At 70.4% G+C, this 56224-nt stretch carries 57 protein-coding genes and 1 pseudogene (2 of these 58 only partly in view); 33 read left to right on the top strand and 25 right to left on the bottom strand.

Annotation, left to right across the window (positions count from 1 at the left end; all coding sequences use genetic code 11):
- Together FHU35_RS25290 and deoC are read right to left on the bottom strand one after the other, a co-directional pair.
- On the bottom strand, positions 1 to 1415 hold the 5' portion of the coding sequence (locus FHU35_RS25290; protein ID WP_145744141.1) for an aldehyde dehydrogenase family protein. It extends 22 nt beyond the left edge of the window; only the first 1415 of its 1437 coding nucleotides appear in the window; it begins with the start codon at positions 1413 to 1415; its stop codon lies beyond the left edge, outside the window.
- Entirely contained in the window at positions 1412 to 2362 is a 951-nt protein-coding gene (deoC, locus tag FHU35_RS25285) for a deoxyribose-phosphate aldolase (RefSeq protein ID WP_145744139.1), read from the bottom strand. Before deoC ends, FHU35_RS25290 begins: the two co-directional genes overlap by 4 nt.
- Positions 2363 to 2493: 131 nt before the next feature.
- Between deoC and FHU35_RS25280 the strand changes: the two genes are divergently transcribed.
- Both FHU35_RS25280 and FHU35_RS25275 read left to right on the top strand, forming a co-directional pair.
- Positions 2494 to 3873, top strand: coding sequence for a hypothetical protein (locus tag FHU35_RS25280; protein ID WP_145744137.1), 1380 nt, complete (start codon positions 2494 to 2496; stop codon positions 3871 to 3873).
- Between the two features lie 367 nt (positions 3874 to 4240).
- The gene (locus tag FHU35_RS25275; RefSeq protein WP_145744134.1) at positions 4241 to 4672 is read left to right on the top strand and encodes a helix-turn-helix transcriptional regulator; all 432 of its coding nucleotides are present in this window, start codon (positions 4241 to 4243) and stop codon (positions 4670 to 4672) included.
- A gap of 196 nt (positions 4673 to 4868) precedes the next feature.
- On the opposite strand, the gene FHU35_RS25270 is transcribed toward FHU35_RS25275, so the two are convergent.
- A complete protein-coding gene (locus tag FHU35_RS25270) occupies positions 4869 to 5054 on the bottom strand; it encodes a DUF397 domain-containing protein (RefSeq protein ID WP_145744132.1) in 186 nt (61 codons plus the stop codon).
- A 20-nt stretch (positions 5055 to 5074) separates the two neighbouring features.
- Positions 5075 to 5935: a helix-turn-helix domain-containing protein gene (locus tag FHU35_RS25265; RefSeq protein WP_145744130.1), complete on the bottom strand. Its 861-nt coding sequence runs from the start codon at positions 5933 to 5935 to the stop codon at positions 5075 to 5077.
- 189 nt (positions 5936 to 6124) lie between these two features.
- On the opposite strand from FHU35_RS25265, the gene FHU35_RS25260 reads away from it, so the two are divergent.
- Positions 6125 to 6373 carry an HC3 family zinc finger protein gene (locus FHU35_RS25260; protein ID WP_186459606.1) on the top strand — a complete coding sequence of 83 codons (249 nt, stop codon included), beginning with the start codon at positions 6125 to 6127 and terminating at the stop codon, positions 6371 to 6373.
- A 3-nt stretch (positions 6374 to 6376) separates the two neighbouring features.
- Here FHU35_RS25260 and FHU35_RS25255 read toward each other — a convergent pair whose 3' ends face one another.
- The 3 genes and pseudogenes from FHU35_RS25255 to FHU35_RS25245 all read right to left on the bottom strand — a co-directional run bounded on the left by FHU35_RS25255 (position 6377) and on the right by FHU35_RS25245 (position 10514).
- A complete protein-coding gene (locus FHU35_RS25255; protein ID WP_342788585.1) occupies positions 6377 to 9160 on the bottom strand; it encodes a WD40 repeat domain-containing protein in 2784 nt (927 codons plus the stop codon).
- A gap of 305 nt (positions 9161 to 9465) precedes the next feature.
- Positions 9466 to 10197, bottom strand: a pseudogene (locus FHU35_RS30335) (serine protease); the annotation flags it as partial.
- Positions 10194 to 10514 carry a CU044_2847 family protein gene (locus FHU35_RS25245; protein WP_145744121.1) on the bottom strand — a complete coding sequence of 107 codons (321 nt, stop codon included), beginning with the start codon at positions 10512 to 10514 and terminating at the stop codon, positions 10194 to 10196. The pseudogene FHU35_RS30335 and the gene FHU35_RS25245, both read right to left, overlap by 4 nt.
- Before the next feature lie 47 nt (positions 10515 to 10561).
- Here FHU35_RS25245 and FHU35_RS29445 point away from each other — a divergent pair, with 47 nt between their 5' ends.
- The 4 genes from FHU35_RS29445 (at position 10562) to FHU35_RS25230 (ending at position 13921) form a co-directional block, all read left to right on the top strand.
- Positions 10562 to 10702, top strand: a complete 141-nt coding sequence (locus FHU35_RS29445; protein ID WP_186459605.1) for a hypothetical protein — start codon at positions 10562 to 10564, stop codon at positions 10700 to 10702.
- 62 nt (positions 10703 to 10764) lie between these two features.
- Positions 10765 to 11898 carry a glutathione-independent formaldehyde dehydrogenase gene (locus tag FHU35_RS25240; RefSeq protein WP_145744119.1) on the top strand — a complete coding sequence of 378 codons (1134 nt, stop codon included), beginning with the start codon at positions 10765 to 10767 and terminating at the stop codon, positions 11896 to 11898.
- A 72-nt stretch (positions 11899 to 11970) separates the two neighbouring features.
- A complete protein-coding gene (gene upp / locus FHU35_RS25235; protein WP_145744116.1) occupies positions 11971 to 12594 on the top strand; it encodes a uracil phosphoribosyltransferase in 624 nt (207 codons plus the stop codon).
- A gap of 157 nt (positions 12595 to 12751) precedes the next feature.
- Positions 12752 to 13921, top strand: a complete 1170-nt coding sequence (locus FHU35_RS25230) for a glycosyltransferase family 2 protein (RefSeq protein ID WP_246110567.1) — start codon at positions 12752 to 12754, stop codon at positions 13919 to 13921.
- A 60-nt stretch (positions 13922 to 13981) separates the two neighbouring features.
- On the opposite strand, the gene FHU35_RS25225 is transcribed toward FHU35_RS25230, so the two are convergent.
- The 5 genes from FHU35_RS25225 to FHU35_RS25205 all read right to left on the bottom strand — a co-directional run bounded on the left by FHU35_RS25225 (position 13982) and on the right by FHU35_RS25205 (position 19535).
- The gene (locus tag FHU35_RS25225) at positions 13982 to 14317 is read right to left on the bottom strand and encodes a hypothetical protein (RefSeq protein ID WP_145744114.1); all 336 of its coding nucleotides are present in this window, start codon (positions 14315 to 14317) and stop codon (positions 13982 to 13984) included.
- A 251-nt stretch (positions 14318 to 14568) separates the two neighbouring features.
- The gene (locus FHU35_RS25220) at positions 14569 to 15021 is read right to left on the bottom strand and encodes a flavodoxin family protein (RefSeq protein WP_145744112.1); all 453 of its coding nucleotides are present in this window, start codon (positions 15019 to 15021) and stop codon (positions 14569 to 14571) included.
- Positions 15022 to 16644 carry a phospho-sugar mutase gene (locus FHU35_RS25215; RefSeq protein ID WP_145744110.1) on the bottom strand — a complete coding sequence of 541 codons (1623 nt, stop codon included), beginning with the start codon at positions 16642 to 16644 and terminating at the stop codon, positions 15022 to 15024.
- Positions 16641 to 17450, bottom strand: coding sequence for a purine-nucleoside phosphorylase (locus tag FHU35_RS25210; RefSeq protein WP_145744108.1), 810 nt, complete (start codon positions 17448 to 17450; stop codon positions 16641 to 16643). Before FHU35_RS25210 ends, FHU35_RS25215 begins: the two co-directional genes overlap by 4 nt.
- A gap of 390 nt (positions 17451 to 17840) precedes the next feature.
- Positions 17841 to 19535 (bottom strand): serine/threonine-protein kinase, encoded by a 1695-nt coding sequence (locus tag FHU35_RS25205; RefSeq protein WP_145744106.1) that lies wholly within the window; start codon positions 19533 to 19535, stop codon positions 17841 to 17843.
- Positions 19536 to 19917: 382 nt separating this feature from the next.
- On the opposite strand from FHU35_RS25205, the gene mbhE reads away from it, so the two are divergent.
- The 13 genes from mbhE (at position 19918) to FHU35_RS25140 (ending at position 32270) form a co-directional block, all read left to right on the top strand.
- Positions 19918 to 22245: a hydrogen gas-evolving membrane-bound hydrogenase subunit E gene (gene mbhE / locus FHU35_RS25200; RefSeq protein WP_246110566.1), complete on the top strand. Its 2328-nt coding sequence runs from the start codon at positions 19918 to 19920 to the stop codon at positions 22243 to 22245.
- Positions 22246 to 22340: 95 nt separating this feature from the next.
- Positions 22341 to 22784, top strand: a complete 444-nt coding sequence (locus tag FHU35_RS25195; protein ID WP_246110565.1) for an MnhB domain-containing protein — start codon at positions 22341 to 22343, stop codon at positions 22782 to 22784.
- On the top strand, positions 22781 to 23212 hold the full coding sequence (locus FHU35_RS25190) for a Na(+)/H(+) antiporter subunit C (RefSeq protein WP_145744104.1): 432 nt from the start codon (positions 22781 to 22783) through the stop codon (positions 23210 to 23212). The genes FHU35_RS25195 and FHU35_RS25190 overlap by 4 nt, the downstream gene beginning before the upstream one ends.
- Positions 23209 to 24744 (top strand): Na+/H+ antiporter subunit D, encoded by a 1536-nt coding sequence (locus tag FHU35_RS25185; protein ID WP_145744102.1) that lies wholly within the window; start codon positions 23209 to 23211, stop codon positions 24742 to 24744. Before FHU35_RS25190 ends, FHU35_RS25185 begins: the two co-directional genes overlap by 4 nt.
- Entirely contained in the window at positions 24737 to 25285 is a 549-nt protein-coding gene (locus tag FHU35_RS25180; protein WP_246110564.1) for a Na+/H+ antiporter subunit E, read from the top strand. The genes FHU35_RS25185 and FHU35_RS25180 overlap by 8 nt, the downstream gene beginning before the upstream one ends.
- Positions 25282 to 25548, top strand: a complete 267-nt coding sequence (locus tag FHU35_RS25175) for a monovalent cation/H+ antiporter complex subunit F (RefSeq protein ID WP_145744100.1) — start codon at positions 25282 to 25284, stop codon at positions 25546 to 25548. The genes FHU35_RS25180 and FHU35_RS25175 overlap by 4 nt, the downstream gene beginning before the upstream one ends.
- Positions 25545 to 25892 carry a monovalent cation/H(+) antiporter subunit G gene (gene mnhG / locus FHU35_RS25170; protein WP_145744098.1) on the top strand — a complete coding sequence of 116 codons (348 nt, stop codon included), beginning with the start codon at positions 25545 to 25547 and terminating at the stop codon, positions 25890 to 25892. The genes FHU35_RS25175 and mnhG overlap by 4 nt, the downstream gene beginning before the upstream one ends.
- 187 nt (positions 25893 to 26079) lie before the next feature.
- Entirely contained in the window at positions 26080 to 26364 is a 285-nt protein-coding gene (locus FHU35_RS25165; protein WP_145744096.1) for a hypothetical protein, read from the top strand.
- Between the two features lie 394 nt (positions 26365 to 26758).
- Positions 26759 to 28018: an amidohydrolase gene (locus FHU35_RS25160; RefSeq protein ID WP_145744093.1), complete on the top strand. Its 1260-nt coding sequence runs from the start codon at positions 26759 to 26761 to the stop codon at positions 28016 to 28018.
- Between the two features lie 134 nt (positions 28019 to 28152).
- The gene (locus tag FHU35_RS25155) at positions 28153 to 29391 is read left to right on the top strand and encodes a M20 family metallopeptidase (protein ID WP_145744649.1); all 1239 of its coding nucleotides are present in this window, start codon (positions 28153 to 28155) and stop codon (positions 29389 to 29391) included.
- Between the two features lie 92 nt (positions 29392 to 29483).
- Positions 29484 to 30128 carry a hypothetical protein gene (locus FHU35_RS25150; RefSeq protein ID WP_246110563.1) on the top strand — a complete coding sequence of 215 codons (645 nt, stop codon included), beginning with the start codon at positions 29484 to 29486 and terminating at the stop codon, positions 30126 to 30128.
- Between the two features lie 112 nt (positions 30129 to 30240).
- Positions 30241 to 30942, top strand: a complete 702-nt coding sequence (locus FHU35_RS25145) for an HAD family hydrolase (protein WP_145744091.1) — start codon at positions 30241 to 30243, stop codon at positions 30940 to 30942.
- Complete coding sequence (locus FHU35_RS25140; RefSeq protein WP_145744089.1) at positions 30939 to 32270, top strand: FGGY-family carbohydrate kinase; 1332 nt, start codon at positions 30939 to 30941, stop codon at positions 32268 to 32270. Before FHU35_RS25145 ends, FHU35_RS25140 begins: the two co-directional genes overlap by 4 nt.
- On the opposite strand, the gene FHU35_RS25135 is transcribed toward FHU35_RS25140, so the two are convergent.
- Complete coding sequence (locus tag FHU35_RS25135) at positions 32267 to 32737, bottom strand: gamma-glutamylcyclotransferase family protein (protein WP_145744087.1); 471 nt, start codon at positions 32735 to 32737, stop codon at positions 32267 to 32269. The genes FHU35_RS25140 and FHU35_RS25135 overlap by 4 nt on opposite strands.
- Positions 32738 to 33032: 295 nt before the next feature.
- Between FHU35_RS25135 and FHU35_RS25130 the strand changes: the two genes are divergently transcribed.
- From FHU35_RS25130 to FHU35_RS25120, 3 genes are all read left to right on the top strand, one after another.
- Complete coding sequence (locus FHU35_RS25130; protein ID WP_145744085.1) at positions 33033 to 34436, top strand: NAD(P)H-quinone dehydrogenase; 1404 nt, start codon at positions 33033 to 33035, stop codon at positions 34434 to 34436.
- Positions 34437 to 34467: 31 nt separating this feature from the next.
- The gene (locus FHU35_RS25125; protein WP_145744083.1) at positions 34468 to 34851 is read left to right on the top strand and encodes a thiol-disulfide oxidoreductase DCC family protein; all 384 of its coding nucleotides are present in this window, start codon (positions 34468 to 34470) and stop codon (positions 34849 to 34851) included.
- Positions 34852 to 35052: 201 nt separating this feature from the next.
- Positions 35053 to 36243 (top strand): macrolide family glycosyltransferase, encoded by a 1191-nt coding sequence (locus tag FHU35_RS25120; protein WP_145744081.1) that lies wholly within the window; start codon positions 35053 to 35055, stop codon positions 36241 to 36243.
- A 109-nt stretch (positions 36244 to 36352) separates the two neighbouring features.
- Here the strand turns inward: FHU35_RS25120 and glpK are convergent, their stop codons facing one another.
- Both glpK and FHU35_RS25110 read right to left on the bottom strand, forming a co-directional pair.
- A complete protein-coding gene (gene glpK, locus FHU35_RS25115; protein ID WP_145744079.1) occupies positions 36353 to 37855 on the bottom strand; it encodes a glycerol kinase GlpK in 1503 nt (500 codons plus the stop codon).
- Between the two features lie 17 nt (positions 37856 to 37872).
- Entirely contained in the window at positions 37873 to 38625 is a 753-nt protein-coding gene (locus FHU35_RS25110) for an MIP/aquaporin family protein (protein ID WP_145744076.1), read from the bottom strand.
- 406 nt (positions 38626 to 39031) lie between these two features.
- Between FHU35_RS25110 and FHU35_RS25105 the strand changes: the two genes are divergently transcribed.
- Positions 39032 to 39859: a DeoR/GlpR family DNA-binding transcription regulator gene (locus tag FHU35_RS25105; protein ID WP_145744074.1), complete on the top strand. Its 828-nt coding sequence runs from the start codon at positions 39032 to 39034 to the stop codon at positions 39857 to 39859.
- A gap of 262 nt (positions 39860 to 40121) precedes the next feature.
- A complete protein-coding gene (gene glpD / locus FHU35_RS25100) occupies positions 40122 to 41864 on the top strand; it encodes a glycerol-3-phosphate dehydrogenase (RefSeq protein WP_145744072.1) in 1743 nt (580 codons plus the stop codon).
- A gap of 78 nt (positions 41865 to 41942) precedes the next feature.
- On the opposite strand, the gene FHU35_RS25095 is transcribed toward glpD, so the two are convergent.
- From FHU35_RS25095 to FHU35_RS25065, 8 genes are all read right to left on the bottom strand, one after another.
- Complete coding sequence (locus tag FHU35_RS25095) at positions 41943 to 42749, bottom strand: ESX secretion-associated protein EspG (RefSeq protein WP_145744070.1); 807 nt, start codon at positions 42747 to 42749, stop codon at positions 41943 to 41945.
- Positions 42746 to 43606 carry a PPE domain-containing protein gene (locus tag FHU35_RS25090; protein WP_145744068.1) on the bottom strand — a complete coding sequence of 287 codons (861 nt, stop codon included), beginning with the start codon at positions 43604 to 43606 and terminating at the stop codon, positions 42746 to 42748. Before FHU35_RS25090 ends, FHU35_RS25095 begins: the two co-directional genes overlap by 4 nt.
- Positions 43607 to 43612: 6 nt before the next feature.
- Positions 43613 to 43963 (bottom strand): hypothetical protein, encoded by a 351-nt coding sequence (locus FHU35_RS25085; protein ID WP_246110562.1) that lies wholly within the window; start codon positions 43961 to 43963, stop codon positions 43613 to 43615.
- Positions 43964 to 44056: 93 nt separating this feature from the next.
- On the bottom strand, positions 44057 to 44737 hold the full coding sequence (locus FHU35_RS25080; RefSeq protein ID WP_145744063.1) for a DUF3558 domain-containing protein: 681 nt from the start codon (positions 44735 to 44737) through the stop codon (positions 44057 to 44059).
- Positions 44738 to 44781: 44 nt separating this feature from the next.
- Positions 44782 to 45153 (bottom strand): DUF1707 SHOCT-like domain-containing protein, encoded by a 372-nt coding sequence (locus tag FHU35_RS25075; RefSeq protein ID WP_145744061.1) that lies wholly within the window; start codon positions 45151 to 45153, stop codon positions 44782 to 44784.
- 103 nt (positions 45154 to 45256) lie between these two features.
- Positions 45257 to 46588 (bottom strand): dicarboxylate/amino acid:cation symporter, encoded by a 1332-nt coding sequence (locus FHU35_RS25070; RefSeq protein ID WP_186459604.1) that lies wholly within the window; start codon positions 46586 to 46588, stop codon positions 45257 to 45259.
- Positions 46589 to 46734: 146 nt separating this feature from the next.
- The gene (locus tag FHU35_RS30475; protein WP_425474185.1) at positions 46735 to 46815 is read right to left on the bottom strand and encodes a putative leader peptide; all 81 of its coding nucleotides are present in this window, start codon (positions 46813 to 46815) and stop codon (positions 46735 to 46737) included.
- Positions 46816 to 47020: 205 nt separating this feature from the next.
- Positions 47021 to 47653, bottom strand: coding sequence for a Maf family protein (locus FHU35_RS25065; protein WP_145744059.1), 633 nt, complete (start codon positions 47651 to 47653; stop codon positions 47021 to 47023).
- Between the two features lie 104 nt (positions 47654 to 47757).
- On the opposite strand from FHU35_RS25065, the gene FHU35_RS25060 reads away from it, so the two are divergent.
- From FHU35_RS25060 to FHU35_RS25045, 4 genes are all read left to right on the top strand, one after another.
- Positions 47758 to 48588 (top strand): biotin--[acetyl-CoA-carboxylase] ligase, encoded by an 831-nt coding sequence (locus tag FHU35_RS25060; RefSeq protein WP_145744057.1) that lies wholly within the window; start codon positions 47758 to 47760, stop codon positions 48586 to 48588.
- A 72-nt stretch (positions 48589 to 48660) separates the two neighbouring features.
- The gene (locus FHU35_RS25055; RefSeq protein WP_145744055.1) at positions 48661 to 49164 is read left to right on the top strand and encodes a PH domain-containing protein; all 504 of its coding nucleotides are present in this window, start codon (positions 48661 to 48663) and stop codon (positions 49162 to 49164) included.
- Positions 49164 to 50114 (top strand): hydroxymethylglutaryl-CoA lyase, encoded by a 951-nt coding sequence (locus FHU35_RS25050; protein ID WP_145744053.1) that lies wholly within the window; start codon positions 49164 to 49166, stop codon positions 50112 to 50114. Before FHU35_RS25055 ends, FHU35_RS25050 begins: the two co-directional genes overlap by 1 nt.
- Complete coding sequence (locus FHU35_RS25045; RefSeq protein ID WP_145744051.1) at positions 50111 to 50752, top strand: adenosylcobinamide amidohydrolase; 642 nt, start codon at positions 50111 to 50113, stop codon at positions 50750 to 50752. The genes FHU35_RS25050 and FHU35_RS25045 overlap by 4 nt, the downstream gene beginning before the upstream one ends.
- A 5-nt stretch (positions 50753 to 50757) precedes the next feature.
- Here the strand turns inward: FHU35_RS25045 and FHU35_RS25040 are convergent, their stop codons facing one another.
- Entirely contained in the window at positions 50758 to 51207 is a 450-nt protein-coding gene (locus FHU35_RS25040) for a MaoC family dehydratase (protein WP_145744049.1), read from the bottom strand.
- A gap of 363 nt (positions 51208 to 51570) precedes the next feature.
- Between FHU35_RS25040 and FHU35_RS25035 the strand changes: the two genes are divergently transcribed.
- From FHU35_RS25035 to FHU35_RS25025, 3 genes are all read left to right on the top strand, one after another.
- Complete coding sequence (locus tag FHU35_RS25035; RefSeq protein ID WP_145744047.1) at positions 51571 to 52932, top strand: glycohydrolase toxin TNT-related protein; 1362 nt, start codon at positions 51571 to 51573, stop codon at positions 52930 to 52932.
- A complete protein-coding gene (locus tag FHU35_RS25030; RefSeq protein WP_145744045.1) occupies positions 52929 to 53231 on the top strand; it encodes a hypothetical protein in 303 nt (100 codons plus the stop codon). Before FHU35_RS25035 ends, FHU35_RS25030 begins: the two co-directional genes overlap by 4 nt.
- A gap of 70 nt (positions 53232 to 53301) precedes the next feature.
- On the top strand, positions 53302 to 55083 hold the full coding sequence (locus FHU35_RS25025; RefSeq protein WP_145744043.1) for a DUF2339 domain-containing protein: 1782 nt from the start codon (positions 53302 to 53304) through the stop codon (positions 55081 to 55083).
- Positions 55084 to 55092: 9 nt separating this feature from the next.
- On the opposite strand, the gene hisN is transcribed toward FHU35_RS25025, so the two are convergent.
- A complete protein-coding gene (gene hisN / locus FHU35_RS25020; protein WP_145744041.1) occupies positions 55093 to 55866 on the bottom strand; it encodes a histidinol-phosphatase in 774 nt (257 codons plus the stop codon).
- A gap of 201 nt (positions 55867 to 56067) precedes the next feature.
- Between hisN and FHU35_RS25015 the strand changes: the two genes are divergently transcribed.
- Positions 56068 to 56224 carry the 5' portion of a response regulator transcription factor gene (locus tag FHU35_RS25015; RefSeq protein ID WP_145744039.1) on the top strand. The gene runs 518 nt beyond the window's last position, so the window shows 157 of its 675 coding nt (coding positions 1-157); its start codon is at positions 56068 to 56070; its stop codon lies beyond the right edge, outside the window.

Genomic DNA, 56224 nt, shown 5'->3' with positions numbered 1-56224 from the left:
AAACCAGCCCGGCCGCCCTCTCGGCCGAACCCGGATTCCCGGTAACCGCCGAAGGGCGCGGTCGGGTCGAACCGGTTGAACGTGTTCGCCCACACCACCCCGGCGCGGAGCTTCTGAGCCGCCCACAGGATCCGCGAGCCCTTCTCGCTCCAGACCCCCGCCGACAGCCCGTACGGGGTGTTGTTGGCCTTGGCGATCGCCTCGTCCGGAGTCCGGAACGTCAGCACCGACAGGACCGGGCCGAAGATCTCCTCGCGGGCTATCCGCATCGACTGGTGCACCTCGGAGAACACCGTCGGCGCGAAGAAGAAGCCGCGTTCGGGCAGCTCGCACGGGCTGCTCCAGCGCTCGGCTCCTTCGGCGGCAGCGCCGTCCGCCAGCTCGGTGATCTTCGTCAGCTGCTCGGCGGAGTTGATGGCGCCCACGTCGGTGTTCTTGTCGAGCGGGTCGCCCACGCGCAGCGTGCTGACCCTCGCGCGCAACTTCTCCAGCAGCTCCTCGGCCACGCTCTCCTGCACCAGCAGGCGAGAACCCGCGCAGCACACCTGGCCCTGGTTGAAGAAGATGCCGTTGACGATGCCCTCGACGGTCTGGTCCAGCGGAGCGTCGTCGAAGACGATGTTGGCGGCCTTGCCGCCCAGCTCCAGCGTCAGCTTCTTGCCCGACCCGGCGACCGTGCGCTGGATCTGCTTGCCGACCTCGGTCGAACCGGTGAAGGCCACCTTGTCCGCACCGGGATGACCCACCAGCGCGGCCCCGACATCGCCCGCGCCCGAAACGATGTTCACCACACCGGCGGGCAGTCCGGCCTGCGCGCAGATGTCGGCGAACACCAGGGCGCTCAGCGGCGTGGTCTCGGCGGGCTTGAGCACGACGGTGTTCCCGCAGGCCAGTGCGGGTGCGATCTTCCACGCCAGCATCAGCAGCGGGAAGTTCCACGGGATCACCTGAGCGGCAACGCCCAGCGACTTCGGGTTCGGCCCGAAGCCGGCGTAGTCGAGCTTGTCGGCCCAGCCCGCGTGGTGGAAGAAGTGCGCGGCGGCGGTGGGGACGTCGACGTCGCGGGCTTCCTTGATCGGCTTGCCGTTGTCGAGCGTCTCCAGCACCGCGAGCTCGCGGCTGCGCTCCTGGATCAGCCGCGCGATCCGGAACAGGTACTTCGCCCGCTCCTTGCCGGGCAGCTTCGACCACACCTCGTCGTACGCGCGGCGAGCGGCCGCGACCGCGCGGTCCACGTCGCCGGTGTCGGCGGAGGCCACCTCGGCGAGGATCTCCTCCGTCGCCGGGTTGATGGTCTTGATGGGCTGGCCGCCGCCGTCGACGAACTCACCGCCGACGAACATCCGGTAGTTCGGCTTGAGGTCGGCGAGCTCGCGCGATTCCAACGCGGGCGCGTACTCCCAAGGGCTGGTCATCCGTCCACCGCCACGTAGTCGGGGCCGCTGTAGTGGCCTTCGAGCTGGGTCCGCCGCTGCATCAGCAGATCGTTGAGCAGGCTCGACGCGCCGAACCGGAACAGGTCCGGGTCGAGCCATTCCGGCCCGGCGACCTCGTGCACCGCCACCAGGTAGCGCACCGCGTCCTTGGTGTTGCGGATGCCGCCTGCCGGTTTGACGCCGCGCAGCTCACCGGTGGTGTCCCGCCAGTCGCGCACGGCCTGCAGCATCAGGTGCGTGACGGGCAGCGTCGCGGCGGGGGAGACCTTGCCGGTGGAGGTCTTGATGAAGTCGCCCCCGGCCAGCAGCGCCAACCACGAGGCCCTGCGCACGTTGTCGTAGGTCGCGAGCTCACCGGTCTCCAGGATGACCTTCAGGTGCGCGTCGCCGCACGCGGCCTTGACGGCCTTGATCTCGTCGAAGACCTGCCCGTAGCGCCCGGCCAGGAACGCGCCCCGGTCGATGACCATGTCGATCTCGTCGGCGCCCGCCGACACCGCGTGCTCCACGTCGGCGAGCTTCACGGCCTGCGCGGCTCGCCCGGACGGGAACGAGGTGGCCACCGACGCCACGTGGACGCCGGATCCGGCGAGCTCGTCGACGGCGGTCGAGGCCAGGTCGGAGTACACGCACACCGCCGCGACCTGCGGAACACCGGCCTGACCGGGATCCGGTCGCATGGCCTTGGCGCACAGCGCCCGGACCTTGCCCTCGGTGTCGGCCCCTTCCAGCGTCGTCAGGTCGACCATGGAGATGGCGGTGTCGATGGCCCACGTCTTCGAGGCCTTCTTGATGCTGCGGGTCGCCAACCCCGCTGCCCGCTGCTCCAGTCCCACCTGGTCAACGCCGGGGAGACCGTGCAGGAAGCGGCGCAACGACCGGTCGTCCCGCACGGCGTCGTCAAGATCGAACGGCGTCCATGCCATACCCGCAGTCTAGGTCGGGAACGGCGCCACGCGTCCCCGGTGGAGCGATCACGCCAACAACGCGCAAGCCGCGCGAAAGAAACGCGGAGGAGTCTGCATTTCTCCTGATCAACGCGTCGAACGGAGAAATCATGAACGGACGTCGGCGAACCTCGCTGGCCGCGATCCTGGCGATACCCATCCTGCTGCCCGCGGTCGCTGTGGCGCAGCAGCAGCCGTCCGCGGACGATTTCGTCCTGGAGAAGCAGGAGGCGGCCGGGACCCCGGCTCCGGTCGAGGAACTGGAACGGGCACTTCCTCGGCAAGGCGTTCAGGACCTCCTCGCCGAGGGAAACCGGCGAGCCGAACCCGGTTGCGAGCCCACCAACCCGGAGATGTCTGAGACGCCCTCGCGCAGCTACTGCTTCGCAGAAGGGGACAACGACACCTACGACTGGTATCCGCAGGGGATCACCACCGTCAGTGACGCCCAGCGGGATGAACTCTGGGGAAGCAAGCAGGCCATCCTCGTCAGCTGGTACGACAAAGCGAAGGGCGATGGCAATCCCGGTGACGAGGGCATCGAGAAGGGCGCGCGGGTCAGCTTTCTCGACCCGGAGACGAACCAATACCAGCACGTTCTGCTCGTCTACCCGTTCGAGGGGAAGAACGGCGCCTCGTACGAGGCCGTGACGAACCCGCAGAAGAACTCGCCGGATCATCCGCCCAAGAGCACCCACGCCGGAGGCATCGTCTGGTACGGGAACTACCTCTACATGGCCGACACGCATCGCGGCATCAGGGTCTTCGACATGCGGCACATCCTCGATCTCAAGGCCGCCGGCGATGAGGGGGACATCTCCGACGAGCGCAAGGTCGGTTTCGACGGGGACAAGTACTACGGGTACGGCTACCGGTACGTGCTTCCGCAGGTCGCGACGTGGCAGCAACCGGGGTTCGACGCCGAGGACCCAGAGGGTGGCTGCGCGGCGGACGCCCCGCCGGTGTATTCCTACCTCTCGCTGGACCGCAGCACGGTTCCGGACCGCCTGATCAGCGGCGAGTTCTGCGGCAAGGGCAAATACTCCGGGCGTGTCGCGACCTGGTCGATGAACGGCGAGAACGGCACGCCTGCAGCTGACGGCCGGACGTGGCGAGCGGACGAAGTACACGAGTTGCCGAAGGATCTCGTACCGGGCGATCCGGAGGAGGGGACCAAGGAAAAGGATGCCGGTCTGGTCCAGGGTGTGACCGCGTACGGAGACAAGTGGTTCATCAGTCGGCTCAGCGGCGGCGGCAGGCATTCCAACGGGCACCTGATCACCATGTCCGTCCGGGACGGCGAGATGGTCAACGAGGGGTGCCGCAAGGTCGCGGCGGGCGTCCAGAACCTCTCCTACTGGAGAGGGCGGGATGAGCTCTGGTCCCTGGCCGAACACCCGGATGACGGCGATACCGAGCAGAAGGAGCGTCGAGTCCTCTACGCACTGCCACCGGTTCCCGAAGGCGACCAGACGAGCTGCCACAACTGATCATGAACGGACGTGCGGGCAACGTCCCCGACCTGGTGGACGAATACGAGAACTGCGGCAATCGTCGTTGCGATTGCCGCAGTTCTCTCAGGGCGCTCACCGGAGGTGGCTGTTCTCCGGTGAGCCGTCGGTGAGCGCGTGTGGAGAAGTCCAGCGCAAGCTGTCGATCGGGTGGAAGTCGTTCGTTCTCACGTCGCCCGGTACGACTAGTTCAGGCCCTTGTCACACAAATCGACGATGCGCGGGCCGCCCGCGTTGGCTTTGCTGAACAGGTCGCGGTCTTGAGCCGCGCGACCCGCGTGGGGGCAGGCGGGTTTTTCCAGGGCGGCGCGTTCTGCTGCCGCTCGTTGGGTACTTGGGAGGCCGAATGCCCGAGGACGCCGCTGTCACGCCCATCCCACGTGCTCGGGAGGGCGCACCGGAGCCATCGCTGGGGGCGGATCCGAGCTCGGACGAACTCGTCCAGCACCTGGTTCGAGCCCTGGTCCGCCGCGTTGCCGAGATCACCGGGCAGAGCCGGGTTCCGCGCCGCCCCCTGATGGACACCGCCGAACTGGGCGTGCGCTGCGTCCTGCTGCCGATCACACCGCCGGTCGCCGAGCTGCTGAGCCCCCGCGAAGCCGAAATCGCCCGCATGGTCGGCCTCGGCTACACCAACCGAGCGATCGCCACGGTCCTCGACATCAGCCTCTACACGGTGTCCGCGCACATGCGCAGGATCTTCACCAAGCTCGACGTCGGCTCCAGAGCGGCCATGGTCGCAGCCCTCTCCAACAACCCGGACCTCTACACCCAATGACCAGGCACAACCCCGGTTCCCCCCAACGGCGCGGCTTCACCCGAACGGGGCATTTCCCAGTTTTAGTCCAAACCGAGGACGCTTCGTGCCCGAAATGTCCGCTCAGTTATGACTAAAACTGGGAAATGCGGCGCAACTCCTACCCCGCGGCCCGAGGATCACGCCGCGATGGTGCCGAGCTCGGGGAGGTCGGTTCTCACCGCTGCTGGCGGAGGGTGGTGAGGAAGTCGTTCCAGCGGTCGCGGTCGAAGGCGAGGGTGCCGCCGGCGCGGTCCTTCGTGTCCCGGACACCGACGGCGTCAGCGGTCACGGCGACCTCGACGCAGGAGGCGTTGCTGGCGCTGCGAGTCGACTTCCGCCATTCGCCTGGGCTGAACTCCATACGGCGATACTAAAGGCGCGTCACAACGAATTGAAGCTCTCGCGGACCAGGGCCAGAGAATCCTCGCGGCTCAGCGCTGCTTTAGCGGCCTCGGAATGAGCCAGCGCATATTCGCGCACCGTCAGCTGGTCCGTGATCAGGCTCGTCGACGTGACCGTCTCCTGCCAGATCAGCGTGGGGAGCGTTCCGTTCGGGAAGGTCATGATGTGAAAGGCTGACCCGCCCATCGCGTGGTGCCCGGTCGCTTCGAACGGGACGACGAGCACTTCGAGGGTTTGGTGCAGCTCGTCGATGAGACGTGCCAGGTGTTCTAGCTGCCGTTTGAGGACCCCCGGACCGCCGATCTGCTGGCGTATCACGGCTTCGCTCATGACTGCGGTCATTCGCAGCGGGTCCCTTCCTCGGAGCCGTTGTTGTCGAACGAGCCGCGCTTCGGACCTCGGATCGACTTCTGCCAATCGCACGTTGGGGCTTCCGGATTCGATGACCGCGCGGGCGTACTCCTCGGTCTGAAGCAGTCCGTTGAACAACCCACTGTCGTAGGTGTGCGCGCTTTCTGCTCCGTGCTCGTATCCGAAGAAGCGCAGCAGCTCGTCGGGGAAGATCGCCGAGTAGCGAGTCCACCAGCCGCGATGACTGGCTTGTTCGCGGAGCTGGCGGAGCTCGTCAGCTTCGTCGCTGTCGAACTCGTAGACCTCGATCAGCTCGCCCAGCCTGTCGGGGGAGAGGTTCTTCTTGCCCTTCTCCACTTCCGAGAGGTATGCGCCGGTGATGCCGACGCGCTTGGCGGCACCAGTTCCGTTGAGTCCTACTGCTTCTCGCTGCTGTCTGATCCGCAGGCCTAGAGCCCAGTTCGCGACGGTCGGTGAGCTTGGAGCCACGGGAACTCCGCCTTTCCATGATCACACATCTGGGTGCACTGGCTAGCTAATTAGCCAGACCAACCTATAGGTTGATCTCAAGCGGTGACGATAGCAACACGCAGGGTCATCGCCTGTGGTGGTGCCGGTCGGTCTTCCTCCCCCGATTCCCGGCCGGCGCCCCGCTTCCGGAAACCACTGGGAGGCACCGTGCCCGAGTTCTTCAACGGTCAGCGGCTGGTCGCCTACTGGCGACCGCACGGGGGGCTCCGCCACGGCCTGCACCCCACGGAACCGCCGCATCCCGGCGAGGAGCGCGAAACCCTCTGCGGCGAGACGATCCCCATCGGCAAACCGACCGCGATCGACTGGCTCTCCCCGACCTGCGAAACCTGCTGGCTGGCGGCCACGACGACCCGAGACCGCCTCCAGACCCCGCCCAACCGCGACAACGCCTGAAGGTCACCCCTCGCAAGGACGCTCTTCGGCGAGCTCTTCGCGCACCAAGGCCCGTTCGGCGTCGGTGTAATCGCGGTCGCTGACCCCGCAGAGCTCCGCGAACCAGGACTGGGGCTCGCCGGGAATCGAGTCCGAGGGGCCGCCGAAGTGGCTCAGGAAGAGCCTGCCGTTCTCCACAGTCACATCACCTCCGCTGGAGGTGGTGGTGAACTCCGTGATGACCTTCCGCCCCCGCCAGTCGAGGACTTCCAGCTGAGCTGTGCCGTCGAGGAGCAGGTAGTCGCCGAAGAACCCGTACGCTCCCGCGGCGTCGATGGGAATGCTCTCCACCGGGCGGTTCTCGTCCAGGTCGACGACGACCGCGACCTTCGACGCGGTGACGGCCGCGTACCTCCCGGCCGGGTCGGTGGCAGGCGTCGCCTGTCCGACGGTGGGTCCGACTGCGATCGCCGGGCCGGAGGACCGCGTGCGGAGGTTCCACGTGGTGAGCGATTCGTCGCTTCGGACCAGCACCTCGTCCGGATGCCCGGGACGACCGACCACCGAGACCGAGCTCCAGTCCGTGTTCGGTCCCTTGCCGGGCAGGACGTTCAGCGGCGGACGGGTGATCCGCCAGGTTTCCGGGTCGAAGCCCGTGACCTGCCCCCGGTATTCGATCAGCACTTCGTCCCGTTTCGTGGAGACGAGGGAAGGCAGGTGCAGGTACCTGTTGAACTCATCGCCGAACCCCGGCGGGCCGGGTATGGGGATTTCCCGCAGGACTGACAGATCCGCCGCGTTCTGCACGCGCAACTTCCCGGGCAACATCGAGATGAGTTGCTCGCCGGTCGTGTCGAAGGCGAAAGACCCCTCGTCCTCGTAGCTGGGGACGTCCAAGCGCCCGACGAACCTCCGCTCCCCATCGAGAACGTGGGCTTGCTGGCTCTGGTTCGAGGCCACCAACCGGTTGCCGTCCGGGCTGGTCACCATCACGCTCTCGGGCTGCAGCCGCTCTTCAGAGGTCGTGCGCAGGTCGCTGATGTGGACGGAGCCTTCGCGCGATGTCAGCGCCGTGAGCGTGCCGCGCGGGCCGGTGACGACGCTCGTCCCCTCGCTCGAAGTGGTTCCGCTGAACCAGGTTCGCGCCGGGTCGGTCAGCCCACTGCGCTTTCCCGATGAGTCGACGACCTCGTGGACGGAGTCGGAGCTGCCGGAGCCTCGAATCAGCAGGTGGCGACCCGCGTTGTCGGTCTTGTGGCACTCTCCGGCAGTGCCCTGAGTCAACTCCCGGCCGGTCAGGGTGTCAGCGACCGTGTAGCTGCTGTCCGCGCAGCGGAACGAGGAGACCCCCGAATCAAGCAGGGACCAGCCGTTGCGGGCGCTGAGCTCGGCCCCCGTCCGGGTATCGCGGACGACTGTCCAGGGTTCATCCCCGGGTTGGCCCGGGGCGGAGCGATCTTCCTGGCTGACGATGTGATGACCGCCAGGGAGCGGGAATGCCGACCTGGTGATGCCGGACGGCTTCACGTAGCCGGTGGGGTGCCGCTGCCGCGCAGGGACGTTCCACAGCGTCGCGACCTCGGTCGTCTCCTCCGGCATCGTGAGCAGCCACTGGCCGTCGTGGCTGAAACTCGCGTAGTCGACACCGGAATCCGCCAGCACCATCGGCGGGTGGTGGCCGGTCAGGTCCCACAGCGTGAGTGCGCCGGACGTGTCCAGCTCGGCGAGCGATGCCCCGTCGGAGCTGAGCACGAGCCTGTTCTCGCGGTTCACCTGGAGCGGTTCCGAGCGCGGTCGCGGTCCCGCCGGATCCCGGATCACCCGCACCGGGTCGGTCGGGTCGGTGGCAACGGTGATCGCGGTCCGGCCGTCGGCGCTGACCTGCAGGGAATCGTAGGGACTGAGAACACCCGTGAGCTCCGGCGACAGCACTCGGTCCACGCCGCGGTGGAAGAGCCGCTGCCGCAGGAGCGCACCGATCGCGGCCGGGCTGTCCGGATCTGTCTTGTAGGCGGCGAGCGCGAGTTGCAGCGCGGTGGCGCTGTTGCCCTCCGCCGCGCTGGTGGACTCCTCGGCCAGGGTGGTGGCGTCGGCTTCGCGGAGCCGTTGGTCGAGCTGGGCGTTGCTCCTGGTGGTGATCACCACCAGGACCGCTGCGACCAGTGCCAGGACGCTGACCACCGCCGTGATGTTGCGCCAGCGTCGGCGGTCCCGGGTCTGGGCGGCGGTGCTGCGGCGGACGAACTGGCGCTGGGCCTCGGGGATGTCGTCGGGGCGCGCGGCGAGCCAGGACTCGGCCTCGGCCAGCGGGGCGTCGCGGAGGACTCCGCCGGAATCGTGCAGGTCGGTGAGTTTCGCGCGCCAGGACAGGAAGTCCGCGTCCTCGGTGAGCCAGTCGCGCAGCCTCGGCCAGTGGTCGATGAGGGCCTGGTGCGTGAGGTTGACGCGCTGGTCCTCGATGACGACCAGCCGTTTCGCCGCGAGCTGGTGGGCGGTGTTGCGCGAGGACGCGTCGAGATCGCCGAGCTCGGCGCTGCGGCGGGCGTGGCCGCCTTCGCCGTCCGGGCGGGTCAGCAGGGTGAGCAGGCTTCTCGCCCGGTCGTTGTCCAGTTCGGCGAGGGCGGCGTCGGCGGCGGCGCTGAGCGCACCCGGAACCCGGCCCAGGGCTTCGTAGTCCTCGTGCGTCAGCCAGCCTCCGCGACGGCGTTCGCACAGTTCCTGCAGGACCAGCGAGACCAGCGGTAACGCGCCGGTTCCCGCCGCCGTGTCGTCCAGGATGCGGCGCACCAGACCGGCTTCGAAGGCCAGCCCGCCGACCGCGGCGGCCGGTCCTTCGATGGCGGTGGTGAGCTGTTCGGCGACATCGGCTCCAGGAACCAGACCGCGCGGTTGAGCTCGGCGGCGGTGTCCTTGGTGATCAGGTCGTCGACCGAGCGGGAGCGCAAGGTCAGCACGGCGTGATGTCCCAGCTCGACGAGCCTGGCCAGCCGCTGCCGGGCGGCCTCGGGATCGGCGATGACCGCCTCTTCGAACTGGTCCAGCACCAGCAGCGGCCCGGACTCCTCCGGGATCTCCTGCTCCGGGCGGAGTTCCAGCCAGTCGTCGACCCGAGGCAGCAAACCGGCCTTCACCAGTGACGACTTGCCGCTTCCCGAAGGTCCCGCGACCGCCACGATGCGCTGCTCCCCGAATATTTCGACGAGCTTGTCCACCTCCTCGTCGCGGCCGTGGAACAGCTCCGCGTCGACCTCGGTGAAGGGACGCAGTCCTCGATACGGGTTGCGGGTGGGCGAGGTCCACGCCTCGCCGAGCGCGGTCGTCGGCACCAGGTGCGCCGTGGTCCGGTTGCGGGCCGAGGTCGTGACGACCATGCCCACCACGTCGCCGGTCTCCTGGTCCCACACCGGGGCGCCGCTGAAACCGGGCTCGATGGCCCAGTGATCGGGGTCGACCGCCATCTGGATCCGGCCCGCGGCCTGAGCGCCCACGAGACGACCCGTGACCCACACGCCGTCGGGCATGTCGCGCGGGAACCCGAACGTGCGGAAGCGGTGATCGCGGACCTCGCCGCTGATCCGCGCGGGCACCGGCAGCGCGCCGGCAGGCGGATCGTCCAGCCGCAGGATCGCCACGTCCAGCGCTTCGTCGCGCTCCACGACCTGCGCCGGCAAGCCGCGCACACCCAACCGCGAGAAGTCGACGATCACCGAGTCGGCATCGCCGACCACGTGCGCGCAGGTCGCGATCACCTCGGGTGCGACCAGGAAACCGGCGCCCAGCACCTGCTGGCCGTCGCGGACCCGAACCAGCGCCGGGTCCAGCGGATCGGCGGCCAGGCCGGTCATCCCTTCTTGACGCCGTCCCACTCGATGGAGACCTTGAAGTTGGCCTCGCCGGTGGACTTCGCGACCGCGAGGTTGGCCTCGCCGGTCACCTTGATGCCGAACTCCACGTTGACCTTCGAGGGCGGCTGGTCCATCGCGCGGAGCTCGCCGAGCACGGCTTCGGCGGCCGCGCGGATGTTGCCCATGGACTTCTGGACCGACTCCGAGGCCTGCACGACCCGGCCGGCCCCGCTGACCGGGATCGCGCCCTCGTCCTCCGGTGCCTCGATCAACAACTCGCCGCCACCGTCCAGCGGCATCCTGACCAGCTGCCCCATCCTGCGCTCCCCAGGCTCGACTACCTGGCAACGAAGCTAGCGCAGAGATGATCTCCGCAGAGCGCTCTTCGCGGAACTCCCCTGTTCGGCGCAGCAAGCTCTCGGAGGAGATCGGCCGGGAGGAGATCGGCCGGGAGGAGATCGGCCGGGAGGAGTTCGCTCGTTCGGCTGCCGCGAAGCGGGAATGACCGGTTTCGGAGGTGGGTAGGCGACGGGGGAGTTGGTTTTCCGCGTCTTGTGGAGGTCTGCGATGAAGGCCGTCGTCTACCAGGAGCCCTACCGGGTGGCCATCGACGAGGTGGGGCGCCCGGCGATCGGGCATCCCAACGACGTGATCGTGCGGGTGACCTCGACCGCCATCTGCGGTTCCGATCTGCACATGTACGAGGGGCGCACCGCCGCCGAGCCCGGGATCGTGTTCGGGCACGAGAACATGGGCATCATCGAGGAGGTCGGTGACGGCGTCTCCGGCCTGAGCCGGGGTGACCGCGTGGTGATGCCGTTCAACGTCGCCTGCGGGTTCTGCAAGAACTGCATGGCGGGCGACACCGCGTTCTGCCTGACGGTGAACCCCGGGTTCGCCGGTGGCGCCTACGGCTACGTCGCGATGGGGCCCTACACCGGCGGGCAGGCCGAGTACCTGCGAGTTCCGCACGCCGACTTCAACTGCCTGAAGCTGCCGGCCGGAGGCGGTCACGAGACGGACTTCGTGCTGCTGGCCGACATCTTCCCGACCGGCTACCACGGGTGCGAGCTCGCGCAGGTCTCGCCGGGCGAGAGCGTCGCGGTCTACGGCGCCGGGCCGGTCGGCCTGATGGCCGCCTACTCGGCGCTGCTGCGCGGAGCGTCCCGGGTGTTCTGCGTGGACCGCGTGCCGGAGCGGCTGGCCAAGGCCGAGGAGATCGGCGCCCTCCCGATCGACTTCTCGCAGGGCGACCCGGTCCAGCAGATCAAGGACCGGACCGACGGCGAGGGGACCGACAAGGGCGTCGACGCCGTCGGCTACCAGGCGCAGAGCGGCGACGCCTCCAAGGAAGAACCCGCCGTCGTGCTCAACTCGCTGATCGAAACCGTGCGCCCGACCGGACGCCTCGGCGTTCCCGGCCTCTACGTGCCCGCCGACCCCGGCGGCCCCTCGGAGGAGGCGAAGGAGGGGAAGCTGCTGGTCTCCATCGGCAAGATGTTCGAGAAGGGACAGGTCGTCGGCACCGGCCAGTGCAACGTCAAGCGCTACAACCGGCAGCTCCGGGACATGATCATCGAGGGCCGGGCGACGCCGAGCTTCGTCGTCTCCCACGAGCTGCCGCTGGACGAGGCCCCGGACGCCTACGGCAAGTTCGATCAGCGCATCGAGGGGTACACGAAGGTCGTCCTGCACCCGTAGTCCTGCGATCGAGGACACGTCCGCGCAGGTCGGTACCTCGGGGGTGGAAATCGGCCGTTACTGTTGTCGGTCATGAACGTTCGGGTCGTGGACCACCCCCTGGCGAAGTCGCGGTTGTCGACGATGCGCGATGCGCGCACCAACAGCGCCGCGTTCCGGGCCGCCTTGCAGGAGCTCACGCTCATGCTCATCTACGAGGCGATGCGGGACGCCGAGCTGGCGGAGGAACCCATCCACACGCCGGTCGCCAGGACCACCGGCTACCGGATCGGCAACCCGCCGCTGCTGGTCCCGGTGCTGCGCGCCGGGCTGGGCATGGCCGACCAGGCGCACCGGCTGATCCCGGAAGCGCAGATGGGCTTCGTCGGGCTCGCCCGCGACGAGGAGACGCTGCTGCCCACGCCCTACCTCGAATCGCTCCCCGCCGACCTGACCGGCATCCCGGTCCTGGTGCTGGACCCGATGCTGGCCACGGGTGGTTCGATGGTGCACACCATCGAGCTGCTGGTCGAGCGCGGCGCCACCGACGTCACCGCCATCTGCACGCTCGCCGCGCCCGAGGGCGTCCGGCGGCTGGAGGAATCCGGACTGCCGGTGAGCGTGGTGACCGCGAGCATCGACGAACGCCTCAACGAATCCGGCTTCATCGTTCCCGGTCTCGGCGACGCGGGGGACCGCGAGTACGGGGCCGTCTGAGGCGGCGCTCCGCCTCCTGGGATCGCGCGTCGTCCCTGATGCGCGCGTCCCTCACCCGCTCCGAAACCGGTGCGGGGTTCGGTCGCAACGCGAAGTTCAGCACCAATTAGGGCGTTTGATCAGCGCCCGTTTGTCCTGTTCGTGGCACGCTGAGTTCGTGGTTTCACCGCGAAGACACACGAACCGCTGGTCGGTGGTGCTCGGTGCGGTCGCCGCCGGCGTGCTGATCCGCAGCGCGCGCACCATCCGCCAGACGCGCACCATCGCCGCGCTGCGCGAATCCCGGACCGGGTCCCTCGCCCCACCCCAGGTCACCGTGGTCGTCCCGGCCCGCGACGAAGCCGGCGTGCTCGCCGACTGCCTGCGCTCGATCGTGTCGCAGACGCACGGATCCGAGAACGAAGCGCTGCTCAGGGTGGTCGTCGTGGACGACGGGTCCACCGACGGGACCGGCGAGATCGCGCGCGAGTTCGCCCGCCGCGACCCTCGCGTCGTGCCGGTCAGGGTGGACTCGCCGCCGCAGGGCTGGGGCGGCAAGGTGCACGCGATGCACGTCGGCGTGGAGGCGGCCGGTCCACCGGAGGCCGGGGAGTGGCTGCTGTTCCTCGACGCCGACACCGTCGCCGCGCCGGACCTGCTCGCACGCCTGCTGGCCACCGCCGACTCCATCGACGCCGACCTCGTCTCCACCCCGGGCGGCCCACCACCGGGCCGCTCGGCCACCTGGCCGCTGCTGATGCCGCCAGGGCTCCAGCTGATCGGCGAGAACGCCTCGCCCGACGGGCGGGGTCGCAAGGCCTTCGCGATCGGTCACTGCATCCTGGTGCGCCGATCGCACTTCGAGAAGGTCGGAGGGTGGGCCGCGTTCGCCGCGGTCCGCAACGAGGACGTCGCCCTGGCCACCGCGGTGCGCGATCACGGCGGCACCACGCGCACCGTCGACGGCCTCGATCACCTGCGCACGAGCGGGATGGACCCCTTCGGGCAGGGCTGGGCGTCGTTCCGCAAGAGCTTCGTCGCGGGAACCAAGGGGTCGGCACCGCTGCTGGCCGCCATCGGGGTGGGCCAGATCGCGATGTCGCTCGCCGCACCGCTGTCGGTGCTGGTGGGGCGCGGGCGGAGGCCGGTGCTGACCGCGGTCGGACTCGTCGGCTGCGCTGCGCAGACCGCGGCTCACGCGGGGACCGCCCGGTTCATGCGGTCGAACCCGGAGCTGGCGCTGCTGGCTCCGGTCAGCGGGACGCTGTTCGGCGTTCTCCTGCTCGACGGCGCGTTCCGCGCTCATCGAGGGCGTGACCAGTGGAAAGGCCGGCGTTCGACGTTCTAGAAGAGCGGCCCGGCCGGGTGGGCCGGCCGGGCCAGGACGTCGAGAAGGATCTTCAGCGGGTCAGCCGACTGGGCCGCTTTGCAGTCTGCGCATCGCGATGGGTGCGCCTGCCAGGTCCTCCTCGTTGCACATCAGCTTCAGGTCGTAGTACGGGGCGCCGTCTCGATCGTCGTAATCCAGATGAACTGCGATCACATCGATCGGTTCGCCTAGCCAGTTCTGGGCCTCGCGAAGCCACTTGGCGGAACGTTCCAAAGCCGCCGGTAGGTCGTCGTCACGGAACTCGACCGGCCGGTAGGGAACGCCCTGTACCTGGTCGTGAGGACCAGAGGGCTTGGGGAGATCCACGGAGACGCCGGAGTCATCGAGTTCGAGTCGGATCGTTTCCTCACTCACTGTCGCAGGGTAACGCGTTCGGCCCGGGAAATGCTGCTGGAGGGGCCTGCGGATTCCTCGGAGCCCACAACGAACGGGTGGCCGCCGATTACGATGAGCGAAGGTGCGGGGCGCCCCGAACATCGCACGTGATGAGGGAAGGCGGGCTCTGTCTGGGGCGCCCCGCCGCCGCCGGGGGACGCGCCCCGACGACACGATCAGGTTACTCGAGACACCCGGACCAAGATCAACTGGGTGGTCTCGGGACCACCCTACGACATCAGCCCCGCCGCGACCGTCGCGCCCAGCTCCCAGCAGGAATCCAGGTCGGAGCGCTCCGGCGTGCCCAGGACGATCGCCGGTTCGGCGGCCTGCTGCCAGCCCAGTCCCGTGGTGATCGAGGAGATCGCGCGCTGAGCGCCCTCGACGCCCTCGTTGCCGTGCAGGTAGTAGCCGAACGGCCGGCCGGACGTGGCGTCCAGGCACGGGTAGTAGACCGTGTCGAAGAAGTGCTTCAGAGCACCTGAGATGTAGCCCAGGTTGGCGGGAGTCCCCAGCAGGTAGCCGTCGGCGTCGAGCACGTCGGAGGCCGTGGCGCTGAGCGCCGGCCGGCGCACCACCTCGACGCCCTCGATCTCGTCCGTCGTCGCACCGGCCACCACCTGCTCGAACATCGCCTGCATCCCGGGGGACGGCGTGTGGTGCACGATCAGCAGCTTGGACATCTACTCCTCCACCAGGGACGTCACGGCCCCGGTCAGTTCCACGAGCCGGTCCGCCGCGCGCTGCTTGGCCTCTGCCAGCGGCAGCTCGCCGACCTGCTCGACCACTTGCAGGTAGCACTTGAGCTTGGGTTCGGTCCCCGACGGGCGGATCACCACGCGCAGCCCGCCCGCACCGGTGATCACCAGCGCGTCGGTGTCCGGCAGCAGGTCCCGCGTCTCGGTGGCCGAGCCCGCCAGCTCCTGCGGCGGATCCTCGCGCAGCCGCTGCATGATCCGCGGGATCACCGCCAGATCCGTCACGCGGACCGACACCTGGCCCGTCTGGTGGACGCCGTGCTCGGTCGACAGCTCGTCGAGCAGATCCAGCAGCTGATCGCCCGACGCCAGCAGGCTTGCGGTCAGGTCGCAAGCCAGCACCGCCGCCGAGATCCCGTCCTTGTCGCGGACCCGGTCCGGGTCGACGCTGTGCCCGAGCGCCTCCTCGTAGGCGTACACCAGCCCCGTCCCCTCGCCGTCGCCCGCGCGCACCAGCCACTTGAAGCCGGTCAGCGTCTCGGCGTAGCGGACCCCGAACTCGGCCGCTATCGAGCGCAGCATGCTGGAGGAGACGATCGTCGTGGCGACCAGCGGGTCGGGCGTCGCTTCGTCCAAGGTGGACAGGAGGTGCCAGGCGAGCAGCACGCCGGTCTCGTCGCCGCGCAGCATCCGCCAGGTGCCGCCCTCGCGCACGCCCAGCGCGCACCGGTCGGCGTCGGGGTCCAGCGCGACCGCCAGATCCGCGTTGATGTCCTCCGCCAGCTGCAGCAGCTCGTCCGTCGCCCCGGGCTCCTCCGGGTTCGGGAAGCCCACGGTCGGGAAGTCGGGATCAGGTTCGGACTGCGAGGACACGAAGTGCACGTCGTCGAAACCAGCGCCGTGCAACGCCCTTCGCAGCACCTTCGCGCCGACGCCGTGCAACGCCGTCGCCGCCACCCGGACCTCGCGGTCCCCGCCGCGCGGCAACGCCGACACCCGCGCCAAGTAGTCGTCCAACCCGGATTCGAGCGGGGTCCAGTTCTGCTTGCGCGACACCGACTTCGACGCGGGAGTCTTGGCGATCGCCGCCTCGATCTCGGTGTCCGCTGGGCCGACCAGCTGGATCCCGCCGCCCAGGTAGAGCTTGTAGCCGTTGTCCTGCGGCGGGTTGTGCGAGGCGGTGATCTGGATGCCCGCGACCGCCTCCAGCGCCCGCGTCGCGTGCGCGACCACCGGCGTCGGCAGCGGTTCGGGCAGCATCCGGACGTCGAAACCCGCTGCCACCAGCACGCTCGCGGCGTCCTCGGCGAAGTCCTCCGAGCCGTGCCGCGCGTCGCGGCCCACGACCACGGTTCCGCCGCCGAGGCCCTGCTGCACCAGCCAGCTCGCGACCCCGGCGGTGGTGCGCACGACGACGGCGCGGTTCATGCCGTTGGCGCCCGCCCGAACCGGGGCGCGCAACCCGGCCGTGCCGAAGCGCGGCATGCCGGACATCCGGTCGGCCAGCTCGGGCGAGTCGAGAAGGCCCCTCAGCTCGTCCTGAGCGCGGGAGTCGACGTCGTCGGCGATCCACTGCTCCGCGGCCGCCCGGACATCCGGATGGGTCACGCCGCCTCCAGCAACGACCGCAGCAAGCGGCCCATCCGCGAAGCGGAGACGCGGCCCGCCTCCAGAACCTCCTCGTGGTTCAACGGCTGACCGCTCAGCCCGGCCGCGAGGTTCGTCACCAGCGACAGGCCGAACACCTCGGCGCCCAGCGAACGTGCGGTGATCGCCTCCAGGACGGTGGACATGCCGACGAGTTCCACGCCCAGCGTGCGCAGCATCCGGATCTCCGCCGGCGTCTCGAAGTGCGGGCCGGGGAGCCCCGCGTAGACACCTTCCTCGAGGGAGGAATCGATGCCGCGCGCCAGCTCTCGCAGCCGGGGGGAGTAGAGGTCGGTCAGGTCCACGAAGTTCGCGCCCACCAGCGGCGAGAGCGCGGTCATGTTGATGTGATCGCTGATCAGCACCGGTTGCCCGACCTGCATGCCCTCGCGGATGCCGCCGGCCGCGTTGGTCAGCATCACCGTCCGGCAGCCCGCGGCGACGGCCGTCCGCACGCCGTGCGCGACCTTCACGATGCCGTGGCCCTCGTACATGTGGGTGCGGCCGAGGACGATCAGCACGCGCTTGTCGCCCACCCGCACCGAGCGCATCTTCCCGGTGTGGCCGACGGCGCCGGGTTTGGCGAAGCCCGGCAGCTCGTCCATGCCGATCTCGGTGTCCGGCGTGCCGATCTCATCGGCGGCGGGTTGCCAGCCGGAACCGAGGACGACGGCCAGGTCGTGGCTGTCGGAGCCGGTGAGCTCGGCGAGCTTCGCCGCGGCCTCGTGGGCGATGGCGGACGGATCGGAAGTGTTCGTAGCGGTCACGGCCGGGCAGCTTAGTCTCTCCGCTTTTTCGACGCGTGGTCGTCCGCCCCACCAGGTCCCAGTTTTATGGGTTCTTGCGGTATCGCTTTGCTTGGCGGTGCGCGTAGCGGAACCTCACACGCCGCCTGGACTCCGTGCGCCACTCCTTTTGTCTTCCGCTTACCCCAGGGTGGACATCGGCGTCGCGGCGTACTCGCCAGGCGACGTGTGAGAACCCGCGGCGGTGCGGGCTGAGTCCCACACCTGAAGACAACGGCACCCGCCTCACCAGTTCCCAGTTTTAGTCCAAACTGAGCCGACATTTCGGACATGATCATGGCTCAGTTATGACTAAAACTGGGAATTGTCCAGTGGCTCGGTGTCCGGTGGTCGGCGGCCGGAATCCGGGCTTCAGCTGTTCGGGGTGAAGGTGGGGAGGATCTGTTCCATGAGGGTTTCGGCCTTGGCCCGCTGCTCCGGAGTGGTGGTCACCCGGACGATCCAGAGGTCGTCGCCGACCTTCTTCAGGGCCGCGGTCGTGCGTCGCTCGATCTGGTCGGCCGGAGAGGCGAGCAGCTGCTGGACCGTGGTCGTGTAGTCGACCCTGCGGGTGTCGCCGACCGTGCGGAAGCCGTCGACGCGCACGTCGGCGGCCGGACCGCCGATGGCCTGCGCGAGCTGCGCCTCGTAGCTGTCCAGCGTCTTGCTCCCGGAGAAGTACTCGCCGTAGCGCTGAACCGCGACCTCGCTGGAGCCGTCCTCGGACACGAACGCCACGACCGAGTTGTTCGCGATGTCGTTGCGCTCGCTGTGGAACGTCCGCCACCCGGCTGGAGCCATGATCGCGAACTCGCCGCCGTTCGGTGCGTTCGAGTGCTTCGCGTCCTCGCTGCGCTGAGCCAGCGCGGGCAGCACCGGGGACGGGTCCGAGGTGGACGGTGAGTTCTGGCCGGGCAGCAGCGGTTCGCCCGCCAGCACGCGGGTCGCGGCGAACGACCCGGCCAGCGCCGCGGCGAACAGCACCAGCCCGGCCATCACCAGCGCCACCGCCCGCAGCGGACGCCGCCGCTTCTTCGGCGGGTCGTGCAGCGTGAACGGCGGTGGACCGGGGTCGGCCGCCAGCGGGGCCGGACCGGACTGCTGCGGTGCGGGTGGGGCCGGGGACTGCTCCTGCGAGGTGTTCTGCAGAACCCGCTGCCGGACCCGGACCGTCGGCGCTTCGGGGTCCAGCAGCATCGCGAACGGCCGGGCGCCCGGTTCCGGGAGCAGGTGCTGCAACCGGCGCCGCGCCTCGGTCAGCGGCATCCGCTGCGCCGGGTCCTTGACCATCAGCGCCCGGATCACGTCGCCCACCGCGCCCGGTCGGTGCAGCACCGGGACCGGCCCGCGGACCACCTCGGTGACCGTCGCGAGCGGGTCGTCGCCGACGTCGTAGGGCGGACGGCCCTCCGCGGCGGCGAACAGCGTCGCGCCCAAGCCCCACAGGTCCGCGGCGGCGGTGACCGCTTCACCCGCGGCGACCTCGGGCGCGATGTAGGCGGGGGTTCCCAGCAGGATCCCGGTGTTGGTGAGCGTGTGCTCGGCGATGTTGCGGGAGATCCCGAAGTCGCTGACCTTCAGCCTGCCGTCGTCGCCGATCAGCACGTTGCCGGGTTTGACGTCGCGGTGCACGATCCCGGCCCGGTGCGCGGCGTCCAAACCGGCCGCCACGCCGTCCGCGATCACCGCGAGCTGGTCGTCGTTGAGCGCGCCGTGGTCGTCGAGGATCGCCGCCAGGCTCTGCGACGGGACGAGCTCCATCACCACGAACGGCTCGTCCTGCTCGCGTGCGACGTCGTAGAGCGTCACCACGTTCGGGTGGGACAGCACCGCGATGGCGCGGGCCTCGCGCAGCGCGCGTTCGCGCAGCTCGGCCGCCTCTTCCTCCGGCATGCCGGGCGCGAGCTTGACCTGCTTCACGGCCACCGGGCGATGCAGCAGTTCGTCGGTGCCGTACCACACGGTGCCCATCGCGCCGCCGCCCAGCTTGCGCTCCAGGCGGTACCGGTCGGCGATCAGCCGGCCGATGCCGGCGAGGGTGTTCTGGTTCTCGGTGGGCACTGCCACATCTTCCACCTTCGGCCCGACAGCCGGGCCCGAACGGGTCCAAAAGACCTCGAAACCCCAGCTACGCCGCACCGGCACCAGGGAGATCGCCCAGGTCGGGACAGGGCGTTACGGCACGTGAAGAATCCCACTCGCAAAGTCGCGGTGGGGCACCGTTTCTAAGGCGAACGTCATTTCGGCGCAACGAAAAACCGCCGCCCAACGGCGCGGACGCTCCGAGGGCCGGTATTGGCGCGAGACCCGTGACGCCAGATAACTTGTCGGGCGGTCGGACCTTCCGGACATCCGCGACGCGCCCGAGATCGCGTCGCGGTGCGAGGACTGCGCGCGTGGCGAATGATCGGTCGGGTCCGGCCGCCCTGACAACAGCGGCGTGGAGGAGGTGCCTTTGTTCGGCTTCGTCATCGCGCACCTGTTGGTGGCCGTCCTCCTGCCGCTGGTCGCCCGGCGCAACACCCGCGCCGCCTTCCTGATCGCCGCGGTCCCGCCCGCTGCGGCCGCCGTCTGGCTGCTCGCCCGCACCCCGCAGGTGCTGGCGGGCGAGACGATGACCGAAACCGTGCAGTGGGTCCCGCTGCTCGGCCTGAGCTTCGGCTTCCGCCTCGACGCGCTCGCCCTGGTCATGACCATCCTGGTCTGCGGGCTCGGCGTGCTGGTGCTGATCTACGCCGACGCCTACTTCGCCCGCGGCCGCGGTGACGCGCGTCGTTCCGCCCCGCTGCTGCTGGGCTTCGCCGGAGCCATGCTCGGCCTCGTCGTCGCTGACGACCTCACCACCGTCTACGTCTTCTGGGAACTGACCACCATCTGCTCGTTCCTGCTGGTCGGGCAGGCGGGCATCAGCCGCGAGTCGCGCCGGTCCGCGCTGCAGGCGCTGATGATCACCAGCCTCGGCGGCCTGGTGATGCTGCTCGGCTTCGTCGTGCTGGGCGAGTCCGCGGGCACCTACCGGATCTCCGAGCTCGTCGAGAACCCGCCGACCGGCACGGCCACCGCGGTCGCCGCGATGCTGATCCTGGTCGGCGGGCTCACCAAGTCGGCGCAGCTGCCCTTCCACAACTGGCTTCCCGCCGCGATGGTCGCTCCCACCCCGATCAGCGCTTACCTGCACGCGGCCTCGATGGTCAAAGCCGGCGTCTTCCTGGTCGCCCGGCTCGGGCCGATCTTCGACGCGGTGCCCCAGTGGCGCTACCCGGCCGTCGTGCTCGGGCTGGCCACCATGCTCTTCGGCGGCTGGCGCGCCCTCCACGAGCACGACCTGAAGCGGCTGCTGGCCTACGGCACGGTCAGCCAGCTGGGGTTCCTGATGGTGCTCTTCGGCGCGGGCAGCCACGACGCCGCGCTGGCCGGGGCCACCATGCTGCTCGCGCACGGCCTGTTCAAGGCCACCCTGTTCCTGGTCGTCGGCATGATCGACCACCAGGCCGGCACCCGCGACATCCGCAAGCTCACCGGTCTCGGCGCCCGCCAACCGTGGCTCGCGGTGATCGCCGCGCTGGCCGCGGCCTCGATGGCGGGCCTGCCGCCGATGCTCGGCTTCCTCGGCAAGGAAGCCGCGTTCGGCGCGTTCCTGGCCGGTCCCCAGGGCATCGTGGTCGACGTCTTCCTGGTGATCGGGTCGATGCTCACCGTCGCCTACAGCCTGCGCATGTGGTTCGGGGCCTTCGGGACCAAGCCGGGCGTCGTCCCGCCGCCGGTCAAGCCCGCCGACCTCCAGGCCCTGATCCCCGCCGGACTTCCCGCGCTGGGCGGACTCGTGCTGGGCATCGCCTACCCGATCGCCAACGAGCTGGCCGACGGCTACGCGCAGTCCTACGAGTCGGTCGGCAAGCCGGCCGAACTGGCGCTGTGGCACGGCCTGAACATCCCGCTGGCGCTCTCGGTGCTCGCCGTCGCCGGCGGTCTGGTGCTGCACCGGGTGCGCACCCCGCTGACCGCGTGGCGCAACCGGCTCCCCAAGCCGCTCAACGCCCAGCGCGGCTACGAGCGGATCATGGCGTTGCTGGAGCGCGTCGCGGTCGCTGTCACCGCGCGGCTGCAGGTGGGTTCGCTGCCCACCTACCTCGGCATCATCCTGGTCACCGTCGTGGCCATCCCCGGATCGGCCCTGCTGATCCAGCTCACCGTGCCCGACGACCTGCGCGCCTACGACAACCTGATGCAGCTGCCGCTGGCCCTGGGCGTGGTGGTCGCCGCGCTGGCCGTGCTGCGGGCGCACCGCAGGCTCACCGCGGTGCTGCTGGTCGGCGTCATCGGCTACGGCATCGGCGGGTTGTTCATCGTGGACGGTGCGCCCGACCTCGCGCTCGCCCAGTTCCTGGTCGAGACCCTGACCGTCGTGGCGTTCGTGTTCGTGCTGCGCAGGCTCCCGGAGCGCTTCTCCCAGGCCGACTCCTCCAAGGCCATCCGGATCCCCAAGGCGATCATCGCCACCGCGGCCGGGCTGTTCGTCTCGCTCGCGGCGATCGCGTTCAGCTCCGCGCGCCAGGCACCGCTCGAGGTCAGCGAGTACTTCATGGCCCACTCCGAGAAGGGCGCCGGGGCCACCAACGTCGTCAACGCGATCATCGTGGACTTCCGGGCCTTCGACACCGTCGGCGAGATCGCGGTGCTCGCGGTGGCCGCGACCGGTGTGGCCAGCCTGATCCTGGCGTCCCGGCACGAACGCCGCCGGCGCGTCCAGACGCAGCAGAAGGAGGTGCGCAACTGAGTCCCTCGCCAAAGCCGCCGCCGTGGACGAGCTGGGACACGCCGACCGAGCGCTGGCTGCTGTCCGGTTTCCGCCGGGAAGGCCAATCGCGCTCCGTGCTGCTGGAGCTGGTCGCGCGCATCGTGTTCCCGACCGTGCTGGTGCTGTCGATCTACCTGCTGTTCGCCGGTCATGACCGCGCGGGCGGCGGGTTCTCCGGCGGCCTGGTCGCCGGTCAGGCGTTCCTGCTGCGCCACCTCGCCGGTGGCCGGATGGACGACAGCTCCGTGCTGTCGATGCGACCGCCGGTGCTGATCGGCCTCGGCCTGACCATCGCGTGCGCCTCGGCGTTCCTGCCGCTGATGTTCGGCGGTGAGCTGTTGGAGACCGCGATCTACAAGTTCACCGTGCCGCTGCTCGGCGAGATCAAGTTCGTCAGCAGCGTCATCCTCGACACCGGCGTGTTCCTGCTGATCGTGGGCGTCGTGCTGGACCTGCTGCGCACCCTCGGCTCGGGCATCGAGGCCGACGCCGAGGCCGCGGCGAGGGGGCAGCGATGACCATCAACCTGACCGTGGCGGTCGTCATCGCGGTCCTCTACTCGGTGGGCTTCTACCTGCTCATGCAGCGCTCCCTGATGCGGATCCTGCTGGGCATCGTCGTCCTCGGGCACGGTTCCAACCTGCTGCTGCAGATCGCCGGTGGCCCGCCGGGCAGGCCCCCGATGCTCTCCCTCGCACGTCCGGAGGAGATGACCGATCCGCTGCCGCAGGCCATGGCGCTGACCGCCATCGTGATCACCTTCGCGCTCACCACGTTCCTGCTGGCGCTGGCCTACCGGTCCTGGACGCTGCTCGGGCACGACGAGGTCCGCGACGACGTGGAGGACCGCCGGATCCAGCGGCTGGAGAAGCGGCTGGAGGCCGATGAGGATGCGGATGACGACGACTCGGTAGAGGACGAACCGGCGAAGGAGGCGGCGCAGTGACGGTCCTGGTCGCCCTGCCCGTCCTGCTCCCGCTGGCCGCCGCCGGGCTCTCGCTGGCCCTCGGCCGGTTCGCCGACCTGCAGCGGTTCCTGGGCCTGCTGGTCCTGGGCGTGATCATCGTGGACGCCGCGGCGCTGCTCTACGTCTCCGACCAGAGCGGTCCCGTCGTGCTGCAGATGGGCGCGTGGCCCGCGCCGTTCGGCATCACGCTGATCGCGGACCGGCTCTCGTCGTTGCTGCTGGTCGTCTCCTCGGTCGTGACGTTCGCCGTGCTGATCTACTCGATCGGGCAGCGCATCACCGACTACGGCCGGGAACGTTCCAGCACCACGTTCCACCCGATGTACCTGATGCTGTGCGCGGGCGTGTCGCTGGCGTACCTCACCGGCGACCTGTTCAACCTGTTCGTCGCCTTCGAGATCATGCTCAGCTCGTCGTACGTGCTGATCACCCGGCGCACGACCTCCACCCGGATCCGCGCGGGCATGACCTACACGATCGTCAGCCTCGCCTCGTCGCTGCTGTTCATCACCATGATCGCGCTGGTCTACGCCTCGACGGGCACGGTCAACCTCGCCGACCTGGGGACCAAGGTCGCCGGGCTGCCGCGGGGCCTGCAGATCGCGCTGGCGCTGCTCGTGGTGATCGTGTTCGGGGTGAAGGCCGCGATGGTGCCGCTGCACTTCTGGCTCCCGGACAGCTATCCCACCGCGCCCGCGCCGGTCACGGCGGTCTTCGCGGGACTGCTGACCAAGGTCGGCATCTACGCGCTGATCCGCACCCAGACCCTGGTGTTCTCGCACTCGGAGAGCTGGAACCTGATGCTCGGCATCGCGCTGATCACCATGATCGTCGGCGCGCTGGGCGCTCTCGCGCAGAACGACCTCAACCGGCTGCTGTCGTTCCTGCTGGTCAGCCACATCGGCTACATGCTGTTCGGCCTGGGCGTCTACGACGTCGTCGGATTGACCGGCGTGATCCTCTACGTCGTCCACCACATCACCGTTCAGGCAACGCTGTTCCTGGTCAGCGGTTTGATCACGCGGCACAGCGGCACCGTGGCGCTGACCAGGATGGGCGGCATGGCCAAGACGACGCCGCTGATCGCGGTGCTGTTCGCGCTGCCCGCGCTGAGCCTGGCGGGCGTGCCCCCGTTCTCCGGCTTCGTCGCCAAGCTCGCGCTGCTGCAGGCGGGCATCTCCAGCGGCAGCACCGCTGCGTTCGCGGTGACCGCGGGCATGGTGCTGACCAGCCTGCTGAGCCTCTACGCGATGGCGCGGGTGTGGACCCGGGTGTTCTGGGGGCAGGTGAAGGCGCCCGCGCCGGACCCGGATCCCACCGATGAGCTGGTGGTCGGCACCGCCAGCTCCAGCAAGCCGATGCTCGCCGCCACCGGGGTGCTGGTCGTGTCCAGCCTGGTGATCGCGCTGGTCGCAGGCCCGCTGGGCGAGGTCGCGGGCCGCGCGGCCGACGACCTCATGGACGGCCAGACCTACAAGACCGCGGTGCTGGGAGGTGGTTCCGGTGGGTGATCGGATGCCGCGTCACAAGCGGCTGGTGCGCCGGATCCCGCTGGTCATCTGGCTGACGGCGGTGTGGGTGCTGCTGTGGGGCAAGTTCGACGCGGGCACGCTGTTCTTCGGCGTGGTCGTGTCGCTGCTGGTGACGCTGCTGTTCCCGGTCCCGATGCTGCGCACCGGCATGGTGCTGCGCCCCCTGCCCGCGGCCCGGCTGGTGGCCTACCTGGCCTGGGACCTGGTGATCTCCACGGTTCGGGTGGCGTGGCAGGCCGTGAGCCACCGCGGCGACGCCAAGGCGGGCATCGTGGCCGCCACGCTGAACGTCGACTCGGACCACCTGATCGCGATCGTGGCCAGCGGGGTGTCCCTCGCGCCGGGCAAGTTCGTGCTGCAGATCGACCGCGCCAACCGCACCTGCTACGTCTACGCGCTGGGCCTGCGGCCCGGTGAGGAGGACTCGGTGCGCCGCGAGATGCGGTTCCTGGAGCGGCTGGTGGTCGACGCCGTCGGTTCCACCGGACAGCGAGAACTGGTCAGGGGTGGTGCGGAGTGATCTGGGTCTTCGCCGTGACGTTCGTGCTGCTGGCCGTGGCGGGCCTGCTCGTGGTGGTCCGCTTGCTGCTCGGCCGGTCCACGTTGGACCGGATCGTGTCGGTCGACGTGCTGGTGACCCTGATCGTGGCGGGCACCTGCGTGGGCATGGGCCTGCAGCAGGACGGGTCGAACATCGCGCTGCTGGCCGCTTTCGCGCTGCTGGCGTTCATCGGGTCGATCAGCACCGCGAAGTTGATCGAGAAGAAGGAGCCGTACCGATGAGCTGGACGGACGTTCTCTCCGCGATCTGCCTGATCGGTGGCGCCCTGTCCTGCCTCTTCGGCGCGATCGGGCTGCTGACCTTCCCGGACGTCACCGCCAGGCTCCAGGCCGCGACCAAGCCGCAGACGCTGGGCCTGATCTTGATCCTGATCGGCACCGGCGTGCAGTTGGAGCTGGCCTACGCGACCGGGTTGATCCTCGTTGGACTGTTCCAAACGCTCACCGCACCGGTTCTCGCCCAACTCGTGGGCCGCGCCGCGTATCGCACCGGAAGTGTCGATCGGGAAACGCTGATCATCGATGAGCTCGGTGACCGAATCGATCGTGAGCCCGGAGTTCGCTGAACCGGCGGTTGTCGGTCGACGGTCGATCCTGGACTGTCCTGACTGCCCGAGGTCGACTGTTCTGTCGAGCGACAGGTGTTCGATATGATCGACTTCGACCGGAACGGGTGACCCCCGAGCGGGGTCGCTGAACGACGGCCCGGAGGTAGTTCGTTCTCCGGCGCGACGCGAAGGATGTGGGGCCATCATGTGGCGGATCGGCCGCCTGCTCGCGGGGTTCGCGATCGCGTTATCCCTGCTGTTCACACCGACGGCGGTGGCGAGCCCGGTGACGGCTCACGCGAGCGCGGCGGAGGTCGCGGTGGTCGCCCAGCAGCAGACGCCGGAGGCTCCCGAGGCCGAGCGCGAGACGAACGCCGAGCGCAATCAGCGCGTCGCGATGGGGGTCGCGGGTGTGGTGCTGATCGGACTCGTGCTCCTTTCCCGCAAGGCGCGCAAGAAGTCGCTGCTCTTCTTCGAGAAGAAGAAGTAGGTTATCCAATAGAACAGACCACCGAGTCGGTTTTCACCGGTTCTTTGCCGTCAATTTCCGCTATGGACTAGACCTGACGGCGAAGCTGTGGGATTTTCACTCCTGATCGCACGTGCGGAGTCATTCCGCGCGATTTGGGTGAGCAGCCCACTGAGACGTGGGTCGGCGCCGGGAAGCCCCCCGACCGGTGCCGGCCCACACCCCACTCCCGTTGCGCACCTGACAATCCCGTGCTCGGTCCGGGAATTGTGCGGCAGCGGGGGATAAACGTGAATTCCCCTTTTTCTGCTCAGCCGAAGTCCCGCCACCCGTTCGGCGCAGCAGTCCTACCGGTGGTCTCCGCGCGGCCCGCTCGCAACGCGAGGCTGATCGGGCTGGTGCAGGATGAACGCACATGCGTACCACCCCGCCCGAAGACCGGACCTCAACCGTGGGTCATGCCGCGCTGCGCGACCGCTGCCGCGACGCCGTGCGCAGGAACGAGGCGGCGCTGACCGGGTTGTCCCGCAGCATCCACGCCGAGCCGGAAACGGCTTTCGCCGAGCACCGCAGCGCCGCCAAGGTCGCCGCGCTCCTCGCGGACCACGGCTTCACCCTCCGGCAACCGGTCGCCGACCTCGACACCGCGCTCGTCGGCGAGTGCGGCAGCGGCGACCTCGTCGTCGGCATCTGCGCCGAGTACGACGCGCTGCCGCAGGTGGGGCACGCCTGCGGGCACAACGTCATCGCGGCCTCCGCCGTCGGCGCCGCCCTCGCCCTGGCCGACGTCGCCGACGAGGCGGGCCTGACGGTCCGGTTGCTCGGCACTCCCGCCGAGGAGACCGGCGGCGGGAAGGTCCTGATGCTGGAGGAGGGCCTCTTCGACGACGTGGCGCTGGCGATGATGGTGCATCCGGGGCCGGAGGACATCTGCCTGCCGAGCTCGCTGGCCATCACCGACCTGGAGGTCCGCTACACCGGGCGCGCCGCCCACGCCGCGGCCGCGCCCGAGCTCGGCCTCAACGCGGCCGACGCCCTCACCGTCGCGCAGGTGGCCATCGGGCTCCTGCGGCAGCACCTCGAGCCGCAGCAGATGGTGCACGGTATCGTCACGGAGGGTGGCGCGGCGCCGAACATCGTGCCCGCGCGCACCGCGGCGGTCTACAACCTGCGTGCTGCCGAAGCGCGCTCTCTGCAGTGCCTGGAGAACCGCATCCGGGCCTGCTTCGAGGCGGGCGCGACGGCGACCGGGTGTTCGCACCAGATCGTGCAGATCTCCCCGGTCTACGCGGAGCTCGCCTGCGACCAGTGGTTGTCGGAGGCGTACCGCCGCGCCATCACCGATCTCGGGCGTGAACCGCTCGATCGGAGCACTGAGCAGGGCCGGGTCATCGGCAGCACCGACATGGGCAACGTGACCAGGGCCTTGCCCGCGATCCATCCGATGATCGCGGTGGAATGCGGAGACGCGGTCAACCACCAGGCGGAGTTCGCCGCGGCCTGCGCCACTCCCTCGGCGGACCGGGCGGTCCTCGACGGGGCGGTGGCGATGGCCTGGACCGCGCTGGCGGCCGTGCTCGACGGCCCGCAGCGCGAACGGCTGCTCGCCGGTGTCGCCGACCGCGTTGGACAAGGTTCGACCGAACAGTTCTGCACGTCGGGAGGCGTGGCGTGACCGTGGTGGATTCTCGTGGCCCGGACCCGGGTCAGTTCCCGAACCGTGACGGTTCGGCGGTGACGGCCGAGGAGTGGGCCGTCGGCCAGGCGACGCTGGTGGCTGACGAGCCGATCGGCGCGACCGAAAGCACGATGGCGGGCATGGATTCCGACTTCGAATCCAGTGTGGAGTCCGTCGTGCCCGACCTCGGTGCGGGTCGCGGACCGTCCTGGCTGGACGCCTGGCTCAGCGCGAACTCGCATCGCGTGATCGCCTGGCGCCGTCACCTCCACGCCCACCCGGAGCTCTCCCGGGCCGAGCACCGGACCACCGCGTTCCTCGTCGACGAGCTCGGCCGGGCCGGCCTGACGCCCCGGATGCTGCCCACCGGAACCGGCCTGACCTGCGACATCGAGGGGACGTCTGCCGGGCCGACGATCGCGCTGCGCGCCGACATCGACGCGCTGCCGCTGACCGAGGCCACCGGCCTGCCCTACTCATCCACAGTGGATGGTGCCGCGCACGCGTGCGGCCACGACGCGCACACCACCGTCGCGCTCGGCGCCGCCATGGCGCTGGCGACCGCTCCCGACCTGCCGGGACGGGTGCGGATGATCTTCCAGCCCGCTGAGGAGGTCATGCCGGGCGGTGCGCTCGACGTGCTGGCCAGCGGTGCGCTCGACGACGTCGACCGGATCTTCGGGTTGCACTGCGACCCGCGCCTGCCCGCAGGCAGCGTCGGCACCCGCGTCGGGCCGATCACCTCCGCCACCGACCTGCTCGAACTGCGCCTGACCTCGCCGGGCGGGCACACCTCGCGGCCGCACCTGACCGCCGACCTGGTGCACGCGCTGGGGAGCGTGATCACCGGCCTGCCCGGCCTGCTGTCCCGCCGCGTGGATCCGCGCACCGGGACCGTGCTGACCTGGGGAGCGGTGCACGCGGGCGAGGCTCCCAACGCCATCCCGCAGGACGGCGTGCTTACCGGCACGCTGCGCACGGCCGACCGGGACACCTGGGCGAAGCTCGAACCGCTCGTCCACGAGCTGGCGGGCAGCCTGCTCTCGCCGCTGGGGGTCGGTTTCGACCTGCAGCACCGCCGCGGTGTGCCGCCGGTGGTCAACGAGCGGGAGAGCACCGAGCTGATGCGCACCGGGATCACCGCCGCGCTGGGCGAGCGGGCGCACGCCGACACCCCGCAGTCCTCGGGCGGCGAGGACTTCGGCTGGTACCTCGAGCACGTGCCGGGCTCCTTCGCGCGCCTGGGCGTGCACTCGGGCAGCGGGCGGATCAAGGACCTGCACCAGCCGACCTTCACGCTCGACGAGCGGGCGCTGCTGGTCGGGGTGCGGACCATGGTCCACACCGCGCTGCTGAGCCTGCGGAGCTGACGGACGGCTGATTCCGCGCCGGATCTTCGCCTGATCGAGGTGTATCCGGCGCGGAACGTATCTGCGGGCGGGGTTCGCGCCTCTTTACGGGCATGGGGACGAAAATCAACTGCCCGCAGTTCCTGCCCGCACCTGCCTCTCGGAGCCCGCAGCCCTGGTACGGCGCGCTGCCGCGTGCCGAGGCCGAACGGCTGCTCGGCGACGCCGAGCTCGCCGAGGGTCTGGAGTCCGGAGAGTGGGTCCAGCCCTGGCCCGGCGTGGTGCTCCCGGCCGCGCTGTTCCGCGATCCGATGACCAGAGCCGCCGCCGCGCTGCTGCGCGCCGGCGATCACGGGGTGATCTCCGGGCCGACCGCCGTGGCCATGCACGGCTGCGGTCCGGTCGAGGACGCCGTGCACGTGACCGTGCCCTACGACCGCGAGCTGCGCTCGCACGGCGATCTGGTGGTGCACCACGCCTGGTTCCGGGAGACCGACGTCATCGAGCTCGACGGGCTCCGCGTCCAGGCGTTGGACGTGGCGCTCGCCGACGTGCTGTGCACGGGCCCGCAGCGCTCCGCGCTGGACTGCCTGGAACGGGCCCTGTCCCGCCTGGGCGCGGGTGCCGAGCACTTGCGCGCGCTGATCGGGGAGCGGTTGCGCCGCCGCCGGGACAGGCGTGGCACCAGGAAGGCGTTGGCGCTGCTGGAGCTGGCGTGGGTCAGGCCCGGGGACGCGTTCGCCGGAGCCACACCATGAACGCACTGGTAAATATCACATTGAATGCTGTTAACTCTGTCGCTCTCGATGTTATTTTGGGGGCGAAGGGTGACACCCCGGTCCCGGTGGACCGCGAACGAAAGGACCGGACGTGGCGGCCGACCCCGCAACCGGAGCCGAACCGATCGAACTCGTGCTGCTCGACGTGGGCGGTCCCGTCTACGACGACGTCGCCTACCGGGACGCGCTGCTGCGCGCCACCCGCCAGCTCACGGCGGAGGACGGGCGCGAGTTCGACGAGACCGAGTTCCTGCACCTCTACGACGAGCGCAGGCAGGCCCAGGGCGGCTCGCTGCGCACCGCAGTGGCCCAGCGGTTCCTCACCGTGCAAGACCGGCAGCGGCTGTCCGACCTGGCCGAGCAGTACTGGGAGTACCCGCCTGACGCCCTCTACGAGGACGTGCTGCCCGCTCTGCGCCAGCTCCGCGAACGGTTCCGGATCGCGGTCGTGGCCAACCAGCGCGCCGTCGTCGTCGACGCCTTGCGCCGCGACGGCGTCGCCGAGCACATCGACGTCTGGGCGATCTCCGAGACCGTCGGTGCCGAGAAGCCCGATCCGCGGATCTTCCAGCACGCGCTCGACGAAGCCGGAGTGCCACCGTCCCGCGCGGTGCACGTCGGGAACCGGCTCGACACCGACGTGCGCGGAGCCCAGCGGATCGGCCTGCGCACCGTGTGGGTGCTGCGCGGCGAAGCGCCGCCGGCGCCGACCCCGGAGCAGCTCGCCGAACCGGACCTCGCGGTGCACTCGCTCGCCGAACTGCCCGGTGCTCTGGAGAAGCTGTCCTCGTGACGGGCGATCTCGTCGTCGGCGTGGACGTGGCCACGGCCCACGTCCGGGTGCAGGTCCACGACGCGGCGGGCGAGCTGCTGGCGCACGCCTCCCGGTCGCTGCCGGGTCCGGTGCGGTCACCGGACGGGCGATCGGAGCAGGACGCGACCTCGTGGTGGCCTGCCGCGCGCGACTGCCTGGCCGAGAGCACGGCTGCTCTGGGTCCGCGCAGCAGCGCGATCACCGCGCTGGCGATCTCGGCGACCTCCGGGACGGTCGTCGCGGTCGACGTCCGGGGCGAGCCCGTCGGACCGGCGCTGATGTACGACGACCGCCGTCGCCGGGTCGCCTGGCTCGCGGAGAACCTCCCGCCGGACGCGGAGCAGATCTGCCACACACCCGAGGTGATCGCGCAGCGGCTCGTCGGCCATCCCGTCGCCACCGACACCAGCCACGCGCTCAAGAGCGGTTACGACCCGGTGGCGGGCGAGTGGGCCTTCGAAGCGCCCACCAGCCTGCTGCCGGAGGTCGAGCGCCCTACCGCCGTGCTCGGTCGCGTGGGGCGCGAGGCCGCCGCGCTGACCGGTCTGCCGGTGGGTTGCGAGGTCCGCGCGGGAATGACCGACGGCTGTGCTGGGCAGCTCGCCTCCGGAGCCGTCGATCCGGGGCAGTTCGTCACCGTGCTCGGCACGACCCTCGTGCTCAAGGGGGTTTCCGAGAAGCTCGTGCACGACCCGACCGGAGTCGTCTACAGCCACCTGCACCCCGACGGCCGGTGGTTGCCGGGCGGTGCCGCCAACATCGGTGGTTCCGCGCTGTCCGATGTGGACCCGGAGGAGCTGTCCGAACTGGACGCCGCGGCCCTCGCGCGGGGTCCCGCGAGCGTGCTCGACTACCCGCTTCGCGGGCGGGGGGAACGATTCCCGTTCCCAGCGCCCGACGCTGAAGCGTTCCGGGTGGGTTCACCGCGGGATCGCGTCGACGGGCACCGGGCCAAGCTGGAGGGGGTCGCCTTCTGCGAACGTCTCGCGCTGGAACGCCTGGCCACCTTGGGCGCGGTGGCCGAGGGACCGGTGCGCACCGCGGGCGGCGGAGCTCGCAGCGAGGAGTGGTGCCGGATCCGCGCCTCGGTCCTGGACCGGCCGGTGCTGCGCGTGCTCGGCGCGGGGACCGCGCTGGGCGCAGCCCTGCTGGCGGCCACCGGTTCGCTGCACCCCGACCTCAGCACGGCCGCGGCGGCGATGGTGCCGACTGGGGAGCTCCTCGAACCGGACCAGTCCGAAGTGGGCCGTCTCCACTCCGGTTACGAGCGGTTCACGGCGGAGCTGCGCGCCCGCGGGTGGCTCTAGAGCTCGCGCGAAGAACCCGGACCGACGTTGTGGCAGGGGCGTTTCCGCAGCTTCTCCACGTAGTCCTCGGGTGCTCCGGCGGCCTCCGCCGCGTCGGCCATCACACCGAGGTAGCGCGCCGAGGGCAGCCCGCCCTCGTAGGCGTCGAGCACGTACATCCACGCCAGGGCGGAACCGTCGAGGGTCTGCACCATCAGCCGCAGCTTCTTGTGCATCCCGAGCTCGGCGCCCTCCCAGTTGTCCAGGTTCTTCTCGTCTTCCGGGCTCACGTCGTAGAGCACCGTGAAGACCTGCGAACCGGGCTGCTCGACGATCGTGGCGAGGGCGCCTTCCCAGCCGTAGTCCTCGCCGCCGAAGGTCAGCCGCCAGTCCATCAGCCAGCCGGCTCCCGCCATGGGGGAATGCGGGGCGCGCTGCAACATCTGGGCCGGATCCATGTTGGATCCGTACGCGGCGTACAAAGGCACGCCCCACAGGGTAGCGATTCCACGGCCGAAAAGCGGACCGGACCGGGGCACGAATGTGGGTTTCTTGGCTCGCCCGGAGTTCGGGCGGGGGGACCGAGCGCTTGCGCAGCGGTGACGATCACAGACGGTGTCGACGGGGTGGAGTGGCATTCGCCACGATCACTCATCCTGGGCGGTACCACCCGGTTTGCCCGGAGTCTTCGCGGCGTACCGTGAGCTCGGCGCCCATCGGTGTAAACGGTGACCATCGGCTACCGGGTGCCCATCGGCCAGGTGGACTCAGGAGGAGCGCGAAGTGACCCGCATCGTGATCATGGGTGGCGGCCCGGCGGGCTACGAGGCGGCCTTGGTCGCCGCTTCCAACGGAGCGGACGTCACGCTCGTCGAGCCGGAAGGCCTCGGCGGGGCCTGCGTGCTCTACGACTGCGTCCCCTCGAAGACCTTCATCGCCTCCGCCGGCGCGCGGTCCTCCTTCCGCGACGCCGAGGAGCTCGGCATCCGCCCCTCCTCGCACGAAGCCGACGTCGAGGTCGCCGTGGTGCACGGCCGGGTCAAGGGCCTGGCCCTCGCGCAGTCGGCCGACATCCGCTCCCGCGTTCGCCGCGAAGGCGTCAAGATCGTGCCCGGTCGCGCGCGCTTCACCGACCCGACCCCGGGCATGGCGGTGCACCAGATCGGCGTCGATCGAGCCGATGGCAACTACGAAGAGCTCACCGCCGACGTCGTGCTGATCGCCACCGGTGCCACACCGCGCATCCTCAAGGGCGCCGAGCCCGACGGCGAGCGCATCCTGACCTGGCGGCAGCTCTTCGACCTGCCGGACCTGCCCGAGCACCTGGCCGTCATCGGCTCCGGTGTCACCGGTGTGGAGTTCGCCTCCGCCTACACCGAGATGGGCGTCAAGGTCACCATGATCTCCAGCCGCGACCGCGTGCTGCCGCACGAGGACGCCGACGCCGCGGCCGTGCTCGAAGAGGTGTTCGCCGAACGCGGTACCGAGGTCGTCAAGCACGCCCGCGCCGAGTCGGTCGAGCGCACCGAGAAGGGCGTGGTCATCCACCTCGCCGACGGCCGCACGGTCGAGGCCAGCCACGCCCTGATGACCGTGGGATCGGTGCCCAACACGGACGGCATCGGCCTGGAGAAGGTCGGCATCGAACCGGGCCGGGGCGGCTACGTCGAGGTCGACCGGGTCTCCAGGACCGGGGCCCCCGGCATCTACGCGGCCGGTGACTGCACCGGCTTGCTGCTGCTGGCGTCGGTGGCGGGCATGCAGGGCCGCATCGCGATGTGGCACGCGCTGGGCGAGGGCGTCACGCCGATCAAGCTCAAGACCGTCGCCGCCAACGTCTTCACCCACCCCGAGATCGCCACGGTCGGCATCAGCCAGCAGGCCATCGACAGCGGCGAGGTCCCCGCGCGCACCGTGATGATGCCGCTGGCGACCAACCCGCGCGCCAAGATGGAAGGCCTGCGACGCGGTTTCCTCAAGGTCTTCTGCCGCCCGCAGACCGGTGTGGTCGTCGGCGGCGTGGTGGTCTCGCCGAACGCCAGCGAACTGATCCTGCCGATCGCGCTCGCGGTGCAGAACCAGGTGACCGTGGACAACCTGGCCAACACCTTCTCGGTGTACCCGTCGCTGTCGGGTTCGCTGACCGAGGCCGGCCGCCTGCTGATGCGCCACGACGACCTGGACTGACGCGGGGCCTCCGGCGGGGGAGGATGGCGGCATGACCGAACGCCCGGTGCTGATCTACGACGGCGACTGCGGCTTCTGCACCCGCAGCGTCCGGCTCGCCGTGCGCCTGCCGGTGAGCATGAGCGTCCGCCCGTGGCAGGAAGCCGATCTCGCCGCACTGCGCACCACGGAGGGCCGGGCCCGCCACGAGGTGCTCTGGATCGACCGCTCCGGCCGCGTCTTCGGCGGGGCGGAGGCCGTGGCGCAGCTCCTGAAGTCCTGCCGCATCCCGTGGCCGGTGTTCGGCTGGATCATGTCGGCGCCGCTGCTGCGCACCCTCGCGGCCCGCGCCTACCGATGGGTGGCCGACAACCGCTCCCGCCTCCCCGGCACCACCCCCGCCTGCCAACTGCCGCCCGACCAGCGCCCGAGCTGAGCCGCTGCCTCGCACGCGGGAAAAATCGGGCGACACGGCCTCTAGGCCGCCGCTAGCCTGGGGACGTGCAACGGCAGCTCTACCTCTGATCAAGTCCGCCTCCGGCGGCCTCACCGCGCGCGGGAGCACGGCTCCTCGCGGCGCGGCACCCCACCATTCCCGCCCGGTACGAGGGCGGCTTGATCAGGAGCTGTATCACCCATGTCCACATCAGCCCAGAACGTCCAGCGGGCGTACGTCCTGTTCGCGTCCATCCCCGCTCACGGTCACGTCAACCCCGGACTCGGCCTGGTCACCGAGCTGGTCGCCCGCGGCCACCGCGTCAGCTACGCCACCACCGACGAGTTCGTGCCGCAGGTCGCCGAAACCGGCGCGGAGATCCTCCGCTACGAGTCGTTGCTGCCCGGCACCTCGGGTTCCCAGCGGCCGGATTGGCCCGACGACCAGGTCGAGGCGCAGCACCTGTTCCTCGACGAGACCGAACTCGTGGTGCCGCAGATCGAGCGGGCGTTCGCGTCCGACCGGCCCGACCTGATCGTCTACGAGGTCGCCGCGTTCCCCGCTCTCGTCCTGTCGGAGAAGTGGCAGGTCGCGCGCATCCAGCTCTCCCCGACGCACGTGCACTCCCAGGGCATCGAGCGGGTGCTGGGCGGGCTGGAGGAGGACACGCCGGAGAAGGCGGCCGTCCGGTCCCGCTACGACCGGTACTTCGCGGAGCAGGGCGTGGCCCTGTCCTTCGAGGACATCGGGATGCCGGTGCGGGCCATCGTGACGATCCCGAGGAAGTTCCAGTACTTCGGCGAGAACGCCGAGGAATCCTTCGAATTCGTCGGCCCGATGTTCTCGGAGCGCGCGTTCCAGGGCACCTGGAGCCCGCCGGACGACCGGCCCGTCGTGGTGGTCTCGCTGGGGTCGGCCTACAACGACCGGCTCGACTTCTACCGCAGGTGCGTGGCCGCGTTCGGCGGGACGGAGTGGCGCGTCGTGCTGGCGGTCGGGCGTGACGTCGACCCGGCTGAGCTGGCCGACGCGCCCGGCAACGTGGAGGTCCACCAGTGGATCCCGCAGCTGCAGGTGCTCTCGCACGCCGGCGCGTTCCTCACCCACGCTGGGATGGGCGGGGTGATGGAGGGCCTGTTCCACGGTGTTCCGCTGATCGCGGCGCCGCAGGCCGCGGATCAGTTCGCCAACGCCGCGCGGATCGAGGAGCTCGGTCTCGGGGTGCAGATCGATTCCGGGACCACTACCCCGGAACAACTGCGGGACGCTCTCACCGAGGTCACCTCGAACCCGCGGATTCTGCGCCACGTGGCGGAGATGCGCCACGAGATCGAGGAATCCGGTGGGCTCGCCCGAGCCGTCACCAGGATCGAGTCCTTCCTCGAACCCTGAGCGGCTGCCGAACCCGCTTCGGCTGTGCGGGATCTCAGCGGAGATCCGGTGGAAAGCGAACGGCGGTCCGACCCGCGCGGGCCGGACCGCCGTTCGAGGCAGGTTCAGATCACTCGACCCAGTCGAAGGTCTTGGTGACCGCCTTCTGCCAGTCGCGGTACTGCTTCTCGCGGACCTCGTCGGTCATCGACGGGTCCCACTGCTTGTCCTTGGCCCAGTTGCTGCGGATGTCGGCTTCGCTGCCCCAGAACCCGACGGCGAGACCGGCCGCGTAGGCGGCACCGAGCGCGGTGGTCTCGTTGACCACCGGCCGGATCACCGGGACGCCGAGGATGTCGGCCTGGAACTGCATCAGCAGCTCGTTGACGACCATGCCGCCGTCGACCTTCAGCGACTTCAGCGGAACGCCGGAGTCGGCGTTCATGGCCTCGATGACCTCGCGGGTCTGGAACGCCGTGGCTTCCAGCACCGCTCGGGCCAGGTGGCCGCGGTTGACGTAGCGGGTGAGCCCGACGATCGCGCCGCGGGCGTCCGAGCGCCAGTGCGGCGCGAACAGACCGGAGAACGCGGGCACGAAGTACGCGCCGCCGTTGTCGTCCACGGACCGCGCGACCTGCTCGATCTCCGGGGCGCTGCCGATCATGCCGAGGTTGTCCCGCATCCACTGCACCAGCGAGCCGGTGACCGCGATCGAGCCTTCGAGGCAGTAGACCGTGTCGTTGGTGCCGATCTTGTAGCCGACGGTGGTCAGCAGACCGTTGTCGCTGAGGACCCGCTCGGTGCCCGTGTTGAGCAGCACGAAGTTGCCGGTGCCGTAGGTGTTCTTGGCTTCACCGGGCGACAGGCAGGCCTGACCGAAGGTGGCGGCCTGCTGGTCGCCGAGGATGCCGGCGATCGGGATCCCGGCGAACACACCGCGCTCGCGGAACTGGCCGTAGACCTCCGAGGAGGACCGGATCTCCGGCAGCATCGACATCGGGATGCCGATCTCGGCGCAGATCTCCGGATCCCACTGCAGGGTCTCCAGGTCCATCAGCAGCGTGCGCGAGGCGTTGGTCGGGTCGGTGACGTGCAGGCCGCCGTCCGGGCCGCCGGTGCAGTTCCACAGCACCCAGGTGTCCATGTTGCCGAACAGCAGCTCGCCCTTCTCGGCGCGCTCGCGGATGCCGTCGACGTTGTCGAGCATCCACTTCACCTTCGGCCCGGAGAAGTAGGTGGCCAGCGGCAGCCCGGTCTTGGACTGGAAGCGGTTCTGCCCCTCCGTCGCGCCGAGCTCGCTGACGATCTCGTCGGTCCGGGTGTCCTGCCAGACGATGGCGTTGTAGACCGGCTTGCCGGTGGCCTTGTCCCAGACCACGGTCGTCTCGCGCTGGTTGGTGATGCCGCAGGCGGCGATGTCGGACGAGACCAGGTCGGCGCTGGCCAGAGCGCCGGCGCACACCTGGCGGACGTTGTCCCAGATCTCGAGCGGGTCGTGCTCGACCCAACCGGCCTTCGGGAACAGCTGGCGGTGCTCCTTCTGGTTGACCGCGACCACCCTGCCTGAGTGGTCGAAGATCATGCACCGCGACGAAGTCGTTCCCTGGTCGATGGCGGCGACGTACGAAGCCATCTTTCACACCTTCCTTGTCAGCTGCTGATGGGGAGGGCGAGTGCGAGCAGGCCCGCCAGCACGCCGCCGATGATCGGGCCCGCGATCGGGACCCACGAATAACCCCACTCCGCCGAGCCCTTGCCGCGGATGGGCAGGATCGCGTAAGCGATGCGCGGCCCCAGGTCGCGTGCCGGGTTGATGGCGTACCCGGTCGGCCCGCCGAGCGAGTTGCCGATGCCGATCACGATGAACGCGACCGCGGCGTAGCCGAGCGCGGCGTTGCCGAAGTCCGGCACCCCGGCGGTGTCGCCCGGGCTGGCCGGCGGATTGGTGATGATCCAGAACACCAGCACGAAGGTGCCGATGATCTCGGTGATCATGTTCCACGGAGCGTTCGGCACGGTCGGCCCGGTGCAGAAGATCCCCCGGGTGTCGGCCGGAGCCTCCGTCGTGTCGAACTGCAACTTGTAGGCCGCCCAGCACAGCACCGCGCCCAGCGTGGCGCCGATGATCTGCGCGATGATGTAAACCGGGACCTGCGACCACGCGGTGTCCCCGTAGATCGCGAGCCCGATGGTGACCGCGGGGTTGATGTGCGCCCCGGAAGGTTCGGCGATGCTCGCACCGGCGAAAACCGCGAAGCCCCAGCCGAAGTTCACCAGCAGCCAGCCGCCGCCCACTCCGAGGCTCCTGCTCAAGGTCACGTTCGCGACCACGCCGCAACCCATCAGGGTCAGTATCGCCGTCCCGAGCAGCTCCCAGAGGAATACCTCGCCAAGACTGGTCATTCTCCCGTTCCCCTCGTGATGCCGCCGTTGGCACAGGCGGGTCTTCGGTGTCTGTCCGACATGGAGCGAGTCGGGACGGTACTGCCGCATGGCAACACGTGTCCATCAGTGCCGCCAGTCGTGCGCAGCACGTTCGTCTGTACCGCCTAATCCGCAGCTCGCCCGGTGGTAGCGCGGAATGCCGAAGATCGCCGGTACCGGATCTTCGGCGCAGGTGACACCGTCGTCCGGCACGCCCGGATCGACTGATCGATCCCGGCTACCGAACGACACCTTAATCACAACAACTGTGTGAAAAGAAGCGTTGCGGGTCGGTCGAGATGGTGTTTTTATCGAGTTGTACGGTGAGTGTGCGGTGGAGGACGTGATCCCACCGCTCGCAGGCCATCCGGAACGAGGAGCCCCCATGTCCGGCCGACGACCGTCCGGCAAGCAGCAGGACCGGCGCCGCAAGATCACCGAGCTGGTGATGGCGGAGGGAACGCTGCGCATCGACGATCTGGTCGCGACCATCGGCGCCAGCGCCATGACCGTGTACCGGGACCTCGCCGACCTCGAATCGCAGGGCCTGGTCCACCGCAACCGGGGGAACGTCTCGGCCGCGTCGTCGCTGCTCTACGAAGCGGCCTCGGAATACCGGTTGCAGCAGAACCAGGCGGAGAAGGAGGAGTTGGCCCACGCCGCCGCCGAGCTCATCGAGCCCGGCCAGGCGCTGGTGCTCGACGACTCCACCACCGGTGTGCACCTGGCCCGGCTGCTGCCCGAGCGCGCGCCGCTGACCGTCGTCACCAACCACAGGGGCGTTTTCGACGAGCTGTCCGCGGCGCCCGGGATCAGCCTGATCTGCATCGGCGGCGACTACCTGCCGTGGGCCGACGCGTTCGTCGGTGGCATGGCGCTGGATTCGCTGCGCAACCTGCGGGTGGACCTGTCGATCATGTCGGTGTCCGCGGTGACCGACGGCATCTGCTGCTACCCGCAGCAGGAGATGGTGCAGATCAAGAAGGCGATGCTCGCCGCAGCGCAGCGCACGGTGCTCTACGTCGACCACACGAAGTTCCGCAGGCGCGCGCTGCACGCGGTCGCACCCGTCGAGGACTTCGACATCGTCATCGTCGACTCGAAGACCCCGGGCAACCAGATCGAGGTCCTGCGCGAGAGGGGTGCGCTCGTCGAACAAGCGGCCGCACCGGGACGCGCTGCGGCAGGCACGCAGGGGGCCGGTCGGGCATGATGACCAACGAGGTGCGCCGCCCGCGCGCAGGATCGGTTTCGCGGGCCGGGAGCCGCGGGCGAGCGGCGCAGCCGCGAACCGGAAAGCCGTTCGCACGAGGCGGTTCTCCGGCGAGAGCTCCGAAGCGCCGCGCAGTGCACGTGCTCGTCGAGCGGCGCACGAAGCCAGCGGGCCCTTGAGGATCCGCCACGTGCACCGCCAACCAGAACGAGTCCACAGACAGCCATCAACGGTGGGACGCGACCGAAGCGAGGAGGACGCGGTGTCCAAAGACAAGACCGAGACCGGAAACCGGCTGAAGGGCACGCTGGGACCCACCGAGCGGGCCGAGAACTGGAAGCGGCTCGGAACCGAGGAATTCGACGTCGTGGTGATCGGCGGTGGCGTGACCGGCGCCGGTGCGGCGCTGGACGCGGCCACCCGAGGGCTCCGGGTCGCGCTGGTCGAGGCCCGCGACCTGGCGGCCGGGACGTCGAGCCGTTCCAGCAAGTTGTTCCACGGCGGGCTGCGCTACCTGGAGCAGCTGGAGTTCTCGCTGGTGCGCGAGGCGCTGCGGGAACGCGAGCTGATGCTGACGCGGATCGCTCCGCACCTGGTCAAGCCGGTTCCGTTCCTCTACCCGCTGACCCGCCGGTTCTGGGAGCGCCCGTACACCGCGGCCGGCCTGCTCATGTACGACACGATGGGCGGCGCCCGGTCGGTGCCGGGGCAGAAGCACCTCAGCCGCGCGGGCGCGCTGCGCATGGTTCCCGCGCTCAAGAGCAGCGCTCTGATCGGCGGCATCCGCTACTACGACGCGCAGGCCGACGACGCCCGGCACACCATGACCGTCGCCCGCACCGCAGCGCGCTACGGCGCGGTGGTCACGACCTCCATGCAGGTCACCGGGTTCCTGCGGGAAGCCGACCGCGTCGCCGGACTCCGGGTGCGCGACGTGGAGACCGCTGAGGAGGTCGAGGTCCGCGCTCACGCCGTGATCAACGCGACCGGTGTGTGGACCGACGAGCTGCAGAAGCTGTCCGGAGGTCGCGGGCGGTTCCGCGTCCGCTCCAGCAAGGGCGTGCACATCGTCGTCCCGCGCGACCGGATCGTCGCCGAGAGCGGAATGATCCTGCGCACCGAGAAGTCCGTGCTGTTCGTGATCCCGTGGGGCAACCACTGGATCATCGGCACCACCGACACCGACTGGCACCTCGACCTGGCGCACCCGTCGGCGACCAAGGCCGACATCGACTACCTGCTCGAACACGTCAACTCGGTGCTGGCCACCCCGTTGACGCACGACGACATCGAGGGCGTCTACGCCGGGCTCCGGCCGCTGCTGGCGGGCGAGAGCGAGGAGAGCTCCAAGCTCTCCCGCGAGCACGCGGTCGCGCGGGTGGCTCCGGGTCTGGTGGCCATCGCGGGGGGCAAGTACACGACCTACCGGGTCATGGCCGCCGACGCGGTCGACACCGTCTCGCCGGACATCCCCGGCCGGATGGCCTCGTCGATCACCGACCAGGTCCCGCTGATCGGGGCCGACGGTTACCACGCGCTGGTCAACCAGGCCGACCAGCTGGCGGCGGCGCACGGCGTGCACCCGTACCGGATCCGGCACCTGCTGGACCGCTACGGCTCGGAGATCCACGACGTGCTCGGAGCCGCCGAGAAGCGCCCCGAGCTGCTCAAGCCGGTTCCCGCCGCGCCGAACTACCTGCAGGCCGAGATCGTCTACGCGTGCAGCCACGAAGGCGCGATGCACCTGGAGGACGTGCTCACCCGGCGCACCCGGATCTCCATCGAGTACCCGCACCGAGGTGTCGACTGCGCTGACGCCGTGGCGCGGCTGATGGCCGAGGTGCTCGGCTGGGACGAGAAGACCATCGCCCGCGAGATCGCGGTCTACACCGAGCGGGTCCAGGCCGAACGGGACTCGCAGACCGAACCGAGCGACCAGGCGGCCGACGCCAAGCGCTCGGCGGCCCCGGAAGCCCGCAGCAGCCTCGTGGAACCCGTGGTCTGACGGGGCACGCGCGCAGCAGGCGAATTTCGCGCGAAGTTCGACTCCCGAAGCCGGGGCTCGAACTTCGCGCGAACTCGGCTACCGGACCGCCGAGCCGGTGACCTCGTCGAGGAGTTCTTCGACGAGCCCGACCAGGCGGCGGTTGTCCGCCGGAGCGATCGTGCTCCACGCCTCCCCGGACGGGGAGGTGGTGCGCAGCTGCGCGTAGCGGCCGAGCGCGGTGTCGAAGAACCCGACGACGCGCTCGGCCCGCTCGCGCCGGCCGTGCCGGAGTCGCGCGGCCGCACCGAACTGCCCCTGCGCCACGACTCCCGCGACCATCCCGGCCAGCGCTTCGGCGTCATCGGGACGGACCCCTCGGCGTTGCAGCGCCGAGAGGAGTTGCTCGATCTTGTCGCCGACCTCCGCCGCGGCCTCGTCGAGCGCGGCGCTGGGCACCGACACCGACCGGCCCGGCCCGGGAGCCAGTTCCGGCAGCCGCGAGACCGCGGCGCGCGGGAGTCCCGACGCCGAAGTCGCGGAGAAGCTCAGGTGCTCGCCGTCCTTGACCGCGAGCACGGCGCGCTCGCCGTCGCTCTCGGCCGCCGCCAGCACTCGAACGCTGCGGTGCAACCAGCTCCGCCCGTCGACCTCGCGGCCGGGCTCGGCGACGAGCCGCAGCATCCGTTCCAGCTCCGCGTCGAGCGCGCCGCCGCTGATCAGGCCGCGCTTCGAGAGCGCGCGCCACGCGGAGGCGACCAGCTTCGCCCGCTCCGCGTGGGTGCGCCCCGGTGACGGGACCTTGAGCACCAGCGGAACGCTGTCGATCTCCAGGTGTTCGGTGAGCACGTCGAATTCCAGCGCCGAGAGGTTGATCAACCTCTCGGCCCGGTGAGCGGTGTTCATCGACCCGGCTCGCCGCCGATCACCGGACGCGAACTGGTCTGCTGCTCGCCGAAGAAGCCGCCGTCGCCCAGCTTCTCGGTGACCTCGTGCTCGACAGCGTCGTCCCGGCCGCCCTTGGCGCGCTTGCCGGACGACCGCCCGGACCCGGCGCCGGCACCGGTGGGGCGGGTCGTGCGCCGGCCTTCCTGCCTGGTGCCGGGAGCGGCGGTGCCGTTGCCGGTCCCACCGGCCGGTGAGCCGGAACGCGGGACGGCGGTGGGACCCCAGCTGATCGTCACCTGCGGTGCGCCGACCGGGGACCTCGACCCACCCGAGGCCGGGGCGTCCACCACGACCTGCGGCGGTGCCGCGAACGAGGCCAGCGACGTGGTGTTGGCCTGCGTGGAGGCCTCGTAGGTGCGCATCACGTCGAAAGCGCGCTGCTCCGCGGCGTGCTGCCGGGCTTCCTCGACCTCGTAGTCGGTCTGCCCGCCGAACAGGTGCGTCAGCGCGGTCGCCGCGGTCCCGGGTTCCTCGCTGGTCACCGCCACCGGGGGCGGCATCTCGCTGCGGGCCTTGCTGATGAACTCCGCCTGCTGCTCGGCGCGCTCGCGCATCACGGTGGTCGCCTGCTGCGCCAGCACCGCCCACTCACCCAGCGGGCGGAGTCCGGCGTTCGCGCTGTCGGCCGCGGCGCCCTGCCACCCGCTCCGCGCGGCGGAGGTCGCGGCGGCCAGACCGCCGTCGATCTCGCCGAGAGCGCGGGTCAGCTCGCTCCAGCGGCGGACGCTGTCGGTCGAGCCGTGCGCCCCCGGGCCCTCGTTGATCTGCGCGTACAGCTCGGCGTGCCGGTAGCCCTGCCATCGGTGGTCACCCATCGCGGATCAGCAACCCCCGCCCAGACCGGCCGCGCTCTCGTGGTCGATCAGCTCGTACTGGCGGCCTGCCGCCTGCAGCGACTCGGCGGCCGCCTGCAGCTGGTCGCGGTAACCGCACAACGCGGTCAACGCGTCCTCGCCGCCGCCGACCGATCGCTCGTTGAACTGCTCGGCCGCGTCCGTGCTGACCGGGTCGCCGGCCCACGGGCGGATGCGGAGCTCGGTGATGGCGTGCTCGATCTGCAGCCCGACCGCGTCCAGCGATTCCTGCAGCGAGTTGACCAGACGCGGAATCGCGGTGGGCTCGACCTGCATCGAGCCCCCGGACTCCGCGCCGTACGGGTCCGTCAAAGGCACGTTGCCCCCTCCCACAGGTGAAACGTCCGCCGGACACTGTATCCGCGATCTGTCACGCTGTGGAGTCCGCCATACGCGGGGAGTGCTGCCGGATCAGGGGGTCGACTCCGACGAGCGCTGCGTGGAGCCACCGGGAGCGGAGGTCTCCGAGCTGGTCGGCGGCGGGTGGGCCAAGGTCCGCACCGCTTCCTCGGCGACCCGCTGTGCGCCCGAGCACAGCTGGTCCACCGGCGGTGGCGGCTGCCCGCCGTCGTCGCGGTAGAGCACGTCCAGGTGCTGCCCCTCGGCCACGTCGACCGCGACGTTGCAGGACAGGTCCAGGCCCGGGGTCTTGATCACCAGCGCGGGGAAGCCCTCCACCAGGACCGGGGAGGCCTCGACCTGCGCGGTGTCGTCGGTCCACACCCGCATGCTCTCGGTGGTGATCAGCGCGAGCCTGGCACCGACCTTGGCGGTGGTGTTGCGGTAGCTGCAGGTGGCGGCGTTGCCGAAGCCCGCGTCCGAGTCCGGCAGCGGCTCGCGGTCGAAGCCCAGCTGGCTGCGCTGGTCGGTGGTGAGCAGCTCGCACGGGTCGACGCCGTCCAGGCCGAGGTCGAAGGGCCGCGGCGGCAGCGAGGGCGGCGCGCTGGTGACCGGCGCGGGTGGCGGTGGCGGTGGCGGCGCGGTACCCGCCGTCGGGGCCGATTGCCACATTCCGCACCCGGTGAGGGTGAGAGCGCCGAGGCCGAGCAACGCGCTGAGACGTCGGACCCCGGTGGGCCGCGAGCTGTGCATGGACATCACCGTAACGAAACGTGGTCGTCGGTGACGGTAGGTCCTCACCTGCGTCGCCAGGTCAACCAGACGACCGCCAGCGTCGGGAGCAACAAGATCAGCCCGATGGGCCGCGCGAACACCACGAGAACCATCAGCAGCGCCACCGCGCCGACGGCCAGCGCGATGTGTCCCGGCGACGGCGCTGGGCGTGTCGCGGCGGGGGCCAGCGCGCTGGACGGGCGCGGTCCGGGCAGGTCCTCGAAGAGCGCGTCGAGCTCGGATCCGAAGCGCGCGGCCGCGGCGTGCCTGCTCCGCTCGTCGTACTCGGCGAGCTCCAGGCGCCCGGCCGAGAAGTGCTCGCCGAGCTGCTGAATGGCCCGCTCCCGCTCGGGGTCACCGATGCGCAGGTCTTTTCCCCGCCGACCGCTGTCCACACGCCCATCCTACGGCCGAACAATCACCCGGCCGAGTGGCCAGGCGAGTTTCCCGCGGAGCTGCGCGCGGCGGAGGTTCTCGTGCCGCCGCGCGCAGCGGGCATCAGGCCGTCGCGGGTTCGCGCTCGCCCAGCAACGGCGGTGCGCTGGGCGCGGTCAGCACCTCGTCGTCGAGGACGTTCTCGCTGCGGGCCACGATCACCGGAACGGCGATCTGGCCGGCGACGTTGGTGGCGGTGCGCATCATGTCCATGATCGGGTCGACCGCGTAGGCGATGGCGATGCCGGTCGCCACCACCTCGGGCGGGAAGCCCAGGGCGCCGACGGTCAGCGTCAGCATGGTGAACCAGCCGGTCACGCCGGCGGTGGCGATCGAGCCGAACACCGCCACGGCGATGATCGTCAGGTACTGCAGCGGTCCGAGGTGGATGCCGAAGAGGTTCGCGATGAACAGCGATCCGATGGCCGGGTAGACCGCCGCGCAGCCGTCCATCTTGGTGGTGCTGGCCAGCGGGACCGCGAAGCTCGCGTAGGACGGCGGAACGCCGAGGTTCTCCGCCGCCTGGCGGGTCATCGGCAGGCTCGCGCCGGAGGAGCGGGAGGCGAACGCGAACTGCAGCACCGTCCACGACTTGGCGAAGAACCGGGCGGGGCTGACCTTGGCGACCAGCGCCAGCAGCAGCGGGTAGACCGCGAACAGCACCAGCAGGCAGGCGACGTAGGTGGAGCCGATCAGCTTGACCAGCGGCAGGAAGAACTCGTTGCCGTAGGTCGCCACGGCGTTGCCGATCAGGCCCAGGGTGCCCAGCGGGGCCAGCCGGATGATCCAGCCCAGCACGCGCTGGATCACCTCGAAGGCGGCCTTGTTGAACGCCACGAACGGCGCGGCCTTGTCGCCGAGGCTGTAGGTGGCGGCGCCGATGATCAGCGACACGAACACCACCTGCAGTGTCTCGCCCTCGGCGAAGGCGCTGATCAGGTTGTCCGGGACCAGGCCGTTGAGCAGGTCCAGCCAGGAGCCCTGGGTCTTCTGGCCGATCGCCTGCAGCTTCTCGGGATCGGGCTCGATGAGCAGCCCGCGACCGGGCTGGAACAGCCCGCCGACCGCGAGGCCGATCAGCACCGCGATCAGCGAGGTGATCGCGAACCACAGCGCGGTCTTCCCGCCGAGCCGGGCGGCGGTTCGGCCGCCTCCGAGCCCGCGCAGGCTGTTGATGCCCACCACGATCGCGGTGAAGATCAGCGGCAGCACGGTGAAGCTCAGCAGCTTGGTGAACGTGGAGCCGATGGTGTCCAGGGTCGTGATCAGCCAGTCGGCTCCGGTCTGCTTGGCGACCCAGCCGAGCAGCGCGCCGAGCACGAGCGAGGCGAGCACGGCGACGGCGAACAGCTTCGGGTTGAAGCGCAGGCGTAACCGCCCGGCGTTGTCGGACACAGGGATCTCCTGGAGACGTGAAGGATGGGTGCCCCGATGGGCGTGATGAGCGCTGGGCGGCACGAGCGCCGCGGGTGAGCGCCGGGGCGGCGGGTGCGCCGGGGGACGAGCGGCCGAGCGAGGGCTTCAGCTCGTGCCGGAGGAGATCAGCGACAGACGCAGCTGGCCTGCCGTCGAAGGTCGACGTGCAGGCGAGAGGTCAGGAACCACCGTCGCGGAACTGGCATAGCGACTCAAAATAACCACTCGAACGAGGGAAAAAGTCCCGAAGGTGCCCGTTCTGTGCCGCGCTTCACCCCGATGTCGGCATCGCACTGCGCGGCAAGTCCCAGTTTTAGTCCAAACCGAGCCATGATCATGTCCGAAATGTCGGCTCAGTTATGACTAAAACTGGGATTTCAGCCGGACGTGGTGGGGGCTACGTGGTGCGGGCTACCGGGTGGGGTGGTTCCAGAGGTGGGTGATGGTGAGGCCGAGGTCGGAGAGGAGCCTCCGGGTGAGGGGGAGGCTGATGCCGAGGACGCTCGACGGGTCGCCGTCGACGCCCTCGATGAACCACCCGCCGAAGCCCTCCAGCGTGAAACCGCCCGCCACGTGCAGCGGCTCGCCGGTGGCGACGTACGCGTCGATCTCGGCCTCGGTCGGAGCGCCGAAGCGGACCGTCGTGCTCAGATGACCTGCGGTCCGGTCGGTGACGGCGCCGTCGCGCAGCCGCAGGACCGCGTGCCCGGTGAGCAGCTCACCGCTGGTGCCCGAGTTCTGCGCCCACCGCTGGGCCGCGACCTCCGGCGTCCCGGGCTTGCCGACGATCTCCCCGCCCGCCATCAGCAGCATCGAGTCGCACCCGACGATCACCGCATCGGGCTCGGAGCCGGTGAGCTCGGCCGCGACCGCCTCGGCCTTGGCCTGCGCCAGCGCGGTGACCAGCTCAGCGGGCGCGGGGTCGGTCAGCGACGCGGTCACCGCGTCCTCGTCCACGCCCGAGACCTTCACCAGCGGGTCGATCCCGGCCGAGCGGAGCACGGACAGCCGGGCGGGCGAGGCGGAAGCAAGCACGAAGCGCACGCGCCAGATCGTATGTCCTGGCCGCGTCGCCCCACGCGCGACCGCACCGCCACCTCTCAGCAGCGGTGCCGCCGCGACCCGGAGCGGCCCCTTAGGCTGAGCGGGTGAGCACCGAGGTTCTGCTGGACGGGGACCGGCTGCGGCGGCGGCTGGTCGATGAGGGTCCGTACACCGCGCTGGACGTGGTCGCCGTGACCGGCTCCACCAACTCCGACCTGGTCGCCGAGGCCGGTCGGGGCGCCGCTGACCGCACGGTGCTGATCGCCGAGGAGCAGAGCGCCGGCCGGGGGAGGATGCAGCGGGAGTGGATCTCCCCGCGCGGTTCGGGGCTGTTCGTGAGCGTGCTGCTGCGTCCCGGGGTGCCGCCGTCGGCGGTGGCCTGGATGCCGCTGATCGCCGGGATCGCCCTCGCCGAGACCGTCGAGCGGACCACCGGCGTGCCCGCGGGCCTGAAGTGGCCCAACGATCTGCTGCTCGGCGCTGGTGACGACTGGAGCAAGGGCGCCGGAATCCTCTCCGAGGCGCTGGCCGGGCCGGACGGGATGGCGCTGGTCCTGGGCATGGGCGTCAACATCGGGCAGCAGCGCGAGGAACTCCCCACCGGGGCGGGCGGACTGCCCGCGACCTCGCTGGCCGCCGAAGGCGCGACCGTGGACCGCGAGGAGTTCGCGGCGGACCTGCTCGCCGCCCTCGCCGAGGCCGAGGGGCGGTGGCGCGACGCGGGAGGTGACGTGGTGTCCACCGGGCTGCTCGACCGCTACCGCGAGCGATGCCGGACGCTGGGCCAGCGGGTTCGCGTCGAGCTCGGCGGTGATGCCGACCTGCACGGGGTGGCCACCGACATCGATTCCTCCGGCAGGCTCGTGGTCGCCGCCGATGACGGCGAACCCACGGCGGTGTCGGCGGGCGACGTGGTGCACGTCCGCAGGAGCTGAGGGTCCTTCACGCCCGGGTGCGGCCGGTAACGTGGGTTCGCGGACCGGTTTCGAGTCTGAGGAAGGGGAACCGTGGCCTACCCAGACGGCCTGCTCAGCGAGGACGAGAGCGTCGTCGTGCACAAGCACCCGCACTGGAAGATGCTGCTCGGCCCGGTTCTCGTGCTGTTCGTCGTGGTCGGAGGCGCTTCCTACCTGGCTGCCCTGGTGGCGACCACGCCGTGGCGGCTGCCGGTGTGGATCGCGCTGGGCGTCGTCGGTCTGCTGGTGATCTTCTGGTTCACCCTCGCTCCGGTGTCCCGCTGGCGTACCACCCACTTCGTGATCACCACGCACCGGTTGATGGTCCGGGAGGGCGTCTTCACCAGGTCCGGGATCGACATCCCGATGTGGCGGATCAACTCGGTGCGCTTCCGGCGCGGAGTGGTGGACCGCGTCTTCGGGTGCGGCACGCTGGTGATCGAGTCCGCTTCCGACGAGCCTCTGGAATTCGACGACATCCCGCAGGTGGAGCAGGTGCACTCGCTGCTCTACCGAGGGGTGGACGACAACGCCGAACGGACGCAGGAGAGCTGATGGGACCACGTGAACTGGGCTTGCCGATGCCGGTCGCCTCGCCGGAACCGGGGCAGCTGCCCGGAGAGGTGACGATCTGGGAGGTCGGCGCGCGGGACGGCCTGCAGAACGAGAAGGAGATCGTTCCGCTCGAGGTCAAGCTGGAGTTCCTGCGGCGGCTGGCCGACGCGGGCCTGGTCGTGCTGGAGGCGACCAGCTTCGTGCACCCCAAGTGGGTCCCGCAGCTGGCCGACGCCGCCGAGCTCCTCGACGGTCTCGACCAGGCGCCGGGCGCGCGGTACCCGGTGCTGGTGCCCAACGCGCGCGGCCTGGACCGGGCGCTGGAGGCGAAGGTCCGCGACATCGCGATCTTCGCCGCGGCTTCGGAGACGTTCGCGCAGCGCAACCTCAACAGCGGTCTCGACGAGCAGTTCGGCATGTTCGAGCCGGTGGTGACGCGCGCCGTGAGCGAGGGGATCGCCGTGCGCGGATACCTGTCGATGTGCTTCGGCGACCCGTGGGAAGGTCCCGTCGCGATCGAGCAGGTCGTGGCAGCCGGGAAGCGCCTGCTGGACATGGGCTGCCACCAGCTCTCGCTCGGCGACACCATCGGGGTGGCCACCCCGGGGCACGTGGAGTCCCTGCTGCGCGCGTTCGTCGCCGCCGGGGTCGGCGTGGACCGGCTGGCGGTGCACTTCCACGACACCTACGGCCAGGCGCTGTCCAACACCCTGACCGCGCTCCGCCACGGGGTGTCCACAGTGGATTCGTCGGCGGGCGGTCTGGGCGGTTGCCCGTACGCCAAGTCGGCGACCGGCAACCTCGCCACCGAGGACCTGATCTGGATGCTCGAAGGCCTCGGCATCCAGCACGGGGTCGACCTCGGCAAGCTCGTCGAGACCAGCGTCTGGATGGCCGAGCAGCTCGGCCGCCCGAGCCCTTCGCGCGTGGTCAAGGCGCTGGGTTCATGACCGCACCCGACCCGGTCCTGCGCAGCGCGCAGGACCGGCCGGTGCTGGTCTGGCGGTGCGCGCGACCCTGGCTGGCGATCTCCTCCGCGCCCCGCGGCGGCGGCATCGGCCCGCGGAACTGGGTGTTCAACGCGACCGTGATGACCGACTACGACCACCCCGATCCGACGGCGCACGCCGGTGAGATGGCCGCGGGGCTCGGGTTGTCCGGTGCGGGGGTCGGCCTGCTCACCGCCGTGGACGTGCGCCACGAGGTCACCGCCACCGACGGGGGCGTCCGGGCGAGCGTGACCACCGGAGCCAACGCGCCCGTCTGGGCCGCCGCGCCCGCCGGGGAGCGGGCGTGGGCTCCGGGCACGATCAACGCGGTCTGCTGGTCACCGGTGCGGCTCAGCGAAGCGGCGCTGGTGAACGCGGTCGCGACGGTCGCCGAGGCGAAAGCCCAAGCCCTGCTGGAATCCGGCGTCGCGGGCACCGGAACGGTCACCGACGCCACCGCGATCCTCTGCCCCGTCGACGGGGACGAAGAGCTCTACGGCGGGCCCCGATCGCGCGTCGGGGCGTCGCTGGCGCGCGCCGTCCACGCGGCGGTCACCGCGGGGTTGCGCGTCGAGACCGCGCGCCACGATCCGATGTGAGCCGGTCAGTCCTGCTCGCGGGTTCCGAACAGGCCGACGAAGCTGAACCGCAGGACGCGCTCGTCACCTCGGTCGGCGGTGCCGGTGATCTCCACTAGACCGAGGTTCGGCTTGCTGCGGGAACGGCGCTGGCTCGTGATCTCCACGCCGAACCGCAGCACGTCGCCGGGGAAGACCGGGGCCATCCAGGTCAGCTCGTTGCCGCCGGGCGAGCCCTGCGACGTCGAGTCGGCCAGCACGTGATCGACGTAGGCGCGCATCCACAGCGACGCGGTGAACCACCCGGACGCGCACAGCCCGCCCAGCACCGAGTTGCGCCCGGCCTCCTCGTCGAGGTGGAACGGCTGCGGGTCGAAGCGGGCGTTGAACGCCAGCATCTCCTCGCGGTCGATCTCGGTCTTGCCCAGATCGAACGTCCGCCCCGGCGTGAGGTCCTCGTACGCGATGGTGGCCATGACGCCATCTTCGCAGCTCCCAGGTTCGGACGGCGTTGAGAGGGTCCTCACAGGAGGCTGCGCCGCTCCGGGATTTCGGCGAATTTGGTCGTCGGGTTGGTGAAAACTGCGGGCCCGCGTGGAACCATCGAACCATCGGTGCGCACCACGAGGGCACCGTCCACCGGCGGAAGGGGAGGCGAGGGCAATGCCAACCGACCACCGAACCCGGGTGGACGACCTCGTGGCGGCTCACCGGCGGAACCGGGAGGGGCACCGCGCCGCGCCGCTCGCGGCCGCAGGTCCGGAACCGGTGCCGCACAACGCTTCGCGGTGGAGAGCGCGCTCCGATGCCGGCCGGTCGCAGCAGGGGCGGGTGCGGTGATGAGCGGTAGCGACGCCGAGCCGCCGGTGCGGGACGCCGAGGAAGCTCTGCACGACACCGGTAGCGCCTCAGCTCATGCGCTGAAGGCCGAAGCCGGTGCTGGGATCGACGATGTGGAATGTGGTGTGGGGGAAGCAGTCGGGGGAGCGCAGGACACCGTCCGCGCCGCGGTTCCGGAAGGCGGTTTCGGCGCTCCCGCCGATCCGCGCGGTCCGGGATGGCAGCCGGGGCTCGCCGATGCCGGGACCGGGCCGATCCCGGTGACCGGCTCCGGTCGGCCGCCGGGCGAGGCACCCAGCACCGCTCCGCACGCCGCGTTGTCGGCGCCGCGGGGCCCGCAACGACCACCGGCTCCAGCAGCGGGTTTCCACGCGCACGCCGGGCAACCGGGCGGCTACACCGCGACACCGCCAGGACCGGGCCGGGGTCCGGCCGGGTTCGGTCAGGTGCCGCCGGTCAACCGGGGGCAACGCGGTGCGAACCCGCCGCCGAACCAACCGGTGCCGCGCGGAGCGCTCCGCCCGCTGGCGCAGTCCTCGTCCGGTCACCCCGGGCCCGTCGCCCCGGAACCGCAGCAACGGCCGCTGCGCCACGGTCCGCGCAACGCCGACGTGGTGGCGTTCGTGCTGCACCAGTTCCCCATCGGCTACATGCCGGTCGCCGCGGATCAGGCGAGCCGGCAGCTCTCCCCGCACGAGACGCCCGACAACGGCGTGAACCTCCCACCGCAGGAGCACCCGGACGCGGGTCTGATCGCCGACACCGATGCGGTGCGGCGCGCCCAGTCCACCGCGGTGTACGAGGACGCTCGGCGCAACCGCGCCGAACGCGCCGAGCCCGGCCGCCTCCCGGAAGAACTGCTCGACGGGCACGACCCGCTCGGCGAGCTCGGCGAAATCGACTGGGAACGGCGCTACGAGATCGGCGAAGCCGATCGGCTCGCGCACCGCTGGCCGCCGCCGGAACCGGGTGAGTCGGCGGTGCTGGAACCGGACACGGTGATCGACCTCCTCGGCTCCGGTGCGGGAAGGCTCTTCTGGGCCGACGCAACACCTTTCGCGCACCGATCGCTCCCGCCCGCGCACGCCGCGCGGGAGCACCGGCGCTACCGGCTGCTGCGCCCGCTGCCGGTGTGGCGGTCCGTGGCCGCGCCGTGGTTCGAGCAGCCCGGCGGCGGTGTTCGCTACCGCACCACCCACCCCGCCCACGACCTCGTCGGACTCGGCTACCTGGTGGAGCTGACCAAGGCGAGAGAGCTGTCGGAGGCCTCCACGCTGCGCCTGGTGCTCAGCGGGACCACCGACGGCGAACAACCCCCCGAACCGGACGAGCACGATCGGCAACAGGAGAGCACGCGGTGAACGGCGAATCGGTACTCGGCTGGTTGATCGCGATGGGGGTGCCGGAGGGGCTGATCTCCATCGGTGCCGAAGCCGACGATGCCTGGTGCCTGCTGCGCACCGAGACCGAGAGCGGGCCCGCCTGGGAGGTCTTCTGGCGCGAGCAGGGCAACCGCTACGACTGGGCGGGCTTCAGCGACGAGCAGGTCGCGTGCTTCTACCTCTTCGGGCGGCTCACCTGGACGCAAGCCCTGCGCGGCGTCGTGGGCCCGGTCGACGCGACCAGCACACCACCCCGAGGAACCCCAACACCCCGCTAGACCCCTGTTCCGGCGGCATCTGAGTAGTGCTACTGATGTCCGATCCAGGAGGCGCCTGGATCATGTCGGCATGTCGCAACCGCACCAGGGGGACACCCTTCAACTAGTCGCAGGCGAGCTGACCGCCATCGGGCAGCGCCTGTCGTACCTGGGCAGCGTGCTGCAGACCGAGGCGGTCACCCGCCCCCAGGCCGCTCCCGCGCAGCCGCAGGCCGAGCAACCGGCGGCGGTGGGCGCGGAGCAGCCGCCCACACCTGCGGAGCCGGTCCAGGCCGCCCCGCAGCCGGTGGCCGAGCCTCGTCGCCGGATCCGCGCGAACCTCGAACCGAGTCAAGTGCTGGCCTGGGTCGGTGGCGGGGTGACCTTGCTCGGCGTGGTGTTCCTGCTGGTCCTCGCCGTGCAGCAGGACTGGATCGGCCCGGCCGCGCGGATCGCGGGTGGGGCCGCGCTCGCCGCCCTGCTGATCGCCGCCGGCTGGTGGGTCCACCGCAAGGCCGCCGAGCAGCGCGTCGCGTCGATCTCGCTGGCCACCACCGGTTTCGCCGCGCTGTTCCTCGACGTCGTCGCCGCGACCGCGCTCTACGGGTTCCTCCCGGCCCCCGCGGGACTGGGCTTGGGCCTGGTCGTCGCGATCGGTGGCCTGGCGCTCGCGGATCGCTGGCAGGCGCAGCCGCTGGCGGTCGGAGTCGTGCTCGGTTCCGCGATCTGCGCGCCGATGATCACCCAGGGGGCCGATGCGTTGCTGATCGGCTTCGTGGTGCTGCTCCAGGTCGCCGCCGCTCCGGTCCAGGTGCGCCGCGGCTGGGGCGGGCTCGCGCTGGCCGCGGGCATCCCCTCCGTGCTGGCCGCGCTGATCGGTGCGTTCTGGGGCCTGGCCTACCCGAACCCGGTGCTGGTGCCCACGATCCTGGCCGCCGCGGTGCTGGGCGTGATCATCGCCGCCGTCACCGCGGGCTTCCGGCCCGCAGCCGAGCGCACCGCCATCGGCCTGCTCGTCGCCGCGCCGACCCCGTCGTTCCTGGCCGGACCGATGCTGCTGGAACGCGCCGAGGCCACCGCGACCGGCGTCGGCATGGCGCTGCTGCTGGCCGCGATCTGGGCGGTCGGCCGCTACCTCCCGGCCTTCGCCGACTGGCTGCCGGGACGCTTCCTGGCCGCCGTCGGCGCGATGGCCGTGGTGGCCACCGGGCAGGCGACGATCACCGCGCTGGACGCCTCCAGCTGGGCGACCGGCCTGCTGTGCGAGGCGCTGCTGCTGACCGTGGCCGGTCACCTGCTGCGGCGCGGCGGGATCCTGCTGGGCGCGGGCTGCTACGCGGTGTTCGGGTTCTTCCTGGCGCTGGGCAACGAGGTTCCCCTCGGCGCGCTGCTGTGGTTCGACGAGGGCACCGGCGTCGCCGGGCTGATCGCGGGTCTGCTGATCACCGTGGTCGCGGTCGCGCTGCCCACCGCGGGCGTGCGGATCGGCAAGGTCGGCAGCCTGCCCGCGTCGCTGCCGCTGTGGGCCTCCGCCGCGCTGGCGCTGCTCTACGGGACCGCGAGCGCCACGATGGCGGCCTGCCTGCTGGTCGGCGAATCGCGCGGGGCGTTCCTCACCGGGCACATCCTGATCACCCTGTGCTGGGTGGTCTTCGCGATCGCGCTGCTGCTGCGCGGGGTCCAGGTGCGGCACCTGCGCATCGGCGGTCTGGTGCTGACGGCCGTGTCGCTGGCGAAGCTGCTCCTGTTCGACCTGGCCACCCTCGACGGCTTCGCCCGGGTGATCGCCTTCCTCTGCGCGGGCCTCATCCTGCTCGCAGCGGGGGTCGGCTACGCGAAACTCCTCACCCGCCAAGCAGAACCGTCGGCGTAGGGCAGCGGGTCACAGTGCCAGCAGGTCCAGCGCTTCCTGGTGCAGGTGCCCGTTGGTGGACAGGGCGTTCCCGCCGTCGAAGCGCGGGACCCCGGAGAGGTCGGTGAACCTCCCGCCGGCCTCCTCCACCAGCACCTGCGCCGCCGCCACGTCCCACGGGTTGACGATCGGCTCCGCGGCGATGTCGATAGCGCCCTCGGCGACCAGGCAGTGGTGCCAGAAGTCGCCGAAGGCCCGGTTCTCCCAGCAGGCGTCGATCAGCCGCAGGTAGGACTCCCGCGAGTGGTGCTCCACCCAGGTGCCCAGGTGGGTGGTCGACACGTAGGCGTCGGCGGTGTCGCGCACCCCGGACACCGAGATCCGCTCGGGTTCGCCGTCGCCGGTCCGGCACCACGCGCCGGCACCGGCAGCGGCCCACCAGCGCTTGCCCAGGGCCGGAGCGCTGATCATGCCGACCACCGGGCGCTGCTGGTCGACCAGCGCGATCAGGGTGGCCCAGGCGGGAACCCCGCGCAGGAAGTTCTTGGTCCCGTCGATCGGGTCGAGCACCCAGGCCCGGCCGTCGCCCGTCGTGCCCCCGCGCTCCTCACCGGCGACGACGTCACCGGGCCGGTGCTCGGCGAGCACGTCGCGCACGGCGTCCTCGACGGCCAGGTCGGCGTCGGTCACCGGCGTGCGGTCGGGTTTGCGGTCGACGCCGAGATCGCGGGCGCGGAAGCGCGCCGTGGTGATCGAGTCGGCAACATCGGCCAGCTGCTGGGCGAGCTCGAGATCGCTGGTCACGACCGCAGACCCTAGTCCGTCGCCCTGGGCGACCCGGCCCAGGGCGTCGGCCCCGGTCCGGGAGCCGTGCCCCGGCGACCGCGGTGAACAGGAATTTCCCAGCGCGTGGTGAAGGTTTCGGCTGATGTTCGCGGCCCGGTCTCCGGCATCCGGCGGCCCAGGCGGGGCACGAGCTCTCGCGGGCCCTCTAGTGTGGGAGGCGTGAGCGTGGTGTTGCTGGCAGAAGATGATCCGGCCATCGCTGTGCCGCTGTCCCGGGCGCTGCAACGCGAGGGCTACGCCGTGAAGGTGATCGAAGATGGCCCGTCGACGCTGCACACAGCCTCCGAGGGCGGTATTGACCTGCTGGTCCTCGATC

Source organism: Saccharopolyspora dendranthemae, from assembly GCF_007829955.1.
GTDB classification, from domain to species: domain Bacteria; phylum Actinomycetota; class Actinomycetes; order Mycobacteriales; family Pseudonocardiaceae; genus Saccharopolyspora; species Saccharopolyspora dendranthemae.
This window is presented reverse-complemented; position numbering and strand designations above follow the sequence as displayed.

Coding starts and splice junctions, on each gene's coding strand:
- deoC (WP_145744139.1), bottom strand. CDS start 2,362: ATGGCATGGACGCCGTTCGATCTTGACGACGCCGTGCGGGACGACCGG.
- FHU35_RS25280 (WP_145744137.1), top strand. CDS start 2,494: ATGAACGGACGTCGGCGAACCTCGCTGGCCGCGATCCTGGCGATACCC.
- FHU35_RS25275 (WP_145744134.1), top strand. CDS start 4,241: ATGCCCGAGGACGCCGCTGTCACGCCCATCCCACGTGCTCGGGAGGGC.
- FHU35_RS25270 (WP_145744132.1), bottom strand. CDS start 5,054: ATGGAGTTCAGCCCAGGCGAATGGCGGAAGTCGACTCGCAGCGCCAGC.
- FHU35_RS25245 (WP_145744121.1), bottom strand. CDS start 10,514: ATGGGGCAGCTGGTCAGGATGCCGCTGGACGGTGGCGGCGAGTTGTTG.
- FHU35_RS29445 (WP_186459605.1), top strand. CDS start 10,562: ATGATCTCCGCAGAGCGCTCTTCGCGGAACTCCCCTGTTCGGCGCAGC.
- FHU35_RS25240 (WP_145744119.1), top strand. CDS start 10,765: ATGAAGGCCGTCGTCTACCAGGAGCCCTACCGGGTGGCCATCGACGAG.
- upp (WP_145744116.1), top strand. CDS start 11,971: ATGAACGTTCGGGTCGTGGACCACCCCCTGGCGAAGTCGCGGTTGTCG.
- FHU35_RS25220 (WP_145744112.1), bottom strand. CDS start 15,021: ATGTCCAAGCTGCTGATCGTGCACCACACGCCGTCCCCCGGGATGCAG.
- FHU35_RS25190 (WP_145744104.1), top strand. CDS start 22,781: ATGACCATCAACCTGACCGTGGCGGTCGTCATCGCGGTCCTCTACTCG.
- mnhG (WP_145744098.1), top strand. CDS start 25,545: ATGAGCTGGACGGACGTTCTCTCCGCGATCTGCCTGATCGGTGGCGCC.
- FHU35_RS25165 (WP_145744096.1), top strand. CDS start 26,080: ATGTGGCGGATCGGCCGCCTGCTCGCGGGGTTCGCGATCGCGTTATCC.
- FHU35_RS25160 (WP_145744093.1), top strand. CDS start 26,759: ATGCGTACCACCCCGCCCGAAGACCGGACCTCAACCGTGGGTCATGCC.
- FHU35_RS25155 (WP_145744649.1), top strand. CDS start 28,153: ATGGCGGGCATGGATTCCGACTTCGAATCCAGTGTGGAGTCCGTCGTG.
- FHU35_RS25150 (WP_246110563.1), top strand. CDS start 29,484: ATGGGGACGAAAATCAACTGCCCGCAGTTCCTGCCCGCACCTGCCTCT.
- FHU35_RS25125 (WP_145744083.1), top strand. CDS start 34,468: ATGACCGAACGCCCGGTGCTGATCTACGACGGCGACTGCGGCTTCTGC.
- FHU35_RS25120 (WP_145744081.1), top strand. CDS start 35,053: ATGTCCACATCAGCCCAGAACGTCCAGCGGGCGTACGTCCTGTTCGCG.
- glpK (WP_145744079.1), bottom strand. CDS start 37,855: ATGGCTTCGTACGTCGCCGCCATCGACCAGGGAACGACTTCGTCGCGG.
- FHU35_RS25110 (WP_145744076.1), bottom strand. CDS start 38,625: ATGACCAGTCTTGGCGAGGTATTCCTCTGGGAGCTGCTCGGGACGGCG.
- FHU35_RS25105 (WP_145744074.1), top strand. CDS start 39,032: ATGTCCGGCCGACGACCGTCCGGCAAGCAGCAGGACCGGCGCCGCAAG.
- FHU35_RS25095 (WP_145744070.1), bottom strand. CDS start 42,749: ATGAACACCGCTCACCGGGCCGAGAGGTTGATCAACCTCTCGGCGCTG.
- FHU35_RS25090 (WP_145744068.1), bottom strand. CDS start 43,606: ATGGGTGACCACCGATGGCAGGGCTACCGGCACGCCGAGCTGTACGCG.
- FHU35_RS25080 (WP_145744063.1), bottom strand. CDS start 44,737: ATGCACAGCTCGCGGCCCACCGGGGTCCGACGTCTCAGCGCGTTGCTC.
- FHU35_RS30475 (WP_425474185.1), bottom strand. CDS start 46,815: ATGCCAGTTCCGCGACGGTGGTTCCTGACCTCTCGCCTGCACGTCGAC.
- FHU35_RS25050 (WP_145744053.1), top strand. CDS start 49,164: ATGGGACCACGTGAACTGGGCTTGCCGATGCCGGTCGCCTCGCCGGAA.
- FHU35_RS25045 (WP_145744051.1), top strand. CDS start 50,111: ATGACCGCACCCGACCCGGTCCTGCGCAGCGCGCAGGACCGGCCGGTG.
- FHU35_RS25040 (WP_145744049.1), bottom strand. CDS start 51,207: ATGGCCACCATCGCGTACGAGGACCTCACGCCGGGGCGGACGTTCGAT.
- FHU35_RS25035 (WP_145744047.1), top strand. CDS start 51,571: ATGAGCGGTAGCGACGCCGAGCCGCCGGTGCGGGACGCCGAGGAAGCT.
- FHU35_RS25025 (WP_145744043.1), top strand. CDS start 53,302: ATGTCGCAACCGCACCAGGGGGACACCCTTCAACTAGTCGCAGGCGAG.